The organism is Glycomyces halotolerans (assembly GCF_054779575.1).
Genome location: NZ_BAAGXZ010000014.1, coordinates 1 through 56,716 on the forward strand (window position 1 = coordinate 1; position 56,716 = coordinate 56,716).

At 69.6% G+C, this 56,716-nt stretch carries 49 protein-coding genes, 4 pseudogenes and 1 riboswitch (1 of these 54 cut by a window edge); of the genes and pseudogenes, 25 read left to right on the forward strand and 28 right to left on the reverse strand.

Translation table 11 applies throughout. The annotated features are described in order from the left end of the window. From ACYVL2_RS12745 to ACYVL2_RS12800, 12 genes are all read right to left on the reverse strand, one after another. A partial coding sequence (locus ACYVL2_RS12745) for an ATP-binding protein (protein WP_460543823.1) occupies positions 1-1,236 on the reverse strand: 1,236 nt, incomplete at its 3' end. Next, a complete protein-coding gene (gene cobN, locus ACYVL2_RS12750; protein WP_460543825.1) occupies positions 1,233-5,009 on the reverse strand; it encodes a cobaltochelatase subunit CobN in 3,777 nt (1,258 codons plus the stop codon). The genes ACYVL2_RS12745 and cobN, both read right to left, overlap by 4 nt. Then, positions 5,006-6,553 (reverse strand): cobyric acid synthase, encoded by a 1,548-nt coding sequence (locus tag ACYVL2_RS12755; protein WP_460543827.1) that lies wholly within the window; start codon positions 6,551-6,553, stop codon positions 5,006-5,008. The genes cobN and ACYVL2_RS12755 overlap by 4 nt, the downstream gene beginning before the upstream one ends. After that, positions 6,550-7,482, reverse strand: coding sequence for a cobalamin biosynthesis protein (locus tag ACYVL2_RS12760; protein WP_460543829.1), 933 nt, complete (start codon positions 7,480-7,482; stop codon positions 6,550-6,552). Before ACYVL2_RS12760 ends, ACYVL2_RS12755 begins: the two co-directional genes overlap by 4 nt. Further along, on the reverse strand, positions 7,479-8,066 hold the full coding sequence (locus tag ACYVL2_RS12765; protein ID WP_460543831.1) for a histidine phosphatase family protein: 588 nt from the start codon (positions 8,064-8,066) through the stop codon (positions 7,479-7,481). The genes ACYVL2_RS12760 and ACYVL2_RS12765 overlap by 4 nt, the downstream gene beginning before the upstream one ends. After that, entirely contained in the window at positions 8,063-8,791 is a 729-nt protein-coding gene (locus tag ACYVL2_RS12770; RefSeq protein WP_460543833.1) for a CbtA family protein, read from the reverse strand. The genes ACYVL2_RS12765 and ACYVL2_RS12770 overlap by 4 nt, the downstream gene beginning before the upstream one ends. 7 nt (positions 8,792-8,798) lie before the next feature. Further along, the gene (locus ACYVL2_RS12775; protein ID WP_460543835.1) at positions 8,799-8,984 is read right to left on the reverse strand and encodes a CbtB domain-containing protein; all 186 of its coding nucleotides are present in this window, start codon (positions 8,982-8,984) and stop codon (positions 8,799-8,801) included. Positions 8,985-9,015: 31 nt separating this feature from the next. Continuing rightward, positions 9,016-9,232, reverse strand: a riboswitch (cobalamin riboswitch). Between the two features lie 288 nt (positions 9,233-9,520). After that, entirely contained in the window at positions 9,521-9,748 is a 228-nt protein-coding gene (locus ACYVL2_RS12780; RefSeq protein ID WP_460543837.1) for a helix-turn-helix transcriptional regulator, read from the reverse strand. Between the two features lie 3 nt (positions 9,749-9,751). After that, positions 9,752-10,603 (reverse strand): ABC transporter permease, encoded by an 852-nt coding sequence (locus ACYVL2_RS12785; protein WP_460543840.1) that lies wholly within the window; start codon positions 10,601-10,603, stop codon positions 9,752-9,754. Further along, positions 10,600-11,523: an ABC transporter ATP-binding protein gene (locus ACYVL2_RS12790; RefSeq protein WP_460543843.1), complete on the reverse strand. Its 924-nt coding sequence runs from the start codon at positions 11,521-11,523 to the stop codon at positions 10,600-10,602. The genes ACYVL2_RS12785 and ACYVL2_RS12790 overlap by 4 nt, the downstream gene beginning before the upstream one ends. A gap of 190 nt (positions 11,524-11,713) precedes the next feature. Next, on the reverse strand, positions 11,714-13,408 hold the full coding sequence (locus ACYVL2_RS12795; RefSeq protein ID WP_460543846.1) for a DEAD/DEAH box helicase: 1,695 nt from the start codon (positions 13,406-13,408) through the stop codon (positions 11,714-11,716). Then, positions 13,408-13,614 (reverse strand): cold-shock protein, encoded by a 207-nt coding sequence (locus ACYVL2_RS12800; protein ID WP_460543849.1) that lies wholly within the window; start codon positions 13,612-13,614, stop codon positions 13,408-13,410. The genes ACYVL2_RS12795 and ACYVL2_RS12800 overlap by 1 nt, the downstream gene beginning before the upstream one ends. A 290-nt stretch (positions 13,615-13,904) precedes the next feature. Here ACYVL2_RS12800 and ACYVL2_RS12805 point away from each other — a divergent pair, with 290 nt between their 5' ends. Continuing rightward, entirely contained in the window at positions 13,905-14,276 is a 372-nt protein-coding gene (locus tag ACYVL2_RS12805) for a YidH family protein (RefSeq protein ID WP_460543852.1), read from the forward strand. Continuing rightward, a complete protein-coding gene (locus tag ACYVL2_RS12810) occupies positions 14,273-14,638 on the forward strand; it encodes a DUF202 domain-containing protein (RefSeq protein WP_460543856.1) in 366 nt (121 codons plus the stop codon). The genes ACYVL2_RS12805 and ACYVL2_RS12810 overlap by 4 nt, the downstream gene beginning before the upstream one ends. A 141-nt stretch (positions 14,639-14,779) precedes the next feature. Here the strand turns inward: ACYVL2_RS12810 and ACYVL2_RS12815 are convergent, their stop codons facing one another. The 5 genes from ACYVL2_RS12815 to ACYVL2_RS12835 all read right to left on the reverse strand — a co-directional run bounded on the left by ACYVL2_RS12815 (position 14,780) and on the right by ACYVL2_RS12835 (position 21,181). Beyond that, a complete protein-coding gene (locus tag ACYVL2_RS12815; protein ID WP_460543860.1) occupies positions 14,780-16,990 on the reverse strand; it encodes a DNA/RNA helicase domain-containing protein in 2,211 nt (736 codons plus the stop codon). Between the two features lie 133 nt (positions 16,991-17,123). Then, the gene (locus ACYVL2_RS12820; protein ID WP_460543863.1) at positions 17,124-19,004 is read right to left on the reverse strand and encodes a DNA/RNA helicase domain-containing protein; all 1,881 of its coding nucleotides are present in this window, start codon (positions 19,002-19,004) and stop codon (positions 17,124-17,126) included. Between the two features lie 552 nt (positions 19,005-19,556). Continuing rightward, positions 19,557-20,264, reverse strand: coding sequence for a nuclease-related domain-containing protein (locus tag ACYVL2_RS12825; RefSeq protein ID WP_460543866.1), 708 nt, complete (start codon positions 20,262-20,264; stop codon positions 19,557-19,559). Between the two features lie 421 nt (positions 20,265-20,685). Continuing rightward, complete coding sequence (locus tag ACYVL2_RS12830; RefSeq protein WP_460543870.1) at positions 20,686-20,913, reverse strand: hypothetical protein; 228 nt, start codon at positions 20,911-20,913, stop codon at positions 20,686-20,688. Beyond that, positions 20,906-21,181, reverse strand: coding sequence for a hypothetical protein (locus tag ACYVL2_RS12835; protein WP_460543873.1), 276 nt, complete (start codon positions 21,179-21,181; stop codon positions 20,906-20,908). The genes ACYVL2_RS12830 and ACYVL2_RS12835 overlap by 8 nt, the downstream gene beginning before the upstream one ends. 237 nt (positions 21,182-21,418) lie before the next feature. On the opposite strand from ACYVL2_RS12835, the gene ACYVL2_RS12840 reads away from it, so the two are divergent. The 5 genes from ACYVL2_RS12840 to ACYVL2_RS12860 all read left to right on the forward strand — a co-directional run bounded on the left by ACYVL2_RS12840 (position 21,419) and on the right by ACYVL2_RS12860 (position 25,454). Continuing rightward, a complete protein-coding gene (locus ACYVL2_RS12840; RefSeq protein ID WP_460543876.1) occupies positions 21,419-22,249 on the forward strand; it encodes a helix-turn-helix domain-containing protein in 831 nt (276 codons plus the stop codon). Next, positions 22,236-22,415 carry a DUF397 domain-containing protein gene (locus tag ACYVL2_RS12845; RefSeq protein ID WP_460543879.1) on the forward strand — a complete coding sequence of 60 codons (180 nt, stop codon included), beginning with the start codon at positions 22,236-22,238 and terminating at the stop codon, positions 22,413-22,415. Before ACYVL2_RS12840 ends, ACYVL2_RS12845 begins: the two co-directional genes overlap by 14 nt. Positions 22,416-22,472: 57 nt before the next feature. Next, a complete protein-coding gene (locus ACYVL2_RS12850) occupies positions 22,473-23,606 on the forward strand; it encodes a hypothetical protein (protein ID WP_460543881.1) in 1,134 nt (377 codons plus the stop codon). Positions 23,607-23,852: 246 nt separating this feature from the next. After that, the gene (locus ACYVL2_RS12855) at positions 23,853-24,542 is read left to right on the forward strand and encodes a hypothetical protein (RefSeq protein ID WP_460543883.1); all 690 of its coding nucleotides are present in this window, start codon (positions 23,853-23,855) and stop codon (positions 24,540-24,542) included. A gap of 66 nt (positions 24,543-24,608) precedes the next feature. Beyond that, positions 24,609-25,454: a GNAT family N-acetyltransferase gene (locus ACYVL2_RS12860; RefSeq protein WP_460543885.1), complete on the forward strand. Its 846-nt coding sequence runs from the start codon at positions 24,609-24,611 to the stop codon at positions 25,452-25,454. A 259-nt stretch (positions 25,455-25,713) separates the two neighbouring features. Here ACYVL2_RS12860 and ACYVL2_RS12865 read toward each other — a convergent pair whose 3' ends face one another. After that, on the reverse strand, positions 25,714-27,078 hold the full coding sequence (locus ACYVL2_RS12865) for a DUF2786 domain-containing protein (RefSeq protein WP_460543887.1): 1,365 nt from the start codon (positions 27,076-27,078) through the stop codon (positions 25,714-25,716). Positions 27,079-27,594: 516 nt separating this feature from the next. Here ACYVL2_RS12865 and ACYVL2_RS12870 point away from each other — a divergent pair. From ACYVL2_RS12870 to ACYVL2_RS12895, 6 genes and pseudogenes are all read left to right on the forward strand, one after another. After that, entirely contained in the window at positions 27,595-29,133 is a 1,539-nt protein-coding gene (locus ACYVL2_RS12870) for a DUF2397 domain-containing protein (protein WP_460543889.1), read from the forward strand. Next, positions 29,130-30,440: a TIGR02678 family protein gene (locus tag ACYVL2_RS12875; RefSeq protein WP_460543891.1), complete on the forward strand. Its 1,311-nt coding sequence runs from the start codon at positions 29,130-29,132 to the stop codon at positions 30,438-30,440. Before ACYVL2_RS12870 ends, ACYVL2_RS12875 begins: the two co-directional genes overlap by 4 nt. Further along, positions 30,437-34,471, forward strand: a complete 4,035-nt coding sequence (locus ACYVL2_RS12880) for a TIGR02680 family protein (RefSeq protein ID WP_460543893.1) — start codon at positions 30,437-30,439, stop codon at positions 34,469-34,471. Before ACYVL2_RS12875 ends, ACYVL2_RS12880 begins: the two co-directional genes overlap by 4 nt. Further along, complete coding sequence (locus ACYVL2_RS12885) at positions 34,461-35,660, forward strand: TIGR02679 family protein (RefSeq protein ID WP_460543895.1); 1,200 nt, start codon at positions 34,461-34,463, stop codon at positions 35,658-35,660. The genes ACYVL2_RS12880 and ACYVL2_RS12885 overlap by 11 nt, the downstream gene beginning before the upstream one ends. Before the next feature lie 199 nt (positions 35,661-35,859). Further along, complete coding sequence (locus tag ACYVL2_RS12890; RefSeq protein ID WP_460544034.1) at positions 35,860-36,183, forward strand: antibiotic biosynthesis monooxygenase family protein; 324 nt, start codon at positions 35,860-35,862, stop codon at positions 36,181-36,183. A gap of 312 nt (positions 36,184-36,495) precedes the next feature. Then, positions 36,496-37,140, forward strand: a pseudogene (locus ACYVL2_RS12895) (dihydrofolate reductase family protein). A 122-nt stretch (positions 37,141-37,262) separates the two neighbouring features. Here the strand turns inward: ACYVL2_RS12895 and ACYVL2_RS12900 are convergent. Then, the gene (locus ACYVL2_RS12900; RefSeq protein ID WP_460543897.1) at positions 37,263-37,763 is read right to left on the reverse strand and encodes a hypothetical protein; all 501 of its coding nucleotides are present in this window, start codon (positions 37,761-37,763) and stop codon (positions 37,263-37,265) included. Here ACYVL2_RS12900 and ACYVL2_RS12905 point away from each other — a divergent pair. Beyond that, positions 37,757-38,065 carry a PQQ-dependent sugar dehydrogenase gene (locus tag ACYVL2_RS12905; protein ID WP_460543899.1) on the forward strand — a complete coding sequence of 103 codons (309 nt, stop codon included), beginning with the start codon at positions 37,757-37,759 and terminating at the stop codon, positions 38,063-38,065. The two genes, ACYVL2_RS12900 and ACYVL2_RS12905, sit on opposite strands and share 7 nt — an antisense overlap. A gap of 9 nt (positions 38,066-38,074) precedes the next feature. Here ACYVL2_RS12905 and ACYVL2_RS12910 read toward each other — a convergent pair. Further along, positions 38,075-39,490, reverse strand: a pseudogene (locus tag ACYVL2_RS12910) (family 43 glycosylhydrolase); the annotation flags it as partial. Between the two features lie 672 nt (positions 39,491-40,162). On the opposite strand from ACYVL2_RS12910, the gene ACYVL2_RS12915 reads away from it, so the two are divergent. After that, complete coding sequence (locus tag ACYVL2_RS12915) at positions 40,163-41,614, forward strand: RICIN domain-containing protein (protein ID WP_460543901.1); 1,452 nt, start codon at positions 40,163-40,165, stop codon at positions 41,612-41,614. A 304-nt stretch (positions 41,615-41,918) separates the two neighbouring features. On the opposite strand, the pseudogene ACYVL2_RS12920 reads toward ACYVL2_RS12915, so the two are convergent. From ACYVL2_RS12920 to ACYVL2_RS12930, 3 genes and pseudogenes are all read right to left on the reverse strand, one after another. Then, positions 41,919-42,143: pseudogene (locus tag ACYVL2_RS12920) on the reverse strand (aldo/keto reductase); the annotation flags it as partial. Between the two features lie 32 nt (positions 42,144-42,175). Continuing rightward, positions 42,176-42,406, reverse strand: a complete 231-nt coding sequence (locus tag ACYVL2_RS12925) for a hypothetical protein (protein WP_460543903.1) — start codon at positions 42,404-42,406, stop codon at positions 42,176-42,178. Between the two features lie 104 nt (positions 42,407-42,510). Next, positions 42,511-43,113 (reverse strand): alpha/beta fold hydrolase, encoded by a 603-nt coding sequence (locus ACYVL2_RS12930; protein ID WP_460543905.1) that lies wholly within the window; start codon positions 43,111-43,113, stop codon positions 42,511-42,513. Between the two features lie 255 nt (positions 43,114-43,368). Here ACYVL2_RS12930 and ACYVL2_RS12935 point away from each other — a divergent pair, with 255 nt between their 5' ends. The 8 genes from ACYVL2_RS12935 to ACYVL2_RS12970 all read left to right on the forward strand — a co-directional run bounded on the left by ACYVL2_RS12935 (position 43,369) and on the right by ACYVL2_RS12970 (position 51,269). After that, a complete protein-coding gene (locus ACYVL2_RS12935; RefSeq protein ID WP_460543907.1) occupies positions 43,369-43,716 on the forward strand; it encodes an NADH-quinone oxidoreductase subunit A in 348 nt (115 codons plus the stop codon). A 116-nt stretch (positions 43,717-43,832) separates the two neighbouring features. Continuing rightward, positions 43,833-44,696, forward strand: coding sequence for a hypothetical protein (locus ACYVL2_RS12940; RefSeq protein ID WP_460543909.1), 864 nt, complete (start codon positions 43,833-43,835; stop codon positions 44,694-44,696). Beyond that, the gene (locus ACYVL2_RS12945; RefSeq protein WP_460543911.1) at positions 44,689-45,621 is read left to right on the forward strand and encodes a complex I subunit 1 family protein; all 933 of its coding nucleotides are present in this window, start codon (positions 44,689-44,691) and stop codon (positions 45,619-45,621) included. Before ACYVL2_RS12940 ends, ACYVL2_RS12945 begins: the two co-directional genes overlap by 8 nt. Before the next feature lie 9 nt (positions 45,622-45,630). Further along, on the forward strand, positions 45,631-46,206 hold the full coding sequence (locus ACYVL2_RS12950; RefSeq protein ID WP_460543913.1) for an NADH-quinone oxidoreductase subunit J family protein: 576 nt from the start codon (positions 45,631-45,633) through the stop codon (positions 46,204-46,206). Beyond that, positions 46,206-46,511, forward strand: a complete 306-nt coding sequence (gene nuoK / locus ACYVL2_RS12955; protein ID WP_460543915.1) for an NADH-quinone oxidoreductase subunit NuoK — start codon at positions 46,206-46,208, stop codon at positions 46,509-46,511. The genes ACYVL2_RS12950 and nuoK overlap by 1 nt, the downstream gene beginning before the upstream one ends. Further along, a complete protein-coding gene (locus ACYVL2_RS12960; protein WP_460543917.1) occupies positions 46,508-48,385 on the forward strand; it encodes a proton-conducting transporter transmembrane domain-containing protein in 1,878 nt (625 codons plus the stop codon). The genes nuoK and ACYVL2_RS12960 overlap by 4 nt, the downstream gene beginning before the upstream one ends. Before the next feature lie 2 nt (positions 48,386-48,387). Beyond that, positions 48,388-49,878, forward strand: a complete 1,491-nt coding sequence (locus ACYVL2_RS12965) for a complex I subunit 4 family protein (protein ID WP_460544036.1) — start codon at positions 48,388-48,390, stop codon at positions 49,876-49,878. Next, the gene (locus ACYVL2_RS12970; protein WP_460543919.1) at positions 49,875-51,269 is read left to right on the forward strand and encodes an NADH-quinone oxidoreductase subunit N; all 1,395 of its coding nucleotides are present in this window, start codon (positions 49,875-49,877) and stop codon (positions 51,267-51,269) included. Before ACYVL2_RS12965 ends, ACYVL2_RS12970 begins: the two co-directional genes overlap by 4 nt. 26 nt (positions 51,270-51,295) lie before the next feature. Here ACYVL2_RS12970 and ACYVL2_RS12975 read toward each other — a convergent pair whose 3' ends face one another. Next, positions 51,296-51,784: a MarR family winged helix-turn-helix transcriptional regulator gene (locus ACYVL2_RS12975; protein WP_460543921.1), complete on the reverse strand. Its 489-nt coding sequence runs from the start codon at positions 51,782-51,784 to the stop codon at positions 51,296-51,298. Positions 51,785-51,838: 54 nt separating this feature from the next. Here ACYVL2_RS12975 and ACYVL2_RS12980 point away from each other — a divergent pair, with 54 nt between their 5' ends. Both ACYVL2_RS12980 and ACYVL2_RS12985 read left to right on the forward strand, forming a co-directional pair. Next, positions 51,839-52,222 carry a hypothetical protein gene (locus ACYVL2_RS12980; RefSeq protein ID WP_460543923.1) on the forward strand — a complete coding sequence of 128 codons (384 nt, stop codon included), beginning with the start codon at positions 51,839-51,841 and terminating at the stop codon, positions 52,220-52,222. A gap of 10 nt (positions 52,223-52,232) precedes the next feature. Next, positions 52,233-53,429, forward strand: coding sequence for an MFS transporter (locus tag ACYVL2_RS12985; protein ID WP_460543925.1), 1,197 nt, complete (start codon positions 52,233-52,235; stop codon positions 53,427-53,429). A 267-nt stretch (positions 53,430-53,696) separates the two neighbouring features. Here ACYVL2_RS12985 and ACYVL2_RS12990 read toward each other — a convergent pair whose 3' ends face one another. The 4 genes and pseudogenes from ACYVL2_RS12990 to ACYVL2_RS13005 all read right to left on the reverse strand — a co-directional run. Beyond that, positions 53,697-54,842: an RNA-guided endonuclease InsQ/TnpB family protein gene (locus tag ACYVL2_RS12990; RefSeq protein WP_460543927.1), complete on the reverse strand. Its 1,146-nt coding sequence runs from the start codon at positions 54,840-54,842 to the stop codon at positions 53,697-53,699. A 148-nt stretch (positions 54,843-54,990) separates the two neighbouring features. Next, positions 54,991-55,164 (reverse strand): annotated as a pseudogene (locus tag ACYVL2_RS12995) (SulP family inorganic anion transporter); the annotation flags it as partial. Between the two features lie 120 nt (positions 55,165-55,284). Continuing rightward, a complete protein-coding gene (locus ACYVL2_RS13000; protein ID WP_460543929.1) occupies positions 55,285-56,250 on the reverse strand; it encodes a carbohydrate kinase family protein in 966 nt (321 codons plus the stop codon). Further along, on the reverse strand, positions 56,247-56,716 hold the 3' portion of the coding sequence (locus ACYVL2_RS13005) for an AGE family epimerase/isomerase (protein ID WP_460544038.1). It continues 781 nt past the right edge of the window; 470 of the gene's 1,251 nt are visible here — the last part of the coding sequence; the start codon falls outside the window, past its right edge; the stop codon is at positions 56,247-56,249. The genes ACYVL2_RS13000 and ACYVL2_RS13005 overlap by 4 nt, the downstream gene beginning before the upstream one ends.

The following is a 56,716-nucleotide window of genomic DNA, read 5'->3' on the forward strand; positions in this document are numbered from 1 at the left end:
CTTGCGTCGCTGCGGGGCGGTGATCAGGTGCGGCGCGGCGGCCTCGGTCGGGGCCTCGACGCGGTCGACCGGGGCCGGGCCGTGATCGCCTGTCGGCCCGTGCGGCTCGGTCGGCTGCGGGGCGGGGCCGTCGGGCCGATCGCCGTGGGCCTGCTGGGCCGGGCCGTCCGGTGCGGGGCCGGTCTGGTCGGGGCCGCCGCCGTCGTCGGGGCCGTCCTCATCCGATTCGGGCGGTTCGGGTTCGTCGTCGCCGAGGAGGCGGTCGAGTTCGTTTTCGTCGATGCCGGGGTCGTCGAACGGTCCCCGGCGGCGGCGGTGCGGCAGCGCCAGCAGGCATGCGGTGCGCACGTCGGCGCGGGTGACCTCGGTGCGGCCGTCCCAGGCGGCAAGCGCGGTGGCGGCACGTGCGGTGACGATGTCGGCGCGCAGGCCCTCGACCTCGAAGGCCGCGCAGACCTCGGCGATGCGGACGAGCCAGGATTCGGGTAGGCCGACCTGGCCGAGCAGAGCCCGGGCGGCGGCGAGGCGTTCGGTGAGGCGCTTCTCCGCCTGCTCGAAGCGTTCGGCGAAGCGCTCGGGGTCGGCGTCGAAGGCGAGGCGGCGGCGGACCACTTCGGCGCGTTCGGCGGGATCGGCCGGGGCGGTCACCTCGACGGTGAGGCCGAAGCGGTCGAGCAGTTGGGGGCGCAGTTCGCCCTCTTCGGGATTCATGGTGCCGACGAGTTGGAACCGGGCCGCGTGGCGGGCTGAGACGCCTTCGCGTTCGACGTGGTTCCAGCCCATCGCGGCGGCGTCGAGGAGCGCGTCGACGAGGTGATCGTCGAGCAGGTTCACCTCGTCCACATAGAGCAGTCCGCGGTGGGCGCGGGCCAGGAGTCCGGGTTGGAAGCTGCGCCAGCCGTCGGCGAGGGCCCGTTCGAGGTCGATCGAGCCGATGAGTCGGTCTTCCGAGGCGCCCAAGGGCAGTTCGACCAAGGGGGTGGGCCGCCATTGCTCGGGCGCGTCGGCGCAGCTCGGGCACAGTTCGGCGGGATCGTCGGGCGGACAGTTGTAGGAGCAGCCGACGCGGGTGGCGATGTCGGGCAGCAGGGCGGCGAGGCCGCGCACGGCGGTGGACTTGGCCGATCCCTTGGAGCCGCGCACGAGTACACCGCCGATACGGGGGTCGACCGCGCCGAGCAGGAGCGCGGTGCTGAGCCGGTCCTGGCCGACGAGGGCGCTGAACGGGTAATTCACTCGGTGCCTTCCTCTCCTCGGTCTTCTACCGCGCCTTCGGCTTCGAGGTGGGCCCGGCGCAGTCGGTCGAGCAGCTCGGGGTCGGGTTCGGCCCACATGCCCCGTTGGACGGCTTCGAGGAGCCGTTCGGTGATGCCGTGCAGCGCCCAGGGGTTGGACTCCTCCATGAAGGAGCGCACGTCGTCGTCCATGACGTAGGACTGGGCGACCTTGGCGTACTGCCAGTCCTTGACGACGTTCGCGGTGGCGTCGTAGCCGAACATGTAGTCGACGGTGGCGGCCAGTTCGAAGGCGCCCTTGTAGCCGTGGCGCTGCATGCCGGCGATCCAGCGGGGGTTGACCACGCGGGAGCGGACGATCCGGTCGACCTCCTGGCCGAGGGTGCGGGCGACGGGGCGGGACGGGTCGGAGGAGTCGCCGATGAACGCCTCGGGTGCGGCGCCGGTCAGGTGGCGGATGGCGGCGATCATGCCGCCGTGCTCCTGGAAGTAGTCGTCGGAGTCGAGGATGTCGTGTTCGCGGGTGTCGGTGTTCTTGACCGCCACCTGGACGCGTCTCAGGTTGGCGTGCAGGTCGGCGTGGGCCTCGATGCCGTCGAGGCCGCGCCCGTAGGCGTGCCCGGACCAGACGGTGAAGACCTCGGCCAGGTCGGCGGTGTCGCGCCAGTTGCGTGCGTCGATGAGCGGCAGCAGGCCGGCCCCGTAGGCGCCGGGCTTGGCGCCGAAGATCCGCGCGGTGGAGCGGCGGGCCGCCTCGGTCTCGCCGACGCCTTCGCCGCGGAGGCGTTCGCGGTCGGCCAGCGCGTGGGCGCGCACGAAGTTCTCCTCCGATGGTTCGTCGAGGGCCGCGACCGTCTCGACGGCCCGGTCGACGAGCGCGACCAAGTGTGGGAAGGCGTCGCGGAAGAAGCCCGAGATGCGGACGGTGACGTCGATGCGAGGACGGCCCAGCTCCTCCAGGGGGATCACGTCGAGGCCGGTGACGCGGCGGGTCTCCTCGTGCCAGGTCGGGCGGACGCCGAGGAGGGCGAGGATCTCGGCGATGTCGTCGCCGTGGGTCCGCATGTTCGCGGTGCCCCACACGACGATGCCGACGGTCTCGGGCAGGCGCCCCTGCCGCTCGGTGTGGGTCTCCAGGAGGGCGTCGGCGAGCTTGACGCCGACCTCCCAGGCGAGTGGGCTGGGCAGGCCCTTGGGGTCGACGGAGTAGAAGTTCTTCCCGGTGGGGAGTACGTCGAGTCGCCCGCGGGTGGGCGAGCCGGAGGGCCCGGCGGGCAGGTACTCGCCGTCCAGTCCGGACAGGAGCCGTTCGATTTCGGCCGCGGAGGCGCGTACGCGCGGCACGACCTCGTCGCACGCGAAGCGGAGCACGTCGGCGACGGGGGCGGCGGTGCGTTCGAGAACGTCGGCGACGATCCCGTCGACGGCGTCGGCCGACCATTCGGCTTCGGCCACGGCGTCGACGAGGCGTCCGGTGAGGGCGTCGACGCGGTCGAGGACGTCGCCGCGGGTGGTGGTCGGGCCGGGGGCGAAACGGGCCAGTTCGGTGCAGTCGATACTCATGCGGCGGCCGCCGTCGCGGGTCAGCTCGTCCTCGTCGAGGCCGAACTCGGCGGCGACGGTGGCGCGCAGGCCGGGCGTCTCCCCTTGGGGCAGGCGCAGTATGGCCCGGACCAGTCCGCGCAGCTGCTCGCCGTCGGGGGGCGAGCCGAGGATGTGGAGGCCGTCGCGGATCTGGAGGTCCTTGATCTCGCAGAGGTGGCCGTCGACGTGGACGATGAGTTCGCCGAAGTCCTCCGGATCCTCGGGCATGGCCTCGACTTCGAGCTCGCGGGCGATGTCGGCCTCGACCAGGAGCTCCCAGACCTGCTCGCGGATGGCAGGGAGTTTGCTCGGGTCGAGCAGTTCGAGCTCGGCGTACTCGTCGAGGAGCTGTTCCAGCCGGGTGAGGTCGTCGTAGGTCTCGGCGCGCATCATGGGCGGCACCAGGTGGTCGACGATGACGGCGTGGGCGCGCCGCTTGGCCTGGGTGCCCTCGCCGGGGTCGTTGACGACGAAGGGATAGAACAGGGGCACGTCGGTGAGGGCGGCGTCGGTGGCGCAGGAGGCCGAGAGGCCCACGCCCTTTCCCGGCAGCCATTCGAGGGTGCCGTGCTTGCCGACGTGGACGATGGCGTCGGCGCCGAAGACGCGGGTGAGCCACCAGTAGGCGGACAGGTACTGGTGGGTGGGCGGCAGGTCGGGGTCGTGGTAGATCGCGACGGGGTCGTCGCCGAAGCCGCGCGGCGGCTGGATCGCCATGACCACGTTGCCCATGCGCATGGTGGCGGTGACCAGGTGGCGGCCGTCGGGGGTCAGCAGGACCTCGCCGGGCGGCGGCCCCCATTGGGCCTCCACGGATTCGCGCAGGTCTTCGGGGAGGCGCTTGAACCAGGTCTCGTAGTCCTCGACGGGCAGTTTGGCGTCGGCGGCGGCGAGCTGGGCGTCGGTGAGCAGGTCGGCGTCGAAGCCGCCCCGGTCGATCAGGGCGTGGATGAGGGCGTCACCGTCGTCGAGGAGCCGTTCGTCGATGTCGCCGAGGTCGTATCCGGTCTCGCGCATGCGCCGCAGCAGGGCCGCGCAGGAGGCGGGGGTGTCGAGGCCGACGCCGTTGCCGATACGGCTGTGCTTGGTCGGGTAGTTCGACAGGACCAGGCCGATCCGCTTCTTCGAGCGCGGGAGTCGCCGCAGGCGGGCGTGTCCGGCGGCGATGCCCGCGACGCGTTCGGTGCGTTCGGGGTCCGGCCGGTAGCGGACGAGGGGGCCGCCGATGCGGTCGTCGTCCTCGGTGAGCTCTTTGAAGGAGAACGGCACGCCGATGATGCGGCCGTCGAACTCGGGCAGGGCGATCTGCATGGCGGTGTCCATCGGGGACAGTCCGTTGCTGCTTTCGGCCCAGGCCTCGCGGCTGCCGGTGGAGGCCAGTGCCTGGATGACGGGGACGCCGAGCCGTTGCAGGGCCTCGGCCTTCCACGTCGCGGTGTCGGACGCGTTCGCGCCTCCCATGGCCAGGACGGTGAGCAGCAGGGCGTCGGGGTGCACCGCGGCCTCGTCGAGCATGGACAGCAGGCCGACGCGGCCTTCGGCGTCGGGCCGCAGCGAGTAGCAGTGCAGGCCGATCGCCTGGGCGCCTCGGGCTTCGATCGCGTCGATGAGGGCGTCGACGAACTCGGTGTTGCCGCTGACGAGGTGGGACCGGTAGAAGACCACGCCGATGAGCGGCCGGTCGGGGTCGACGGCGGCCAGAGGTTCGGGATCGCGGGGATGGTAGGCGCCGTGGTCGGGCAGCTCGGCGGGCGCTTCGAAGCCGAGCCCGGTGAGCAGCAGCGTGTCCGACACGAACCGCAGCAGCTGCTCGGTGTTGCCGATCCCGCCCAGCCGCAGGTATTCGAAGGCGTGGGCGACGGCGGCGGTGGGGGCGGTCGACAGGGAGGTCAGCTCGGCGTCCGGCGAGCTCTCGCCCGACAGGGCCAGCAGCGGGACATCGGCCTCGACGCAGCGGCGACGCAGCGAGTCGAACAGCTCGGGGAACGCGGCCCGGCCGCCCAACAGGCGCACCACCACCGCCTCGGCGTCGGCCAGGGCCGCGTCGAGCCAAGGCCCGAGGTCGTCCTTCGGGGCGCGGGCGGGGTTGAGAGCGCGCACGCGCGGGGCGCCTTCGGGGAGCCGGTCGACGGCACCGGCCGCGGCGAGGATCTCGGTGTCGGCGGTGCTCAGCAGCAGGATCGTGGTCAATGCGACTCCTCAGTCCACATGCGAGGTCGTGGCGCGCCTCCCGGAGGGGCGACCGGCAGCCCGGCCGGGGCCCCGCGGGTGAGCAGGTCTTCCAGCGCGGCCGTGTCGAGGTGTTCGGCGACCAGGTCGCCGAGGCGGTCGAGGCGGCGCTCGCGGACGGCGGCGAACGGTTCGGCCCCGGGCCTCCAGTCGAGTCCGGCGTCGCGGGCGATGCGGCCGAGCAGTCCCCTGCGGACCTCATCGTGCTCGAGGACGCCGTGCCAGCTGGTACCCCACACCGATCCCGCGACGCATCCCTCTTCGGCGCCGGAGTCGTCGAGCAGCCACGCTCGACCGCCCTCCACTTTGGGGCGTCCGTGGTGGATCGAGTAGCCTCCCGCCGTCGCGCCGCCGAGGCCGGGCGCCGTGCCGGTGTGGAGCGCGAGCGTCTTCTCCTCGAAGAACTCGCAGGTCACCGGCAGCAGTTCGAGTCCGGGCACCACTCCGGCCCGCGATTCGACCTCATCGGTGATCTCCCGCCCGAGCATCTGGTAGCCGCCGCACACCCCCAGTACGGGTCCGCCGGAGGCGGCTCGGTCGCCGATCGCATCGGCCAGGCCGGTGCGGCGCATCCATCCGAGGTCGCCGACGGTGTTCTTGGTTCCGGGCAGGATGACGAGGTCGGCGCGGCGCACGTCCTCCGGGGAGACCGTGAAGCGGACGGTCACGCCGGGCTCGGCCGCGAGGGCGTCGACGTCGGTGAAGTTGCTGATGAGCGGCAGGCGGACCACGGCCACTTCGATCCGGTCCGAGCCGACCGGCGCCAGAACCGGCAGCGTCCGGTCCAAGGCGAGGGAGTCTTCGGCGTCGAAATCGAGACCGTCGGCGTGCGGGAGCACCCCCAGGCAGGGGCGGCCGGTGAGCCCGCGGAGCTGTTCGAGGCCGGGTTCGAGGACGGCCGGGTCGCCGCGGAAGCGGTTGATGACGAAGCCGGCGACCAGCGCCTGGTCGGCGGGCTCGAGGAGCGCGAGCGTGCCGTACAGGGCGGCGAGGGCCCCGCCCCGGTCGATGTCGGCGATGAGGACGACGGGCATGCCGGCCGCCCTGGCGAGGCCCATGTTGGCCAGGTCGTGGGGACGCAGGTTGATCTCGGCCGCGCTTCCGGCGCCTTCGCAGACCACCGCCTCGAACCGTCCCTTGAGGTCGTCGAGCGCGCCGAGGACCGCGGGCATGAGGACGCGTCTGCGGGCGTGGTAGTCGCGGGCGCCGGTGTCGAAGGCCGGTCTGCCCATGACCACGACCTGGCTGCGGTGGGCGGCGGTGGGCTTGATGAGGATGGGGTTCATGGCGGTCTCGGGAGGGATGCCGCATGCCGCGGCCTGGGCGGCCTGGGCGCGGCCGATCTCGCCGCCGTCGGCCGTCACCGCCGCGTTGAGCGCCATGTTCTGGGCCTTGAACGGTGCCACCGTGATGCCTTGGCGCGCCAGGTGGCGGCACACCCCGGCGGTGATGACGCTCTTGCCGACGTCCGAGGCGGTGCCGGCCAGCAGGATGGCGCCGCTCATGGGCGCCTCCGGCAGATGAGGGCGGCGCCGACGGCGGCCGCCGCGCTGACGGCGGCGGCCAGCCGAATCGCGTGGCGCAGGTCGGCGACGGTCGGCGCGGGTCCGTCACCGAGGGCCGGGCGGGTGTCGGTGTGCCCGGGATAGCGGTTCTCGCCGCCGCCGAGGGTCCGGCCGAGGGCGCCTGCGAACGCGGCCTCGACCCGCCCGGCGTTGGGGCTGGGGTGGCGGTGGCCGTCGCGCCGCCAGACGCGCAGTGTCCGCTTCGGTGAGCCGCCGACCAGCGGGGCGAGCCCGACCGCCAGCGCGGCCGAAAGCCGGGCCGGGATCCAGTTCGCGGCATCGTCCAGTCGGGCGGCGGCCCAGCCGAAGCGGCGGTAACGCGGCGACTTGTGCCCGATCATGGCGTCGAGGGTGTTGGCGACGCGGTATCCGGCGAGGCCGCCCGGCCCGGCGACGGCGCCCCACCACAGCGGGGCGACGACCGCGTCGGAAGTGTTCTCGGCGACCGATTCGACGGCGGCGCGCACCAGTTCGGCCTCGCTCAGATGCGAGGGATCGCGTCCGCACAGCGACGACAGGCGTCTGCGGGCGTCGTCCAGGTCGCCTCGTTCGATCACGGCGGCGATCCCCGCCGCCTCGCGGCGCAGGGATCGACCGCCGATGACGGTCCAGGCGAGGGCGGCGGTCCAGGCCGCGCGCGTCCAAGGACGGCGTTCGACGGCGGTGTGCGCGGCGGCCGCCAGGGCCGCGCCTCCGGCTACCAACGCTCCGGTGTGGACCGCGCCGGACAGGCGGGAATCGCGGTAGGTGAGCCGTTCGAGCGCGGCCGCGGCCCGCCCGAGTCCGGCGACGGGATGGTACCGGCGCGGGTCGCCGAGCAGCAGGTCGGCCGCGTACCCGGCGAGGAGCCCGAAGCCGTGGGGACTCACCTGCGGCCCCCTGTCGGGTCGGTGTTGACGCTGCGGACGGTCCACCGGCCGGAATGGCAGTGCAGGACGGTGGCCGAGCACGGGTTGACGTCGAGTCGCCAGAACGCCGAATCCAGCGCGCCCAAGGCGGCCACCACGGCGGCCTTGATGGGACCGCCGCTGGTGAACACCACGGTGTCGGATCCGGAGACGCCGTATGCGGCGAGCCCTTCGCGCACGCGTGCGGCCAGATCGGCGAGCGACTCGCCGCCGGGCGGGGCGGTCCGCGGGTCGTCCAGCCACGCTTGGAGCCGGTCCGGCTGACGCTCGCCGATCTCGTTCAGCGTCGCGCCCGCCCACTCCCCGAAATCCAATTCAGACCATCGGGGATCCGGCTCGGCGTCCTCGAACCCGGCGAGGACCGCGGTATGGCGACAGCGCCGCACCGGCGCGGTGGCGGCCCGGGACGCCTCCAGCTTGCCGAGCAGCCCGGCCGCCTCCAGCTCCCCCGCTCCGTCCAAGGGTTCGTCGAGGGGAAAGGCGTGGCGGCGGGTCGCGGCAGTCGGAGCATGGCGGACCAGAATGAGCCTCGCGAACGCGCTCACGTGGACTCCCGCTTCGCGTCGCGGTGCCACAACCAGCCGAAGACGACGGCGAGACCGAGCCACAGGATCGCCTGTGTCGCCATCGATGCCAACCTGAAGTCCCACAGCAGATCGGCCGGCGCCTCGGCCTGATCGCCATTGGCGGGCAGCGTGAAGAACAACGCGCCGTACAGCAAGACGGCGACCACGCCGACCAGCGTCTGGCGCGGCACGTCGTCCATGCCGCGGCGGCGGAGCCATCGCGAAGCCGCCCACAGCAGCAGGGCCATGGCCGCCGAGGCGCCGATCGCGACGAGGAACCACGTCGTCCTCGCTTCCACCGTCGACGGGTCTCCGACCCCGGGAGGGTTGGACGGGTACTTCAGGCCCGGGAACAGGGCGATCGCCGCCCACACGGCGACGCCGAAGGCGAGGGCGCCCTTCCAGCGGTCGCGAGAGTCCCTGGCGACGAAGGCGAACACGAGCCCGAACAGGCCGCCGTAGGCGGCGCCGAGCAGTGCGGTCCCGACCGGAAGCAGGGCCTGCTGCGCGGTGCGGGAGACGGTGAATTCCTCACCGTGGTCGTGGGCGGCCTCGGCCGGTCCGTGGGCAGCGGATTGCGCCCGCTCCTCGAGTTCGATGGCCTCCTGGAGGGGGACCTCTCCAACGAGCAGCGCGAACGCCCCTGCGACCAGACCGGCTGCCAGCCCCGCCGCGAGTCCGCGGCGAACGCTGTCGGTGATCATCGACAGGTCAGTGGCACGGGAGTCCGAGCAGGTGACGGGCGTCGTGGAACGCCTCGTGGAGCACCGGGCTCCCACCGGTGAGCGTGCCCTGCTCGAAGCCGACCAGGAACATCAGAGCGCTCATGGCGAGCACCGTCAGCGCCATCAGGCCCCATCGGGGCGCGGTTCGGGTCGCAGCACCAATAGCCGTCATGTCGACCTCCTCGGGGATCCTCGTCCCCTCAGTCGTGACAGGAAGCCGCAGTCTTCTGGCTCTCGGATCAACGCCGTCCGCCCGACCTTCCCGGGCCCGAAGACCCAGTGGCCGCGCTCCGTCCGGCCGGAGCTCTCAAGAGCTCCGGGGCGGGCGACTCCCCGAATACAGTGGCGGGACCGCCGCAGAATCACACTGCGTTCCTAGCCGCTTCCGTCGAAGGAAGCATGAAACTACCGCACTCTGCACGCCATGTCCACCCCTGCCCGTCTCGACCTCGTGGAAAAAGCCTCCGGGCGATCGCCTTCCCCGGCTTCATGCTCGCCCTGCTCCTGAGGCACGGCCAACAGCAGCGAACCTGGAGGACTGGCTCTAGAGGACATACAAAAGGCCCTGGTAACCAGGGCCTCTGATCCTCCCCGCGAACAGGCTGCTCATCCCGCCACAGGGCCTTCGACTCCCCTCCGACCGGCTCGGCGACGTCTCCGAGACCGCCGCCGGTCGTCGATGAGGGCTTCGGTGTCCGCTTCGGCCGGTCAGGTGCCGATCCGGGGGAACGGCTTGGTGGAGAAGACGACTTCGACGCTCACCTCGAAGTACTCGGCGATCTTGAGCGCCAGATGGAGGCTCGGGGAGTATTCGCCGCGTTCGAGGTAGCCGACGGTCTGGTAGTGGACGCCGAGCGCGTCGGCGAGCTGGCGCCGCGAGATGCCCCTCTCGGCGCGCAGCACGGCGATGCGGTTGTACACGACGTCGTCGGCCACGGTCTAACCCCATTCCTGGTACATCTTCTCGCGCCGCTGAGCCACGGAGGAGCCCGATTCTCGGCGGGCCATGCGGCTGAGCAGCTTCGGAGCCAGCGCCATCGAGGCGACCGCCCAGACCGCGAGCACGGCGAACATCGTAAGGGTCCGCCAGCTGTGGCCGATCTCGACCGCCGCGGCGGCGTCGGGCAGCAGCGCGTGCCGCATCCCCAGGCCCGCCCAGTAGAGCGGGAACACCTGCCCGATGGCCTGGAGCCATCCCGGCAGCGCCGTGATCGGGTAGAAGATCCCCGAGATGGCGATGAGGCCCATGAACGGCAGCATGACCAGGCCCATGTTCTGGGGTTTGTCGATGAGCGCGCCGAGGACCGCCCCGACCGGGATGGTGGAGGCGATGCCCAGCAGCAGGACCGACAGGAACATCAGCCAGCGGTCCGGGGAGGTGAATCGGAGACCGTCGAACAGGAGCAGTCCGGTGACGAGGATGACCGACACGGTGATGGCGGTGAACATCGCCAGCGAGACGGTGTTGCCGACCAGGTAGCCGGTCATGCCGCCGGGCATGGACTTGGCGCGCAGGAGCGTGCCGTTGGTGCGGTCCATGACCAGGATGCCGACGACGCCGAACACGCCGCTCCAGACGATCATCATGCCCATGAGGCTGGGCATGTTCATGGCCCCGAGGCCGACCGGGGAGTCGTCGATCTCGACGCCCCGCAGAAAGGCCAGGACGAGCACGGCGATGCCGACCGGGAGGACGTACCCGAACACGTCCGAGGGGGTCGTCAGGGAGATGCGGGTCTGGATGAGCGCCCGGCGCCAGCCGGTCTTGTAGGCGTGCAGGGTGGGGTTCATTTGGTGGCCTCCTGAAAGCTGTCCACGGCGGCGTCGGCCTGGCCGGCCTCGAACTGCGCGACCAGGGTCAGGTAGGCCTCCTCCAGGCTGGCCCGGTGGATCTCCAGGTCGGTCACGGCGCCCTCGTCGGTGGCGAGGAGCTTGCGGGCGAAGGCGGTGGCGTCCTCGGTGGCGTGGACCTGGACTCGCCCGTCCTGCATCCACGTCACCTGCGCGGTGGTCGCGGCGGCGCGGGCGAGCGCGTCGGGCGAGCCGTCGGCGATGATCCGGCCGCCGGCGAGGATGAGGATGCGGTCGGCGAGCTTCTCGGCCTCGGCGAGGTCGTGGGTGGTGAGCAGGATGGTGGTGCCCTCGAGGTCGGTGAGGCCGTGGATGAGGTCGTGGAATTCGCGGCGGGCGTGCGGGTCGAATCCGGTGGTGGGTTCGTCGAGGAACAGCAGGGCCGGCCGGCCGACGATGCCGCAGGCGACGTCGAGGCGGCGGCGCTGCCCGCCCGAGAGGGTCTGGATGCGCTGGCGGGACTGCTCGGCGAGGCCGACCAGTTCGAGCAGTTCGTCGGCCTGCCACGGTTCGGTGTAGGGCCGGTAGTAGTCGGCGAAGTGGGCGAGGAGGTCCCGCACCCGCCATTTGCCGTTGTCGCGCCATTCCTGGAGAACGATGCCCATGCGGGCGCGCCAGCGCTCGTCGCCGCGGGCCGGGTCGGCGCCGAGGACGTCGACGTCGCCGCCGGAGCGGGCGCGGAAGCCTTCGAGGATCTCGACGGTGGTGGTCTTTCCGGCGCCGTTGGGCCCGAGGAGCGCGGTGACGCCGCCGTGGCGCAGCTCGAAGTCGATGCCGTCGAGGACGACGTTGTCGCCGTAGCGCATCCGCAGGTCGGATACGGCGATGGCGGGGCCCTCGGATGGGGAGGCGGGTGCCATGGACTCCTCCGTCACATGGATCGGACAGTTGATAGCACTCATGCTACATACTGTCCTAGTGTTCGGCAATACCGAGGGAGTACCGCTGCCGGATGCGGGTCGACGGCGAAGGGGCCGCATACCCGCGCTCCCGCCGCGCGGATGGGGAGGCGCTGGAGGATGAAAGCCCAGAGGAGGAGGCCGCAGACGGTCATGGCCAGGGGGACAGCCTGCCTTGGAAGGCGATGATCGCTAAGTCGCCGCGGCGGTAGGGTTCCCGATCCCGGCGCACGGTCGCCTTCCGGCGCTTGATGGTGGTGTGCCGCAGCGCGGTGATCACCTCGTCGGCCTCCGGCTCGGGCACCTCCACCAGCGAGAAGCGCTCGGCGATGTCGATGGCCCCGATGTCGCGGCCGCTGAGCCGGGTCTCACCGGCTATGGCTCCCACCAGATCCTGCGGTCGTACCCCTGCGCTCCGGCCCATCCCGATGAAGACCCGGACCGTGCCGTCGTGGCGCGCCGGACGCCCGCGACCGGCGGCCCGCTCGGCCACCTCGGGTATCTCCGCCTCGTCGGCCGATCCGACGCTGGACTCGTGCGCCAGCCGCACCGCCGCCAGCGCGACGTCCATGACGTCGAACTCGTCGGCCAGCGGCTCGACAACCGCTCGGAATCGGTCGAAGTCGTCACCGAGAAGGGTCTCGCGCAAGGCGGCGCGCGTCAACTCCATGCGGTGCGCGAACAGGTCCGCCGCCGTCGGCACCCGCTCCACGGCGATGCGCCGCTTCGTCAGCCGCTCGATCGCCTTGATCATGCGGTGCTCGCGCGGCTCGGTCAAGGTGATCGCCGTGCCCTCGCGCCCGGCGCGCCCCACCCGGCCGATGCGGTGCACGTAGTCCTCCGGCGCGGACGGCACGTTGTAGTTCACCACGTGCGTCAGCTGCTCGACGTCGAGACCGCGGGCGGCGACGTCGGTGGCGACCACGAGGTCGACACTGCCCGCGCGCAGCCGCCGCATCACGCGGTCGCGCTGCTCCTGGCCCATACCGCCGTGGAGGGCCTCGGCCCGGTGCCCGCGCCCGTTCAGCGACTCGGCGAGCCGGTCGACCTCCTCGCGGGTGCGGCAGAAGACGAGCGCCGCGGCCGGCGATTCCAAGTCGAGAATGCGCCCGATGGCCGCCTGCTTGTGCGGCCGGGCGACCATGTAGGCGATCTGCCGCACCAGTGGCGGCTCCTCGCCGGTCCCCGCCTCCAGGCCCAGCGCCACCCGGACCGGGTCGCGCAGCTGCTTGCGGGCGACGCGGTCGATCTGGGGCGGCATCGTGGCCGAGAACATGACCGTCTGCCGGTCCTCGCCGATCTGGTCGAGGATCTCCTCGATTTCCTCGGCGAAGCCCATGTCGAACATCTCGTCGGCTTCGTCGAGCACCACTATGCCGATGTCGTGCAGGCGAAGCGTCCGGCGGCCGATGTGGTCGAGCGCCCGGCCCGGCGTGGCCACCACGATGTCCACGCCGCGGTCCAACGCCTGCAACTGGCGGCCGATCGGCTGCCCGCCGTAGATCGGCACGACGCGGACCTCCAGTTCCCGGCCGTAGCGGTGGAACGCCTGCGACACCTGCACGGCCAGCTCCCGCGTCGGGGTCAGTACCAGCGCCCCCGGGTCGGAGCCGCGGTCCTCCTCCGCCAGGCGCTGGAGCACCGGAAGGGCGAACGCGGCGGTCTTTCCGGTTCCCGTCGCGGCCTGGCCGAGCAGGTCGCGCCCGGCCAGCAGCGGCGGGATGGCCTCGCGCTGGATCGGCGTCGGCTCCTCGTACCCCAGGTCCGTCAGGGCGTGCAGCAGCTCATGACGGAGTCCCAGGTCGGCGAAGCCGATCGCTCTGGCAGAGTCCGGTGCCGTCGTCATCAGGTCGGCCGAACGTGGGCCGCCTGCTCGCCGCGATCGCCTCTCGTGACATCGAAGCTGACCCGCTGGCCCTCCGTCAGGCTTCGGTAGCCCCCGGAATCCTCGATGCCGCTGAAGTGGACGAACACGTCGTCTCGGCCCTCATCGGGTTCGATGAAGCCGTAACCCTTGCCGGCGTCGAACCATTTGACCGTGCCGGTCGGCATCTCGACTCACCGCCCCTCGTCCTCTCAGCCGCGTTGAACCGTCGCTACAGCACCTGATACCCGTTCCGCTCGATTCCATGCCCTCGGCCCGGCCCGGCATGATCGGGAGAACTTCCCCGCAGGAAGCTGAGGCGTCCGTCGATCCGGCCCGGGCGTCGGCTCGGCCCTACACGAGACCTCGCAGATTCCCAGGAACCTCACGGTGAGCATGAGGCACTCCTAGACTGTGGTCCCGTGACAGTCGAAGAGAGCCGCCACGTCCACCCGTCCCTCCGCGGGGAGTCGGTCGAGTGAGCGAGCGACGATTCCCTCGCCGCGTCTACGACCACGGCGAGGAGCCCGATCCGCGTTTCACGTTGGCGAATGAACGGACGTTTCTGGCTTGGATCCGCACTGCGCTGGCCTTCACCGCCGGTGGAGTGGCATTGGAGGCCCTGGCCGATCCGCTGCAGGAGACCCTCCGGCTCATAACCGCGCTGATCCTGATCGCCATCGGCTTCGCCCTACCGGTGCAGGCATGGGTCGGATGGTCCCGCACAGAGCGCGCCATCCGAGCCGGCCGGCCGCTCCCGGCGTCGATCTCCGCGCTCCCGATTACCATCGGAGTGATGCTGGCCAGTGTGCTCGTAGTCGTCGCCCTGCTGACCGGGCCCGCGCGATGACCCGACGGGCCGGGTCGGGCGGGCACTGGGACCCAGGGCTCCAACCCGAGCGCAACAGTCTCGCCTGGCAGCGCACCGCGCTCGGTCTCACGGCCGCCTTGGCAGTCGCGGCGCGTCTCCTTGCCGCTCCGGTTCCCTGGTTGGGTATCGTCCTGCCGATCGCCGGCCTCATCGGCGGGGTGTCCCTGTTCGCAACGGCCGGTATTCGCTCATGCCGACTCGAACGTCGACTGCGCGCCACCCCGGCCGCCGGTCCTCCCCCGGTCGCGCCAGGCGGACGACTGCTGCTGGTCACCGCGCTGCTCGCCACGGCCCTGGCCGGTGCCGGAGCCTTTCTGATCCTGGCCGTACTCGGGCGGTAGCTGAGCGCTGCTGTCGGCAACTTGCCGACCGTTCGATCGATGTACCACGCGGGCGCCGTCTTCCTACCGGGCGGCCGGGACGGTGATCGGCACCGCGGCCCGTACGACATCGGCAATTCCTCGCGCAGGTCCGTCGTACGCTCACGGCCGCCGGCGACGCGAAACCGTCCCAGCGGAGTCGAGATCGCGAAGCAGAGCGCTTCGCAGCGAGTCCGCGTCCCAATCCGATGCTTTCCGGGCCTCCCAGCCGGCATCCCCGTAGGCGCTGATCGCGTTCGCCGCCGTCTCAGGATCCAGGTCGTCGCGGAGGATCACAACCCGCTGTTCGCGCCATGCCAGTTTGGACCGGTGTCCGGGCACGTACTCGATCCCCATGTGTGGTAGCGACACTCCCTCCCCGTGCACTTGGTGAACGACGTCGATGAGCTGCTCGGGCAGATTGCGGAAGATACGGTTCTCCTTGATCTCCGGCTCGGCACCGAGCGGCAGCGGCAGCGGCTGAACCAGCGACCTGAGTTCGGCTCGCAACAGGTTGTCCTCGGCATAGATCACCATGCCGCGCATCCCTCTGGTCATGAGGATGTAATAGGCATTGCGGAGCAGCTTCTCGGCACGCCTCCGATCGTCTTCGCGAGTGCGGTATGAAGGCAGGTCGGTGTTGTTCTCGAGGACCGGAACGGCATGTGAACCGCGCCAGATCAGGTCCCGTCCGATAATGGCCCCGGCCCACTCCCATTCGAGGCCTTGAGCGGTGTGGACGCAGCCGATCTGCCTCCAGCCGCCAGTGTCCCAGGCCCAGCGCTTGGCCTCCGGACCATCTTCAGCGGCCTTCTTGAGGTTCCACTGCCGAGACCAGTCGCCGATCGTCACGCTGCCGTATCCGTCGTCAGTCGAATCCCAGCAGATGCCGGCGGTAATGCGATATCGTTCCCGCTCCTCGGCAAGGGCATGGAGAATCCGCTCTACCTCGTCGGGCTGCTCCGCGACCCAGAGTCGGAAGTCTTCCCTCTGCTCCCAAAGTCCAGGAGTCTCGGGTTCCAGACCGACAAGCCTACGGACCCAATCGACGTATGCCTTGACACCGCCCGACCGCACCTGGGTGGTGAGTTCGATCTCGAAGACGGTAACGCCTCGGCTTTCGAGGTCCTCGCGAAGGCGGTCGACCGTGCCGATCTCCGTCATCTTCACCTGCTGGTCATCATCGACGAAGAAGACGTGGACCATGGAGGTGGAGAGGATGTCGTCGATCTGGTCCGTCTCGCGGCGATGGCTCTGGAGGCTCGTGCGCTTCTCCAATCGGTGCGCTTCATCGCAGATCGAGATGTCAGCGCTGAGGCGCATCGAACGCTCGGTGATCTTCTTCTCTCGCGGGCTGCGAAAGAGCTGTTTGGCGTCGTTCGTCGTCAGACCGGAATGCCTCACCAGCGCCTCTCGAAACGCCGTCTGCCACACCCAGTAGTAGACCCCCCTACCCTGGCGAAAAGACTCGCCCGCCAGTTTCAGCGCCACCGCGGTCTTTCCCGTGCCCGGTCTACCATGCACGATCACTGCCGCCTTCCGCTCGGCAAGCGCCGCTTGTTCGGCGGCTTCAGCGACCAGCTGGTAGGCCTCCCACTGCTCGCCGAGCAGTACAAAACGGTCCTTCGCGGTCCGATCGAACTCGGCGTCCATCCGTTTGAGCAGGACCTCCGACTGTCGGACTCGGGCCTGGCGAAGCAGTCGAGCCGCCTCGGCGCTGCTCCCGGTGCTGTACCACTGTCGCAGACGGCTTCTGAGTGCTGTCTTCTCTCCGGCACCGAACATGGTCGAACCGAGTCCGTGTCGCACGTTCCGCAGCCTTGTCATGAAGTCATCGGTGGCGTTGTGCAAGAACACCATCGGCTGAAAGTACTGTCGATCGAGCACGGCGTACAGTTCGGTGAGGTAGGCGACGTGCCTGGTCGCCTGCTCCCACGGGTGGGGTTTCGACGCCGGCTTTCCGCGTTTGAAGCCCGCCATCACGCCGCCTCTGCCGCGGACTTCGAAGTCGGTCCACTGCTTGAGCTCGACCAGGGTGTACACCGGACGGCCGTGATCCGCTCCAGGTCCCGCAAGGATGACATCGGCGTGTTCCCGCCAAGGAGGCATGGCGAACTCAATGAACAGCACGACGTCTCCCAAACCGGCTGCAACGAGTTCTTCTGCCAGGGCCGGGAGGCTCTGATTCCAGGCCGAGATCTCACTTGGCTGAGGATTCTTGCGCCCCAGAATCTTGCATCGGCTCGTCAGAAGTCGTCCGAGACTCCCGTCATTTCTGGTATCGGAGAAGTCGGCGAGCAGGCCGACAGCGGTGATGTCGAACAGTGCGGACAAGTACGGATCCCCGGGGTACACGAGCTGGTCGTGTGGGTTGGGGACGTGTCCGCGGCTCTATGGCTGGAGGAAGTCCGGCGTTCCACTCTTGCTGAGGGACAAGCCTAGCGGAATCCTGTCGGCGGTGGGTCCCTCAGCCTGCCCCGGTCGAGACCTCCACCAGAGACGTCAAGAACCGCTGGGTCTCAGGATCGGCCGAGAACAGGAGTGTGCCGCGCATGCCTCGAGTCAGCAATACCTTGTAGGTATTGCGGATCAGGCGGTCGGCCTGCGTGTCGGTGACCTTCCTGGTGAGTGCCGGGTCTTTGCTGGCGCGTCGATCGGTGACCAGGCGTCCGCCACGGTAGAGCAGGTCGGGGCCGATGATCACGCCGTTGTAGTCGTATTCGAATCCCTGGGCGGTGTAGACGCATCCGACCTGACCGAACCCGCCTTCCCATGTGGCCCAGAGCGACGCGGGCGGGGCCTCGCCGACCGACCGCTCTCCGGAGACGTTCCACGGCCTCGACCAGTCGCCGATGACGACGTCCGGGACGAGAGTGTTGTCCGAGGTCGGCTTCGACCATTTCCAGCAGTATCCGGCCGTCATCCTCGCCGAGTAACCTTCCTGGCGGCGGCGTTCGAGTCGCGCCTCCAGATCCCACGGGCTACCTGCCATCGCGACCTCGAAGTGCGGGTCACCGGACCACGGAACGGGTTCGGCGCCATCGAGTCCCAGGAGGCGGAGCACCCATTCTTCATACAGCCGCGAACCGCCGCAGCGGTACTGCGCGTCGAGTTCGACCTCGCGCACGTCGAGACCCCTCGCGAGCGCGTGGGCACGGATCTCGGCGACCGTGCCCAGTTCTCCAGGGCGGACCACCTGATGCTCGTCGAGTAGGAACACCGGGACCCTGGCCGCAGAGATGAGCTCTTCGACCTGCGGACGACCGGTGCGGTCCGCAGCCTTTGTGAACCTGTTCGCCGAGGTCTCGCGGATTCGGTGTGCTTCATCGTTGATGAGCACGTCCAGGTCGTTCGGCTGGGCTTTGATAAAGCTGTTGAAGTACTTGAACAGGTTCTTCGTCCGCGTCGATCCGCGCGCGACATGGCGGCGCATGGTCTCAGTGAACGATTTCGAGCCTGTCGCGTGTACCGCCGCGTAGCCTCGGTCGGCGAGTTCGGCGAGCAAGGAGAGGGCTATGACGCTCTTGCCCGATCCCGGACCGCCGGAGACGATGACGACCTCTTTGTGGTCGGAACGACGAGATTTCTCGACCGCGTGCCTGACCAGCTCGAATGCGAGTCTCTGCTCGTCGAGCAACACGAACTGGTCGCGTCCTTTCAGCATCGGCGCGGCGTGGTCGAGCAGTTGCTTCGAAGGACGGATCCGCGCGGCTTCGAGCCTGTCGGCCGCCGCGGCGCCGGATTCCGGGGCGAAGAGTCTCACCAGGTAATCCCGCAGTTCTCCTCTGCGGCTGCCGGTGAACAGGCGCGTGGGCGCCGCTCCCACATCGTCGAGCAGGTCGAATACGTCGCCGTCCTGGGCGTGGTGCAGGTACGCGATGCTGTGCACCTGCTCAGGTTTCAGTCCGTCGGTGAAGTCAAGAAGGAAGTCGCGGTAGGTGTTCGCCTGGAGAGCGGGATGGAGCTTGGGACCGCCCTTCATACCGGGCACGAGTACGAGGTTCGGGTCATCCTCGAACACTTCGGCCGCGCTCCACTGCTTGAGCTCGACGATGACATAGCGGTCCTCGCCGTCGTGGCCGACGCCGGCGAGGATCACGTCGGCTCGTTTGCTGGTCAGTGGCAGTTGGTGCTCGATCATGACCTCGACGCCTCCCAATTCGGCGTCGGCGAGGTCCTGGACGAGCGTGGGGATGCTTCGCTCCCAGGCTCTGATCTCGCTTCGGTTGGGCTGTGCACCGAAGGCGTGCCGGTACTGCTCGGTGATCACCAGACTCAGGGCTGACGCCGATGTGAAAACGGCATCGATCGTCGTAAGACTCCGCACGGAGCGCCGCAAGACGGCCACGGACTTCCCCCAGGCACACGAATGACTCGTGCGGTATGGGGGCGTGTCCGCTCAGGTGGACGGCGGAAGCCCGGCGGGCCGCATCACAGGTACCGGAACATCGTATCTTGCAGCAGCACACTGTGTTCGCCTCAGCAGAGCGGTCATACGGACTCAGGGATGTGGAAGTCGTCGTCTCCGCTGTCAAGGCCGGCGAGAGGTCGTTCTCCGGAAGCATGTTCTGCTCGATCCAGTGGATCGCGCCGTCGTCGCGCCCGCACCAGAGCAAGCCATGGAGTCGTCATTCAGCTATGACGTGAATGTGCGAGGGGCGTCAAGAGTTGCTTTCGCATTATGGGGGTCGCTGAGGCGGGCAGCCAGGGTTGCGGCCGCCAGGTCGATCGGGAGTGCCGCACTGAATTTGAGTCCATCGACCGCCCGTGGGTCGGGTCGCGGTGCGACGATCTCTGCGGCCGACAGCGCCTCGGAGAGGTCTCGATTCGAGTACTCGGGTCGAAGGCGCAAATAGCAGTCGGTGACGCCGCTCATCGCCGCGTATCGACCCAGGGACGCCTACAGTGTCAGGTTGGCGCGGTAACCGGCCCAGGTCCACCAGCGGATCTCCGACCCGCTGCGACGGATTACCAGGCGGTCGGTGCCCAACCGATCGCTGCTGCGCTCTCGTGCCTCGGCGATCGCGCCGACGGCCCGGCGAGTGAGCTTGACTGGAGCGTCTTCGCCCAACAGCACCCGGCGAATGCCTCGCACCAGTTGGAAGGTCCTGCCCGACGGGATGCCCATGGGGTTCCAGCGGACATTGCCCTGCTCGCCCAGACCCGTCTTGACGCCCTGGCGTCCGTAGACGTTGTGTTTCTGCTGCTCGTCGAAGCGGCAGTCCAGGTCTGGGGCGGAGAGGAACACCGAAGCGGTGATGAAGAGCCTCGGAAGTTTCTTCCCCGCGCGCTGCGCCCGGTATTCCAGAAGACCCTTGAGTTCCTTCGCCTTCTGCTCAACCAGCCACTGCGGGTTCTGGACCGGCTTGCCGCGCTCGAAGTACCAGGTGGTGCCGGAGTTGACGGCTCGGCCGGGATGCGACTTGATCTCGATGAGATGGAGGCCGCCTGGTGTGGCGACGAACAGGTCGCACTCGCGGGTCCGGCCGGTCCGGCTGGTGAAGCTGAAGCTCTGCAGCGCCCAGTAGCCGGAGACCTCGGGGAGGAGCTCGCGGACGTGGTCGAGGGCCTGCTGCTCCCAGAGGTGGCCCTCCCAGTTCTTCGCCACGCTGATCTCCCTCTTCGCACTCGAGAGGCTGCTAGAACAGCTTGCCACACGACGGATCTGCCTTCGGGCCGCGAGGTGGCTGCGGATTCTCCCCGGCTCCTGGCCCCGGGCCATCGATGCGTTCACTCGGACGTCGACAGTTAGGCAATTTCCCCGAATCAATGCGATACGCGTCAAAGATCGGCCCGGTCGGTCATGACGGTTCTGTTCGGCGTCGGCGTGATGGATGCCGTGTTGACGCACGCCATAACCTCAGATCTGGATAGAGCCGGCCGCCCCCACCTGGCGACCGGCTCCGGAGGCGCTCCCGGCCCGGTCCTGGGGTCTTCTGCGGGTCGTGGAGCGGTTCGGTCGGGCGCGGCGGGACGGTGGGAGGCCTGGGGACAGTGACAACGGCATCCGGCCCGCCGCGCCCGAGTCTCTATGGGGAGTCGATGATCTTGCGCGTCTCGGCTTCGATCCAGGCGCACCAGCGGTCCCCGTTCCAGGGGCCGTGCCACTGAGGGCCGGAGGCGGGGTGGTCATGGAGGCGGCAGACTTCGGAGGGGCCGTTGCCGTCGTTGCAGTCGACGCGGTAGGCGGCACCGGTGCGGTGGACGGTGAAGATGGCCGGGCCGCGTCGAAACTCGCCGAGGTACTTGTCAGCCATTGCAGACGCGCGCCCTTCCGGTCGCGGGGCGGTCGCCGTTGTAGAAGACCATGAACGCTTTGACCTCCAGCCACTCGCGCCACTCCTCCGAAGCGGTCTTCCATTCAGGAGCCCAGGAAGCCTTGAGTTCGCGGGAGACCAGGCCCGAGATGACCAGGACGAGATCGCGGCTGTCATCGGCATAGACCTGAAAGGAGTCGGGAACGTCGGCGCTGGAGGCGCGGACGCTGAAGGTCCGGACGCCGTCACTGAACCGTCCCCGTTCCAACGAGTCTCGGCTCTCAAATCGCGATCGACTGGTGTCGGCCACTTGTCGGTCTCCTCCCGGTGTGGTGACTGGACCCCTAGCTGAACACAACGTATGCGCAGGTCAGCGGCGGACACAAGATCGTGTATGCGGACGGGAATCGGGGCGGCGGAATCCTCGCGGCGGGATTTCCGGCGGTGGAATGTCGCCGCTGCGTTGACCTTCCGTAATGTCACAGCTACTTGCCATCATGAAGCGATGGCGAACGAGAAGTTCCTCCAGCGCGAGATAGCCCGAACCCTGACGAAGTACCGCGAGAAGGCGGGTCTCTCAAAGGAAGAGGCCGTGTGGTTCCTCGGGACCTCGAAGGACATCCTCAACAGCTACGAGAGCGGCAAGCTCCAGTACATGGAGCCGGGAGTCGTCGCCAGCTGGCTCGCCGACTACGGCGCGTCGCAGGCGGTCATCGACGACGCTAAGGCCAAGGCCAAGTGGATCCGCCAGGGCAATCCTGCCAACTGGCAGGAGTCGGCGCCCGAGGGTTTCACTCGGTTCACCCAGGTCGAGCCGCTGGCCGAGACGATCGACATCCACGAGGACGCCTATGTCACCGGCCTATTCCAAACGCCGAGCTACGCCGAAGCGGTGCTCGCATCTAACCCGAACCTGACTGACGAGCAGCGTCGGACGGCGCTCGGCTTCCGCATCCAAAGACAGAGTCCGGTGTTCGAAAGACCAGGCGGGCCGCCTCGGATGCGGGTGATCCTTCCCGAAGGAGCACTGAAGGTGGTCAAAGGCACTGACATCTACGATGACCAGCTCCAGCACCTAGCGAAGCTGAACGGAATAGATAGCATCGATATCTTCATCATGCCGAGTAGCACAATCGGTCCTTCGAAGGGCTGGTCCTACGAGATCATGTCGTTCGTCGACCCGAAAGACCCTAATGTGGTCTACCAGGAAAACCTGTTCGGAGCCCAGTACGAGGCGGACAAGGCGAAGGTTGCTCGATGTCGTAGGCTTTTCTCTGCCACACTCCCGATGGCTCTACAGCTAGACGAGTGGAGAGAATCACATGCTGACCAGTGAGTGGAAGAAGGCCCAGCGCAGCGGGAACACCGGTGGGAACTGCGTCGAAGCCCGAGCTCTCCCCGGCTTGGTCCAGCTCAGGGACTCCAAGCTCGGCGAGGGTTCGCCGATCCTCGACCTCGATGCCGCAAGCTTCACTTCGCTGCTCGCCGACCTCAAGCGCTGATACTCCGCGCTGCGCCGACCCTCTGCCTGGCATACCGATCGAGGTAGGACCGCATCCGTGCCGAATGGACGAGACAAACTGACCGACCGATACGCCGAGCCGAAGGGCGAGCTCGTCGCGTACGCCACGACTGGGCCGTTCCGAGACGAATGGGATGCGGCCGTCCCGCCCGGCGACGACTTCGCGGTCACGATGTACACCGACATGTTCATCACGTCCGGCGAGACGCTGCACGGCAAGAGCCTCATCGAGCACTTCATCGACGATCGGCCGGACCTCACCGACGAGGACCGCTCCATGCTCCGGTCCTGGATCGACGGCGCGGTCACGCAGCTCTACGAAGTCCACGGCCGCAACGGCGCCGCACTCAGCTTGGCCGGCGTGCTCGATGAGCTCGACTACACCGCCGAGGTCACCATGGGCTCGTCGACGGCCCGGCGCATCGCCAAGGCGAAATACCTGTTCGCTCGCCTGCTTCCGGTCGGCGAGCTGTGGGTGCTGAGCGGCTCGCAACTCCAGTACTCGGCGAGCCAGGAACGCGAAGCGCTCGAATTGGCCGCTCAGTGGGCCATGAGCCAGCCCGAAGCGGTGTTCCGCAACCCCGAGCTGCTGGAGAAGGCTTGGGAGCTGCAACGCCACGACCGGTCGCTGTTCTGCGAGTACTTCGGCTCCGATTTGGCGGTCTTCCCGGCCGACGAAGCGCAAGAGCGTGTGGCGGAGTACTGGAAGTGGCGGTTCACCCAAGGCCGCGACGGCACCGACGTCACAGCTCCCGAAGGGCTCTTCCCGTTCGACGATGTCGACCTGATCGGGGTGGAAACCTTGGGCCTGCTCTACGACGAGGTCGAGGGGCTCTCGTTCCTGCCGGACTATGACCGGCTGCTGGAGGCCTTCGACGACCCGAGTCTGATGCGCCGCCGCATGTGGAAGACGACCGTCACCGAATACCTCGAAAGCGAGGACCTCGGCCCCGCGCCCCTGCGACGCGCGGCAGCGGCCGACCCGGCCAAGTCGGACCAGGTCTTCTCGCGCCTCTTGCGGCGCAAAGGCTTCTCGTGGGAACGCGACGGCGAGGCACTGCTTCGTCGCTACAAGCCGACCTGGTTCGAAACGGATCCGCGTCCGGCACAGATCCCGCTCAACGACCGCCTCGCCGAGGCGTTGCGAGGTAACGCCGCCGACGGCCGGTGATCGACGGGGCGCTTCAACGGTTCGAGAGCCGAAGCCCAAGTTCCAGCGGCCGCGAAGTCCGTCGCCCAGCCGTGCACGATGCGGGACCGCACCGCAGGCGGGCACCGCATCACCGAGCAGAGCGACTAGAAAGCGACTGAGGCAGTGGATGAGAACAATGGCGGGCCGGCTTCGCCGGACCGCACGCGCCGGACGAGCCGGCGATTCCTCGTGCTCGGAGGCATCAGCGCAGTCGTGCTCGGCCTCTTGGCGTACCTGGCCGTAGCCTGGACCGGCCGAGGCGACGCGGAGGACCCCGGCGAGACGGTCGCTACTACGGAGGATCCAACCGCCGGTCCGAGCGCGGCGGCGAGCTCGCAGCCGATGCCGCCGAACGCCCTGTTCCTGGTCGAGTGGCCCGAAGGCCAATGCGACGAGCTGACGGAGCTGCTTGCGCCGTCCGAGCACGTGGGACCGGAATCCATCTTCGAGCACATCGACGAGTTCGGAGCGGTTGTCGCGCCACGGTGTACGTTCCGGGTCGAGGACGAATACACCATGGCGACGGCCGGTGAACCCTACTTCTGGTTCCAGATCGATGTCGAGATCGGCAGCCCGGAAGCGTTCTCGGCTTCCGATCCCGAATTGTTCCAGCAGTTGGACGCCCACCCATCCGAACTCGACCCGGCCGACTGGCAATTCCACCTCAAGGACCGGGGCCAACGCGAGGTGCCGGTCGATTGCACCGAGGACGACAATGGGTGCGTCGCCGACGAAGAGGCGACGGTTCAGGCGGAGTACTTCGAGTTCTGGGCCGCCTACGGCAACCTCTACGTGGAATTCCACGTCAACTTCTACAACGCGGACACCGCCGAGGGGTTGTCCGAGCAGGCGGCGGGGATGTACGGAGAAGTCTTCGAGCTGCTTGCGGCATCGATACCGCAAGAGCGGGACTGACCGAGACGATCGACGTCTGAGGATGTGGTGGATACGTCGTCCGGAGTCCTCTGTGAGAATGGGGACATGTCCACACCCCTTGACCTCGTCGAAGCAGGCATGGCCGTGCTCCGCGACTACGCGGCGCGCGGCGAGACGCTCAGCTACGGCGACTTGAATCGAGAACTCGGCGCCCCGTTCCGACACGGCGGCAACTTCCCCGGTCAGATCGGGCGGCTCTGCGACGACATCAACACGCACCATGAGGCGGTGACCGGGCTGTCGTTCATGATCTCCGTGCTCGTCCACAACGGCGACACCCGGCAACCCGGTCCCGAGTTCTTCGCGCTGGCCGATCGGCTCGGAGCACTGCCCGCCACTGAAGACGGTGAGGCCAAGCGCCGCTTCGTGGCCGATCAGCTCGCCGCGGTATTCGCTTACTACGGGAGCTCCGACCGGATCGCGTCGTCCATGGCAGGGGTGGAGATCCGTCCGGTGAGAGACGAGGAGCTGGAGGCCGTCGCCGGTCTGCGGTGGCGTTGGGAGTCAGAGCTCCCGCCGGGGCCGGCGGTGGAACGAGAAGAGTTCGTGACCCGGTTCGTCGAGTGGGCGCGAAGCAACGCCGAGACCCACCGCTGCTTCGTGGCGGTCCGCGATACGACCGTCATCGGCATGGTCTGGCTGGCCGTGAGCGGGCGGGTGCCGACACCGATATCGCTCGATCGCGCCGCCGGCGACCTGCAGTCCATGTACTTGGTGCCGGAAGAACGCGGCAAGGGATTCGGAAACCGACTGGTCGAAGCGGTGATCCGCCAGGCTCGGGAGGACGGGTTGATGCGGGTCACCGTACATGCCGGCGGCAGCGTGATCCCGTTCTATGCCCGCCACGGTTTCGAGACCCCGCCGAACTACATGACGGTCGAACTCCGATAAGCGCCGATGTCGGGGGTCGGTCGATCCCGACCGCGGAAGCGGCGTCTCGCCTCATCACTTGAGCTCGACCGCGATCGTGGACATAGGAAGGCGCCCCCGGAACCGAGACCGACCATCCGCTGCGGTCGGTGTCATTCACGCAGTCTCCGGCATGAATTCTGGGGCCCGCCCTCGTGCCAATCCTGCATCACTGCGTCGAAGGCGGCCGGACAGTCAGGGTCCGTACGCCTCGGGGTGGCCTTGATCGAGTGCGCGCACACTATCCGCTGGCCTGCACGGCCTCTGCTCCCTGGAGCCTTGCCCGGTCGGCCGCGGCACGGCCGGCGATGTGGCCTTCGTAGTCACTGATGCGCGTGGAGGCCTGCATCGTCAAGTTCGGGAACAGTTCCTCGGTCTTGGCGTCCACTGCCTCGCGCCGCAAGCGCATCACCGGGACCAGGTCGGTCCCGGTCTCATCGGCCACCTCGCGGACGGTCGCCTCGGCGGACTCGGCCAGCCGCTCGCCGATGCGAACCGCGAAGGAGGCCAGGAACGACTGGCGGAACGACCGGGTCCGCGACCTGCCGGTCCTGTCCCGCTTCGACCCCGCCCGAGCCATCGCGGAGGTCGCCTGCACCAGCAGCGAGTTGTACAGCAGCTCCACCGAGCGCAGGTTCGTGGCACCGCCAACCACGGTCGCGAAGCCGGCGGTCGGCGAGTACACCGACCGGCATCCGTTGGCGTCGGCCACCACGTGCAGCAGCTCGGACTTCGGCTTCTCGTAGGGCTTCTCGATGTAGACCCGCACGGCCGCGGCCTCCAGAGCCGCGTCCGGAGACTCGGCCAGCAGCGCTTCGTTGATCGAATGCCGGGCGATGAGCTGCTGGGCCTTCGCGGTGAACGCCTCGGCTTCGGCGTCGGAGTCCGTCGATTCGGCCTTGGCCAGCAGCGCCCGGATCTTCTCATACACTTTGGACGATTCTGCGCCGCCGCCCCGGACCTCGGCCCGACGGCTGCCGGGGCGCGGCTGCACGAGCGGGATCGGTTGGAGGTCGGCGAGCGTGTACAGCGCCTCCAAGAGCGCGGCCAAAGCCGCAACTCGGGCGGGACTCTCAAGACCGGACAGGGCCTCAGTGGCCGAGGCCGACGGCGAGCGTTCGGCCAGCGTCTCCCGCTGCGCGCTCCACTGGTCGCTCAACTGCGCCTCCGCATAGCGCCGCAGCTCGGAGCGCATGAGCGTCGCGGCGGCGGCCTTGACGGCAGCGCTGGCGCACTCTTTGGACAGCAGACTGAGCACGTCCATGGGCATCCAGCCGCGATCCCACGCCTGTCCGACCGCTTCCTCGGCGAGCGCGTCGATCGCGGCGGCCACCGCCTCGGGCCAGCGGGCGGTCGGCATCCGGCGGTACAGCAGCCGCGCCGACTCCTCCCAGGCCGGGGCATCGCACTCGCCGCAAGGGCAGGAGTCGGCCATGATCTGGACGAGGAAGAAGCGCGCCTGGACCACCAGTTCCTCCCAGGTGAAGGCGCCCCGATTCGGCTCCTGGCGGGTGAAGGCTCCCCGGTCCGACGCTCGGTCCCTCGTTCGGCGCTTGAGCTTCTCCCGCGACTTGGCCTTGCGTCGCTGCCGGTTCTCCCGTCCCATGCCGCACCTCCTGGCTCGCTCTGCCCGGTCCAACGGTCGAAGCCGAGCTCAGTAACGGCCGCGCTCCGGTGAAGCACGCTACCGAGGGCTTCGAGGCAGGGCCGACGCGGCTCGGGCGTCATGATCCGTGGCCGCTTTCACAAGCCAGATCGATGGCGGCCGCGATGGCTTCATCGACGCGGTCTTGGAACAAGGTCCCACCTTCACCATGATTCGGAACAAGGCTTGCGCGACTACGCCGAGCGGCTCGTCCGGGGCGGGCTTTCCCGAGGCGGTGGCGCGGACGGCGAACCGCCGCGGCCGTTTCTTCGACTCCTACGTGTCGGACCTTCCGCCAGGACAAAGGACTGCGGCACCTCGCCGACAGGCTCGGCATCGCCGCCATCGGGAGGCGGAGGCACCCTGAGCCCGCGCGTACGACCTGTCCGCCCGGCCGCGGCCGGGCCGACCTCGCCCGCGCTGATACCGTAATTGAGGTTCGCTTCCATTCTGTGACCGGAAGACCTCGATGCCGCTGTGACCGACTCCGAGAACTACGCGTTCGGGCTGAACGCCGTCGGACTCGACGACCGCATGCGGCTGTTCAGCTTCATCACCTCCCCCGAGCGCCACGACTACCTGTGGCTGCTGCGCGCCATCGACCGCGCCCGGGCGAACTACCAGGTGGTGCTGTCCACCGAAGCGGTCGCCCAGGCGCTCGACGCGCTCGCCGAGGGCGGTGTCGGCTGCCCCCGCAGCGATGAAATGGAGCTGGCCGCCCGGCTGGACGCGCTCGACGACTGGGGCGTACTCGACCGAACCCAGGACGCGGCCAGGGCCGCCACGCTCGCGGAGTACCGGCGGCGCCACTCGGTCTACCAGTTCACCGAGGCCGGGCACCGGGCCTTCACCGCCGTCGAGTCGGTGCTCGGCGCGAAGATGGAGGAGACCTCCCTGTCGCGCACGGTGTTCGCGGACCTGCTGGAGGACCTCGAGCAGTTGGCCTCGGCCAATCGCGGCGGCGACGGCGAGACGGTCCTGCGGCGGCTGCGCCGCATCGACTCCTCGCTGAACGAGGTCGCCGAGCAGGCCGCCCGGTTCTACGCCATGATCGGAGACCTCACCCGCACCACCGAAGTCAATGCGGCGATCTTCCAGACCCACAAGGACGCGCTCATCAGCCACCTGCGGGACTTCCACAACGAGCTCCAGCGGTACTCGCCGCTGCTGCACGAGGCGGCGTTCGCGGTCGAGGAGACGGGGATCGACCGGCTGGTGGAGACCGCGGCCGAGCACGACGACCGGCCGTTCGCGACGCTCGCCGACCGCCTGACGGACTGGCATCGGCGCTGGGAGGGCGTCAAGGCGTGGCTGGCGCCGCCTTCGACGGAGCTGGGATCTGAAGTGGACAGGCTCTCGCACGCCACGTTCAACGCCATTTCCGACATCACCGGGATGGTCCGCCAGCTCGCCGACGCCCGGCGCGGCGGCGTCAGCCGCGAGTCGCAGCTGCGGCACCTGGCGGCGTGGTTCGTGAACGCGCCCTCGATGGAGGCCGCGCACGCGCTGTTCGACGTGGTGTTCGACCTGGGCGGCCCTATGCACGTCAACCGCCCCTATGAGGAGCCCGAGAACCACGCCACCTCGGCGTCGTGGTGGGACACCGATGCGGTCGAGCTGTCGAAGACCCTGCTCGAGAAGGGCCGCGGCACCGGCGGCCGCGACACGCGCGGCGCGAAGGTCAGGCGCGACGAGACCGCACGGCTGCGGCTTCGCGAACGGCAGATGGAGGACCTGCGCCGCGACCACGAGGCGGCGCTGTCGATGGCTGACCAGGCCCGTGACGGCTTCGCGGGCGCGGTCCTGGACGAGCGCCAACTCGGTGTGCTGCTGAGCCTGGTCGACAAGGCCGTTTCCGATCGACGCGGCCCGCTGCGGCACACCGTCTCGGCCGTCTCCAACGGCGTCCGGCTCTCGCTCACGCCCGCCGACGGCGACACCGTGGTGTCGGCCAAGAGCGGCACGCTGCGCCTGGCGGGCCTGGCGCTCGCGGTCGAGCGGGTGAAGACCCGATGAGCCGGTACGCGCGGGAGATCTCGGACTACCAGCTGTCCGACTACCAGCAGGCGGTTCGGGCACTGCTGAAGCACCCGTTCATCACCGCCTCGTTCCCCGACCGCAGGACCATCGGCCGCGTCCGGCAGTTCTCCGAGACCCTCGCCCGCGACCTGCGGGAAGCCTTCGGGTACCAACTGGTGCTCCGGGGCGACACGGCCCGGCTCCTGCGAGTCAAGGACCGACTCGACGCCTCCCAGAGCGCGCGCACCCGGACCGGCCGCGCCTTCGACCGCCGCCGGTACGCCTACCTGTCGCTGATCACGGCAGTGCTGGCGCGCTGCGGCGCCCAGACCACCGTGAAGGAACTCGCCGCGCTGCTCAAGGCCGACGCCAACCGCATCATCGCGCTCGGATTCGACGAGGTCGACTACCAGCACCGGCGCGCGTTCGTCGACGCCGTCGGCTGGCTGGAGGAGCGCACGGTGATCCACGCGGCCGACGGTTCCTCGGAGGCGTGGGCGTCGAACCCGGACGAGCAGGACGCGCTCTACGACGTGGACCGCGACGCCCTGTTCGCGCTATGGCGCTCCCGAGTCATGCTCCAGTCGGTTTCCAGCGTGGACGAACTGCTCGGGGAACGCGTCGCCACCGACTCGGATTCGGTGCTCAAGGAGCGGGCCGGCCAGGCCGCACGCCGGGCCGTCGCCGAGCAGCCGGTCGCCTACTTCGCCGAGCACCCCGAGCAGGTCGTCAACCATTTGCGCGGCAGCGCGATCGCCGAGGACTTGCAGCGGCTGACGGGTCTGGTCTTCGAGCGCCGTCGCGAGGGCGTGCTGCTGGTCGACACGGCCCGGATGAGCGTGGAGGCGTTTCCGCGCGAAGGCTCCTTGGCGAACGCCGCGCTGCTGCTGCTGGTCGCCTGCTGCGACCTCGTCGTCGACCCGGACTCGGCGACCGGCGAGGTGGAGGTCACGGCCGTGTCCGGGAAACGGCTGCGGCGCGAGATCGACGAGGCCATCCCGGCCGACTCCGGATTCGATGCCGGCGGCGAAGCAGCCGCGCCCGACGCTCCGGGCTCTGGAACCGCTGCACGGCCGTTCCTGCCGGACGAGGCCGTGCACGACGTGTTCGGCGAGATCCTGAGCCGGTACGCCAAGAACTTCGGGCGAGACCACCACGAGGCGCCGATGCGGCTGCTGCGCGAGGCTATCGACCTGCTCGAGCGGTTCCGGCTGGTCAGCCGCGTCGAAGGCGGCATCGCCCTCGAGCCGCTGGCGGGCCGCTACCGCAACACCGTCTTCCGGGAGGAGCACCAGCGCGCATGACCGAATCGCATTTCGTCCCCACTCGGGCGGGGATCATCGGACTGTGGGACTACGCCGACGAGGAGTTCGTCTTCGCCGACGGCTGGCTGGTGCTGCGCGGCCCCAACGGATCGGGCAAGACCAAGGCGCTGGAGCTGCTGTTCCCGTTCCTGCTGGACGGCAACATCTCCCCCAGGCGGCTCAACCCCTTCGCCTCCCAGGACCGCACGATGAAGTCCAACCTGCTGTTCGGCGGCAAGGAGAACGGGCTCGGCTACGTGTGGATGGAGTTCTCCGACGGCGCCCGGCACGTCACCATCGGGATCGGCCTGCGGGTCAACAAGCACCAGGACCGGCCCAAGCGGTGGCACTTCGTCGTCGAAGGACGCGTCGGCCTCGACTTCGGACTCATCGCCGCCGACGACCGGGTCTGCAACCGCAAGGAGATCATCGCCCAGATCGGAGCGGGCGCGGTGGTCGACGAGCCACGCGAATACCGCGAGCGGGTCAACGCGGCGCTGTTCGGCCTGGACGCCGAGCGGTACGAGCAGATGCTCGAACTGATCCTGACACTGCGCAGGCCGCAACTGGCGAAGGAGCTCAACCCCGAGACGCTCTCGGACACCCTGGCCGAGGGCCTGCGCCCGATCGACGAGCAACTCGTCGTCGACGCCGCCAAGTCCTTCGAGGACATGGAGGCGGTGGCGAAGACGCTCGGGAGCCTGCGCGCCGCCGACGAGCAGGTCGGCGACTTCCTGACCCGGTACACCACCTATGTCAGGGCACACGCGAAGCTGGCCGTGGAGGGCGTCGACGGCCGCCTCACGGCGGTCGAGACCGCCCTGGCAGCGGAGACCGAAGCCGAGCGGGCCGCTCATACGGCTCGGGACGAGCTGCGGCGACTGAGCGAGGAGGCCGAGGCCGCCGATGAACACGTCGGCGAGTTGTCCGGCGAACTCCAAGGGCTCAAGGAATCAGCGGCCTACCGAGACCGCCTCGAACTGGAGGACCTGCGCACCTCGGTCGAGTCCTCCAAGGAGCAGGCGAGCGTGCTCGCCGACGAGGCCCGGCACCGCGCCGAGGAGCTTGCGGAGGCCGAAGACGAAGCCGAAGCACTCGCCGAGCAGACCGAAGCCGCCACGTCCACCGTGGAGGCCCAATCGGCGAAGACCGCGGGTTTCGCCGAGCGCGGCGGCCTCGAATGGGGTTTCACCGACGAGTCCGAACGGTTGCGCCGCAGTGCCGCGTCGGCCGCCGAACAGCGGCGCGGCGACATCCGCCACGTCTCCGAGGCCGGCGAAGCACTCGACCAGGCCACCTCGCAGCGCCGGACGGCCGAAGCGCAAGCCGAAGCCGCCGAGGCGAACCTCGAAGCGGCCACCGGAGCGCTGACGGACGCGCACGCGGCGGTCACCGCCGAACGCCGAGCGCTCGAACGACACCTCGACGAATGGGCCCGCGAGCACCGCGACGCGCTCGGGGCCGACCTGCGCGAGGCGGCGGCCTCCTGGTCCGCCGAAGCCGACGCCGAAACCGCGGCACATCTGCGCGAGGCGGCGACCGAACGCACCCGCGAAGCCCGGGAGGCGATCGAGCGGCGCATGCGCGACCTCAGCGTCCGCCTCGGCGGGGTCGAGGACGCGATCGAATCGAAACGCGGCGAGTGGGAGCGGATCAGAGACGAGCACGACGAAGCGCCCGACACGCCGCGCTGGCGCAGTCCGGGTCGCGAGGCACGGTCCGGCGCGCCGCTGTGGAGATGGGTTCGGTTCAAGGACACCGTCGACGATCGGGAGGCCGCCGCCATCGAGGCCGCGCTCGAAGCGTCCGGGATCCTCGACGCCTGGCTCGGCGACATCGGGGACGCCTCCGACCAGTCCCTTCGACCGCTGCCCGGCGGCTCACGGCCGACAGGAGCGACCCTCGCCGACTACCTGACGTGCGAGGACACCGCCGACACCGCCTTGGTCCAAGCGGTGCTCGAATCGATCGCCGTCCGCAACCCCGAAGACGACCGCGCGGCGTACTCCATCGTCGACCCGGCCGGGCGCTTCGCGCACGGCGCCGTCACCGGGCACGCCGGCAAAGCGGCCCCGGAGTTCATCGGCGCCACCGCCCGGCAGCGCCGCCGCGAACGGCGCATGCGGGAACTCCAGGCGGAGATCGAGCAGTTGCGGACCGAGGCCGGTGAACTCCGGGACGGCGTCGCCGCGTGCGAGGCCCAGATCCGGGCGATGGACGACGCACTGCGGGCCATGCCGCCTGTGGCCGACCTGGTGCGGGCGCTGAACAACGTCACCGGTCGCGAACTGGTCCGCGCCGAGCGGGCCGGGGACCTGGAGAGCGCCGAGAAGACACTGGAAGCGGCGGTGGCGCGGCAGCACGGTGCGGCGCAGCGGCTCCAGGAGACCGAGCGGCGGCACGAGCTCGCGCGCGGCGACCTCGAGTCCGTGCGCCGGGCCGTCGCCGACTTCGAAGGATCGGTCACCGAGCTGCTGTTCGCGATGCGAACCCACGCGGACCTGAGAGGAAGGCTCGAACAGCAGCAGACACGGCTGACCCGCCTCGCCCCGAGCGTCGCCTCCATGCAGACGAAGGCCAAAGCAGCCGAAGAAGAGCACCGGCGGCTGCGGTCGCGGCTGGAGGCGATCGAGCGGAACCTCGACGCCGACACCGCCACCGTGTTCGAGCAGATCACCGCACTCGGCGCCAAGATCGACCAAGCGAAGCGGACCTCCCAGGACGCCGAGCGGCGCCGCGAGGCGGCCGTGCGGGCCGAGAGCCGCGCCATCGCCGAAGCCGAGGCCGCCGCCGGACGCACCGTCGACGCCATCGGCGAGGCCCGCACGGCGAGCTTCGCGCTGCGACCGTTCTGCGACGACGACCTGCTCGGCATCCTCGGCTGCCCGACCGGTCACCGCTGGCCCGAGGCCGACCTCGATCCGCCGAAAGCGGTACTCCCCACGGCCGTCGCCGCGCTCCTCGCCGACCTCCGCTCGGCCACATCGGACGTACAGGCCACCGAGAACAGCGCCAAGGCCGCCACCACCATCGTCACCACCCGGCTCCAGGAGATCTTGGCGCAGCTGCCCGCGACCGGGCTCGACCACCACCTCCGCTGGGACAACGCCGGCGGCATCATCACCGTCGAGGTCGACACCGACGAAGGCCGGCAGGCCGTCGGCCACTACGGGCAGTGGCTGCACCACCAGCGCGAGGAGCAGGAGCTGCTACTCACCGAGAAGGAACAGCACGTCCTCGAGGACGCCCTGCTGACCTCGCTGACCGGGCAGATCCACCAGCGCGTCATCGAATCGAGGGACCTGGTCGAGCAGATGGACGAGGCGATGCGCGAACGCCGCACCTCCTCGGGCCTGCGGCTCGGCGTCTCGTGGCTGCTCAAAGACTTCGACCCGGCCGAGCGAGAACTGTTCGGCCTGTTCAACGCCGCCCCCGCGAAACTGTCGACGATGATGCCGCAGATCCGCAAGTACTTCGCCGACCGGATCAAGCAGGAACGCGCCCGCCGCGGACCGGAGACGACCTACCGGGACCTGCTCGCCGAGATCCTCGACTACCGCAGGTGGCGCAAGTTCGAATTCACGCTCCTGCGACCCGACGGACAGAAGCAGCGGCTCACCAAACGGGTGCATTCGCAGCTGTCGGGCGGCGAGCAGTCGGTCGCCCTTCATCTGCCGCTGTTCGCCGCCGCGAACGCCGTGTTCGGCTCGGCGGCCGAGCACGCGCCGCGCATGATCGGACTCGACGAGGCCTTCGCCGGAGTCGACGAGAAAGGACGCGGCGAGCTGATGAGCCTGGCCGCCGAGTTCGACCTCCAGATGGTCATGACCGGCTTCGACCTGTGGGCGACCTACCCGCAGGTGGCCGGGGCGGCGCACTACTCGCTGAGCCACGACGAGGCGACCGCGACGGTCTCGGCGATGCTGATGGTGTGGAACGGCGCACAGGACACCGAGACCCACGACTACGACGGCTCGCTGGCCGCGTCACTCGGATCGCCCGGGACGAGGCAGGTACCGAATGAAGGTTGAGCCAGGCCCCGAATGGCGCCGGCTGCTGAAGGCGGCCGCTGCGGCGATGGAGCGAGAGGCGGCCAGCTTCTCCGTCAGCGACCCCGAGACGGCCGAACGGCACCTGATCATCGGCATCACCGGCAGGCACCGGCGTGCGTCCCAGCGCACGCTGCGCGTGAGCATCGCGGAACTGGAAACCCATGTCGCAGCCGAGTTCGGCGTCGATCTGAAGGCGCTGATCCTCGCCGAACTCGGCATCGAGGTCGGGGCCGCGCGCCGTCGCCGCCTCGAACGGGAGGCGGGCGTGGGGCGGCTCCTCGCCGAAGCCGAAGACTCGTCGCTGTCGGGCTCCGCCTGGTTCGGGTCCTGGCTCCAGGCACTGCGGTCGAACGGCACACTCGCGGAACTCACGCGCGACGGCGAGAGCCTCGCACCGGTCGTGCGGGTATTGGAGGCGTTGCCGGTCGACGACGTCCCCATGCCGGTGCTCGCCGAACGCATGCTGGGCGACACGAAGGCGCTCGCCTCCGGGCGCTCGCGCGGCATGCTGCTGCGGGCGCTGGCGCTCTGGCGCGGCGTCGATCACCCCGAGGACACCGCAAGCGAGCGGGAACTGCTCGAGTGGGCGGGGATCGTCTCCGACGACATCGCCAGTCAGGCACTGGTCCTCAACATGCCGATCACCGGCGGCATCGTCGGCGAATGGATGCGATCGGCGCGCGGCATCCCGTTCAGGCTCACGCTCCAGCAGCTTCGACGGGAACCGCTCTCCGTGGCCGCGCCGACGGTTCGGGTCGTGGAGAATCCGTCGATCCTGCGCGCAGCCGCGGACGCCTTGGGCCCCGATTGCCCTCCGATGGTGTGCACCGAGGGGGTGCCCTCCGCGGCGGTGTACCGGCTCTTGGGGGCCGCGAGCGGCGCCCGACTGCTGTGGAGGGCCGACTTCGACTGGTCCGGGCTCCGCATCGTCGAGCGCGGGCTCGCCAGGTTCCCCGGCTCCGAGCCGTGGCGCATGTCGGCTGCCGATTTCCAAGCCGGCGCGAAGGGGGTCGAACTGCGGGGCAAACGCGTCGAGGCTTCTTGGGACGAGAGGTTGAGCGAGCTCATGGACGCCGCAGGGCGAGCGGTCATGGAGGAGAGCCTCCTCGAAGTGCTCCTCCAAGACCTGCGTCTCGACACAGTGCGCTCACGGTCGTACAGCGATTGACCAGTGCGTTCGCTGAGAGCATGCTTGGTCCCGACGCGGTGAATCGGTCTTGACCGGCGAGTCCTACCTCGCGTCATCAGGGTCGTCGAGGTGGCGGCACCGTGGAAATGGGTTGTAGGTCCGCGCGGTTGCGTGGGATCGTCTGCGGTAGCCCTTTGAGGATCGGAGGTCTCCCGTGGCTGACGTTGCGCCCGCCTCGATGCCTGCCCCGCCCTACTACGCCGTGGTGTTCACCTCCGTGCGGACTCCAGGAGACAACGGTTATGGAGACCAGGCCGAGCGGATGCTCGAATTGGCCGCCGAACAGCCGGGTTTCCTCGGTGTCGATACGGCCCGTGCGGCGGACGGTCTCGGGATCACGGTGTCGTATTGGAAGGACGAAGCGTCGATCGCCGCATGGCGCGATCACGCAGAGCACGTCCTGACCCGGGCGGACGGGCGCGAGCACTGGTATACCGCGTTCGCCGTGCACGTGGCCAAGGTCGAGCGCGCTTACCGATTCGCCCGCCCAGTCGACCGGTAGGCCTCCCGGTCGGCTGCGACGGCCAGTCGTGCACTGATCGACTTCCTCTTCCTCCTGGGCCTCCGTTCCTCCTGGGCCTCCGAGTGAGCGACCCTGTACTGGGGCATTCGCCGGCAGGACCTCACGGACCTGCGGTTCGACCGAGTACATGCCATCGAATACGCCAACCCCTGACGGCGACTCGTCTACCGACCGCGACCAGAACCTCCGTGTCCCATGCCACAGTATCTGCTCTCATTACAGCGATGAGTCTGCGCGGCTCGAACCGTCCCACCATTATGAGGACCGTGTCCGCCAGCGAAGGGGAACTATATGAATCAACTACTCAGAGTCCAGAACTTCACCGTCTCGCAGGACGGGTTCGGAGCCGGTGAAGGCCAGAGCCTCGAGCGGCCGTTCGGCCACGCCGATCCGGGCGAGATGTTCGCCTGGGCCGGGGCCACGGCGAGCTGGCCCAATCGCACCGAGCCCGGTGGGAGCCGCGGCCTCGACGACTACTTCACGCGCGACTTCACCCACAACATCGGCGCTGAGATCATGGGCCGCAACAAGTTCAGCCCTCATCGAGGACCTTGGGAGGACTACGAGTGGCGCGGCTGGTGGGGCGACGAACCCCCGTTCCACACTCCGGTGTTCGTCCTCACGCACTTCCCGCTTCCTTCGTTCACGCTCTCCGACACCACGTTCCACTTCATCGACACCGACCCGGCCTCGACCCTCGAACAGGCGCGGGAGGCCGCGTAGGGCAAGGACGTCAGACTCGGCGGCGGGACCACGACCATCCGGAAATTCCTCGATGCCGACCTCGTCGACACCATGCACGTGGTGGTCGCACCGGTGGGACTCGGGTCCGGCGTGCGGCTCTGGGAGTCACCTGACGAGCTGCGCGACCGATTCCACCTTGAGGTCGTGCCGAGCCCGAGCGGCGTGACCCACCACCTGTTCTGGCGAAAGTGACCCCGCAACGCCCCAGGGCGGTGGCGATCCTCCTTCAGGGAAGAGCCACCGCCACGGCTCGTTGCAGGTCGATCCGATGGAGCTCGTCGGCTGTCACGGTGGTCCGGTGAGTTCCGGGGTCTTCAATCGAACGGCGGGCGGGGAATGAGCAGCGCCTCTTCGATCGGCTCGCCGTCGCCGGAGGTCCGCCGAAGCCACATCTCGGTATCGATCACCGGTTCCCCCGGGTACTCGGCGACCAGCAGATCTACGATGCGGTCAAAAATGTAGACGCTCCTATACTTGACTCCTGGTGGAAGGCCAGGCGAATCGTAATAATCGCTCCAGAAGATGGAGACCTTGGACTCCCCCAAGTCGCATATTCCATTATAGATGGACTCTTCCATCCCATCCCAGTTCTCACCATGCAGCTCAGGGTCTTGAGGCATCGACCGCCTCACCGCATCGAAGAAGTCGGACGCGCTCGAGCAGGCCGCTGTACTGAGCTCGATGACGTGGCGGCCAGGTTCGATGCTCGCGAGACGTCTATCGAATTCGGCGGCGCGAAGCGCCCGAACGTGAGGTAGCACTTGCACAGTCGACCAGTCGGTTCCACGGCGGAAGCGTCGGGGCAGGAATGGCATGGGGGCGACCGCATTACGCCGCGGTCGACGGGGTTCCGGGATGGGCCGACAGCCTGCTCATGTCGTCGCTGAAGAACGGCACCGTGTACCGCCTTCCCTTGACCGGGGGCGAGGTCGGTGAGCCCATCGCCATGTGGGACACGGTCAACCGGTACCGCGACGTGGTGGTGGGATCCGACCCCACGGTGTTCTATGTGGCGACCGACAGTCGCGGCGTGGCGGTGGACGCCAACGGTCTGCCTACCGACACCCTGGTCGAGCCTGGAGCGATCCTGGAGTTCCGCCACATCGATCAGGGCTGACTACGGAGCGGAGATCGGATCGATGCCGTCGAGCGTCGGGACTACCGGACGGATGGAGCCGTCGGCATTGAAGTAGAGGCGGTCGATCATGACTTCGCGGTGGGTGCCGTCACCATCGGGGATGGCGAAGCGGTGGTAGGCGATGTACCACTGGTCGGTGCCGGGGACCTGGACCACCGAGTGGTGGCCGGTGCCCTTGATGCCCTGGGACAGGTCCTTCTGCAGGATCACTCCCGCAGGGGCGCTCCAAGGCCCGAGCGGCGATGAGCCGGTGGCGTAGTTGACCCGGTAGTCCTCGCTTCGGGTGTCGTTCTCCGACCACATGAAGTAATAGGTGCCGCCGCGTTCGATCACGAAGGCGCCCTCGTTGTAGCCGGGCGGGTTGTAGGTGCGCACCTGGGAGGCGTCGAAGGAGACCATGTCGTCGTTCAGCGGCACCTGGTGCGCCGCTCCTTGCCCCCAGTACAGGTAGGACTGGCCGTCGGCGTCGGTGAACACGGCCGGGTCGATCGCCTGGCCCGCGTAGGACCCGGCCGAAACGAGGGGACGGCCGAGGGCGTCGGTGAACGGGCCGGTCGGTGAGTCGGCGACGGCCACGCCGAGCTGCTTGCTCGTGTCGCCGCTGGCCCGCCCGCCGGAGAAGTAGAAGTAGTATTTGCCGTTCCTCTCAGCGATGCCGGGCGCCCACGCCGAGTTGTCAGCCCAGGAGACGTCCGCGGCGAGGTCGAGGATGACGCCGTGGTCGGTCCAGTTGACCAGGTCGGTCGAGGAGAAGGCCCGGTACTGCGTACCCGACCAGCCGGGGAAGCCGTCGGTGGTGGGATACAGGTAGTAGGTGTCGCCGAAGCGCACGATGTTCGGATCCGCGAACAGGCCCGGCAGGGTCGGTTCGGCATCGGGGCCGGGCCCCTGGTTCAGGTCCCACCGCTGATTGGAGCCGCCGTAGCAGGCGTACTGCTGTATCCGGGCGCCGTTCTCGGCCGAGGCGCTGACCACGTCGAGGCACTTGCCCGAATGCCGTGCGACGATCTCGACCGAGCCGCCGTCGGCGTCGCGGACCTCCCACTGCTGGTTGGTGCCGCCCCAGCAGTCCCACTGCAGGATCGGCGCGTTGTCGGCGGTCGACTGGCCCTCCACGTCGAGGCACTTGCCGGACGCCTGGGAGACGATCTCGACGTAGCCGCCGCCGACGTCGCGCAGCTCCCACCGCTGATTGGAGCCGCCGTGGCAGTCCCATTGGATGATCTCGGCCCCGTTCTCGGTCGAACCGCTCAGCACGTCGAGGCACTTGCCCGAGTGGGCCGCGATCAGTTCGCCGGAGTACCCGGCCGGCACGTGCTGGTCTGCGGACACTGACGGGGGACCGACGAGCATCACGGCCGTGGCCAGCATCAACGCCGGTACGAGTGAGAGCAGTCGTCGCATGGCGGACTCCTATCGGGGGGCGAATATCGGTCGCGGTGGGGGGCTCGGAATTCGAGGCGGTTCGGGAGGGCTCGGATGGCGATCGGCAACGGCGGTCGGCCGCTGATGCGAATGTGGGCGCGGCCCGGGTGACGGCACCTGCGAGGTGCAGCGTCGCGCTCGCCCGGAGGTCCGATGATGATATCGATAACACATCGATACAGTCAAGGGTATCGATACAAATTGATTGATCCCGTGACGATGGCGATGCCGACCGCAGACGTGATTTTACAACGGTTTGTCGAAGGTGTTGACTTACGCTCGCGAGTGTGTTTATGGTGATTCAAGACTGTCAATACCTGAAGTCCATCGGGGACGGGCATCGCCACAGGACCGCCCTCGTCCCACCGCCCCAGTGGCCGACCGCTGCTCATGACACCGGACCGGTGCGCCGACCAAGCGCCGTCGGTCGAGATTCGCCGAACCCGGGCGACCGCACGACGTTCGGAGCGGCCTGAAACCTAGGACGTGTTAGCGATAACCATCGCACCGACCTCCTGTCCCGCCCGCCACACGCTCGCGCTCAGCGACTCCTGAACCAGCGCACATCACCTCGACTTTGGTGATGTGAACGATCACCTCCATCGATTTCGGCCTCTCCGGTCGGACTCGCACCCATGAAAGGAGAACTACATGGCAAACGTCCTATCCCGCTCCGGCGCGCTCCTGGCCGCCGCGTGCCTCCTGATAGCTACGTTTCTGGTGGCCACGGCGAAAGATGCGGCCGCTCAACAGTCCTATACCGGCTATCTGATGGCCCACTTCACCGGCGAGAGCGCCGACGGCGAGCAGGTCTACCTGTCGCACAGTGACGACGGGCTGCACTGGAACGATCTCAACAACGGCAACGTGGTGCTGCGCTCGACGGTCGGCACTCAAGGGGTTCGCGACCCGGTGCTGATCCGGTCGCCCCAGGGCGACCGGTACTGGATCATCGCGACCGACCTCCGGATCGCCTCGGGCACCTCATGGTCCGACGCGTCGAACAACGGCAGCACCTCCCTGGTGGTGTGGGAGTCGACCGACCTGGTCAACTGGTCGGACCCCTGGCTGCTCGACGTGGCCGGTTCCATCCCCGACGCCGGGAACGCCTGGGCCCCCGAGGCCATCTACGACCCGGCGAGCGGCGACTTCGTCGTCTACTGGGCGACGCTCTCGACCGTCAACGGACTCAAGAAGCACCGCATGTGGTACGCGCACACCAGCGACTTCCGGAGCGCGTCGACGCCGCAGGTGTACATCGACCGGCCCGGCAACGAGGGAATCATCGACACCCAGATCATCGAAGTTCCCGACAGTGCCGGCGGCTGGCGCTACTACCGCGCCTCCCGCGACGACCAGATCACCATCGAGGCATCGAACTCGATCCTCGGCTCCTGGACGCGACTGGGCGACCTGTCGCACCTGGGACTGGACGGCGGCGACGTCGAAGGCCCGATGTGGTCGAAGTTCAACGATCGCAACGAGTGGGCCCTGTGGGTCGACCAGTACGCCACCGGCGGCGGCTACATGCCGCTCACCTCGAGCAATCTCGGCAACACCCAGAACCTCCAGAGAGTCGGAAACTACGACCTGGGCGGCACGCACAAGCGGCACGGGTCGATCTTGAGCCTCACCGGCTCGGAGGAGTCCGCCGTGCTCGACGGCTGGGGTGGCGGTGGTGGCGGCGGTTCGGCCGTCGAGATTCGGAACCGCTACTCGGGCCTGTGTCTCGACGACTTCGAGTGGGGCACCGAGGACGGCGCCGAAGTCCGCCAGTGGACCTGCAACGGCAACACGGTGCAGCAGTGGCAGCTCGAAGACCTCGGCAACGGGTACCACGCGATCCGCAATGTCTACTCGGGCCTGTGTCTGGACGACTATGAGTGGGGCACCGAACCCGGCGCTGAAGTGCGGCAGTGGACGTGCAACGGCAACACGGTGCAGCAGTGGCAGATCGTCGACGCCGGCGGCGGCTACTCGACTATCGAGAACCGCTACTCCGGCCTGTGCCTGGACGACTATGAATGGGGCACCGATGACGGCGCCGAAGTCCGCCAGTGGACCTGCAACGGCAGCACAGTCCAGCAATGGGCCATCGGCTGACCGCACCGACCCGTCCATAGCCGACACGACCGAGCCGCCCCAGGGCTCGCCGCCGGTGCCCGCTCGCCCACGAGGCGGGCGGGCACCGGCCCCGACCGATCGCCGCTCAGACCGGCCGATCGACATCCCGACCTCAGGCCGGGCATTTCCGGCTCATGCCCGGCCCCTTCGCTGATGCGAGGCTGATCGGTTGAACGCCCACATCGTCCAGCCACACCTCCTCAGCTCGATACCACCATCTCCCGACAGCGGAGTGGAGGCAATGCACCGACCCGTACATCCGGCAGTCGTGATCGTCGATGCGTTACCGGCCGATCCGGTCCAGTGCCGCCACGTCCTCGTCGGACAGCGAGAGTCCTGCCCCGGCGACGTTCTCACGCAGGTGCGCGACCGATGAGGTACCCGGAATCAGGAGGATGTTCGCCGAACGCCGCAGCAACCAGGCCAGAGCGACCGGACGGGCGCGGCAACCTCGGCTGCGTCGAACCGGCCCGGTAGTCCGATAAGGCCGGGACGCCAGGCCTTCGGCCCGGCGTCCCGGTGGGCACCGGCGCGTCGTGGTCAGGCACTGAGTCGCCGGGCGAGCAGTTCCTTGCCTTCTTCGGCGCCCTTGCGGCTGGTGGCCTGGGCGCGGCGGAAGAAGTCGACGAGCTCGGTGTCGCCGACGCGCTCGGCGTCGGCGATGTAGGTCTCGAGGCGGAGCGTGTTGCTCAGGCAGGCCTCGACGAACCAGATGATGTTGTAGTCCTTGTCCTGAGTGCCCGTCACTTGGCCGGTTTCGACGTCGGACATTCGTTCCTCCTCAGTGGCTGACGTTTCCTCGGACGGGGGTACCCGGCGCGTCGGATCCGACACCTCGTGTGCGCATCGGGGGAACCTGCGCCTCGCGCCCGTCTTCAGTCCGCCATCGAGCGGACGTCGTCGATGAACCGCTTCGTGTCCGCCAGGTGCGGGAACGCTCCGGCAGAGCCGTAGACCTCGCAGCGCGACCGGGGAATCCGCTGTGCGAGCCACTCGGCGTAGCCCCGGCGCTGCGGGGTCGCGAACACCGACAGGAACGGGCACCGGATCGCCTCGCGGCCGCCGGTGATCTCCCGTTTGAGGGCGAGCGCCTCGGGATCGTCGTCTTCGCCTGCTCCGGGCCGCGTGTCGAGGCTCTGCTCGACGCACACGGCCGCGTGCGCGACGTATCGCAGCGCGAAGGTCGCCGCGATCAAGGCCGTCGACGAGTATCCGACCAGCACGGGAGCACGGGTGCCGAGCCGCGACGTGAAGCGGGCCAGCGCCTCGGCCACGCTCGAAGGAGGACCTTCGGGCGGCTCGAGGATCACGACGGTGTGCTCGTCGGCCAGTCGAGCGGTGATCGGCCACCATGCCGACCGGTCGTGCGCCGGGTCGTTGAGGACCAGTACGGGGCGACCGGCGGCTCCCCACAGCTCATGGGGCCACTCGAAGTCCGGGTCGTGCCGGAGCGCCTCGGACGGGCTCGTGGACATCATGGATCTCCTACCGGTCCGTACATGATGAGCGGCGGTGACGGCGTGCCCCGAAACGAGTCGATCCCGCGGCGGCGCCGATCCGGCCTGACGCCGTCGACCATACTGCGAACTGAGAACCGCTCGCATACGCATGGCCGATCTCGGCGCCGACCGCGAACACACCGGAAACGCGGCGTGCGAAGCGCGGTATGACTAGCCTCCGGTAAGGCGGGTAATCGAGGGCGACCCGTCCATGCGTAGTTCGGAGGCGCCGTGATGCCACTCGTACCGCTGCTCGCCGTGCTGGCGCTCGCGGTGGGTCTCGTGGGGGCCGTCTACGGCCTCAGCATGCTGGTCACCGTGCGGCGCCGGGCGCTCGAGACCGGGCCTTTCCTGTCCGGCGGTGCGGCGACCGAGCACGCGGTGTCGCGGTTCCATGTGCGCTGGTACCCGGTGACGCTGCTGTTCCTGGCGTTCGACATGGAGATGGTGTTCATGTACCCGTGGGCGGTCGTGGTCGCCGACATCGGCGCGGCGGCCGTGGTGGAGATGTTCGCCTTCCTCGCCTTGCTGCTGGTGGGGGTGCTGTACGTCTGGCGCGAGGGCGGGCTTCGATGGGTCTGAGGGAGGCGCTGCGCCGGGCCGCTTGCTCCCGGCCGCATCTGATGACGGCGACGGCTCCGGGCTCGACTGCGGTGCGAGTGGCGGTGGAGCGCTTCGCCAGGGAGCGAGGATGGCCGATGGCCGCCGCTCCCGCCGACGCCGACGCGCTCGTGGAGGCCGGCGCACTCCACGGTGGACTGGCGGAGGCGGCCGAAACGGCCTGGAGGCAGTTCCCGGCCCCGTCGGTGCGAATCCGGTTGACCGTTCCTGCCGAGGTCGAGCCGGCTCTCGCCGGCCTGCCGGGCAGGCTCGCGTCGTGGCGTCCCGGGGGCGAGGAGTCCGAGACGGCCGGGGAACCGTCGATGGCCGAACGCGCCGACGACCGCGACGGGCTGATGCTCGATGCGCTGCACGTCCCGCTGGGGCCGCTGCTGCCGCACTGGCCCGCGGGTCTGCGCTTGACGACGCGGTTGCAGGGCGACGTGATCCAGCACGCCGAAGTCGAGGTGCTCGGGCTCGAGCCGCGGACGGGATCGTTCTGGGCCGCTGAGGACCGTGCCGCGGCGCGTCGCCTCGACGCGATCGCCCGGCTGCTCGGCGTGGCCGGTTGGACGGCCATGCGGTGGCGATGCCAGGCCCTGCGGGACCGGGCCCTGGCCGGCGAACCCGGTGACCGGCTCGGTCGCGAGGTGGCGGCGACGGCCGCACGCATCCGCCGCGGTCGCCTGCTCCGTCGGGAGCTGACCGGGCTCGGCACGGTACCCGGCGCCGGCGACGCCGCCGACCGCCTGGACCGGTGGCTCACCGACGCGGTCGACGCCGTGCGGGAACCGGACGCTGGGACCGCGTCGCCGCGTCCTTCCTCGGCCGAGTGGCTCGAGCAGCTCCCCGATCTCGTGGTCGGCGCCGAGCTGACCGCCGCCCGTCTCATCGTGGCGAGCGCCGATATCGACACCGCCGAAGCCGAACAGCCCTCGACCACCGGTGCGCGCCATGGCTGAGCAGACACCGCTGTGGACGGTCCTGCTGCTGCCGGTCGCACTGGGTGCGTTGGCGCTGTTCGCCGCCTCGCTCAACGCCGGACTCGCCGCAGCGGCCGCCGGACGGCCGGTCGCGGCCACGGAGTTCGCCGCTCCCCTCCGCGAGACCGCTCGGCTGCTGATCCGGCAGCGGCACCGGACGGTTCAAGCGGACGTGCCGCTGTGGCGGCTCGGGGCGGGCGGCATCGTGGTCGCCGCTCTGCTGGCGTCGGCGGTGATTCCGGTCGGCGGGTACGCGGTCTCGGACCTGCCGGTGGGCGTGGTGTGGTTCAACGCCATGGAGGTCCTGCTGTGGGCGCTGGTGTGGATGGTCGGCTGGGGCGGCAACTCGGCGTTCTCGCTGGTGGGCGGCTACCGGTTCCTGGCGCAGGGTTTGGCGTACGAGCTGCCGCTGATGTTCGCGCTCACCGCGCCGCCGCTGGCGGCCGCCTCGTTGAACGTCGGCGCGATCGTGCGGGCGCAGGAGCCGCTGTGGTTCGCGGTCTGGATGCCGGTGGCCTTCGCGGTCTACCTGATCGGCATCGCGGGCGTGACGTTCTGGGGGCCGCTATCGGCTCCCGCGGCCGAGGACGCGGCGGGCGGAGCGCTCACCGAGCTGTCCGGAGTCGACCGGCTGACGGTCCTCATCGGCCGGTATCTGATGCTCGCGGCGGGGGCCGCGTTCGCGGTCCCGCTGTTCCTCGGCGGCGGTAACGGGCCGTGGCTGCCGCCGTGGCTGTGGTCCGTGGTGAAGATGCTCGGCGTCGTCGGCCTGCTGGTGTGGCTGCGGTGGCGGTGGCCGCGCGTGCGGCCGGAGCGGTTGATGACCCCGGCCTGGATGGTGCTGCTCCCGGCGGTGCTGCTGCAGGTGCTGGTGGTCGGCGTGCTCACGCTGGCGCACGGGTGAGGAGAACTCATGTGGGAGACGGTGGCGTTCGGTGCACTCGCGGTCCTCGCTGTAGTCAGCGGGGCGCTGGTGTTCCGCGTCGACTCGATGGCTCGGGCGACGTTCCTGCTGCTGGCCTCGTTCCTGTTCGTCGCCGGCGAGATGCTGCTGCTCGACCTGCATTACCTCGGCGCGCTCACGGTCCTGATGATGACCGTGGAGATGGCGATCATGGTCGTCTTCATGGTCATGTTCATGATGAACCCGGCCGGCCTGGAACCGATGTCGATGGTGCACAACCGGCGAGGGGCGCTGGCCGTGTCCGTCGCCGTGTTCCTCGGCCTGGCCGCCGCCGCGCTGCTGGCGCCCTGGCCGGAGGGGGCCGCGAGCCGGCCGGCCGACCCGACGCGGCAGCTCGGCGAGGCGATCATGGGCCCGAAGATGCTGGTGATGATGATCGTCGGCATCGCCCTGTTCACCACCATGATCGCCGCGACCGTCCTGGCCACCGCGCGCGGCCGCAACGGCGAGCACGCGCTCCCCCGGCAGCCGGCGAGCGAAGGCCACGAGCACCACCACGACCACGGTTCGATGGAAGGGCACTGATGACGTTGCGGATGTTCCTGCTCCTGGCGGCCGCGCTGTTCGCCGTCGGCCTGTACGGGGCGCTGACCCAGCAGTCGATCGTGATGATCATGATGGGCCTGGAGCTCATGGTCAACGCGGTACTGGTCGGCGCGGCCGCGTTCTGGTACTTCGCGTGGCCGCAGCACGCCGACGGCCAGGTCCTGGTGCTGGTGGCCATGGCGCTGATGGCCGTCGAGATGGCGATGGGATTCGCCGCGGCGATCGCGATCTTCCGCGCCAAGGACGTCGACATGACCGACATGGCCTCGGACCTCAAAGAATGAGCCTCCTGCTGTGGGCACTGCCCGGACTCCCGCTGGCCGCCGGAGCGGCGCTGCTGGTCTCCGGCCGCCGCGCCGACCGCCGCGCACCGGCCGCCGCCGTGACGGTCGCGGCCGCTCTGGTGCCGATCGCCGCCGTCGCGGCGGCCGCGCGCCCGGCGATCCGCGCCCCGATGCTCGCGGGCCTGCCGGTGGAACTCGCCGTCGACGGACTGTCGGCGCTCATGGTGGTGACGGTCGCGGTGGTCGCCCTCGCGGTCCTGGTCTATTCACTCGCCGAGTTCGGAACCGACGAGGCCCGAGCCCGGTACTACGGACTGATGCTCGTCTTCACCGGCGCCATGATGGCCACGGTCACCGCCGCCTCGCTGCTGCCGCTGCTGATGGCCTGGGAGATCATGGGCGCCGCCTCGTACGCGCTCATCGGCTTCTGGTGGCGCGAGCCGTGGCGGATCGGCGCGGCGACGACGGCGTTCCTCACCACCCGGGCCGCCGACCTGGGCCTGTACCTCGCCGCGGGCGCGGCCTTCGCGGCCTCCGGATCGCTCGCCCTCGACCAACTCGCCGCGCTCCCCGAGCCCTGGCTCGACGCCGTCACCGCCGGCGTGCTGCTGGCCGCCGCCGGGAAGTCGGCGCAACTGCCGTTCTCCTTCTGGCTCTCGGGCGCCATGGCCGGACCCAGCCCAGTCAGCGCGCTCCTGCACTCGGCGGCCATGGTCGCCGCCGGCGGCTACCTGCTGCTGCGGCTCTCGCCGATGCTGCACGCCTCCGGATGGGGCGCCGCCACGGCGGCGTGGCTCGGCGCGGCCACCGCGCTGGTCCTCGGCGCGATCGCCTGCGCCCAAACCGATCTCAAACAGCTGCTGGCCGCCTCGACCAGCGCTCAGGTCGGCTTCATGGTGCTCGCCGCCGGCGCCGGTTCGGCGGCCGGAGGCGCGGCGCACCTGGCCGGCCATGCGGCGGTCAAGAGCCTGCTGTTCCTCGCCGCCGGAGCGTGGCTGGCCGTGCTCGGCACCAAGGACCTCGACCGGCTGCGCGGCGCGGGCCGCCGCCACCGGCCGACCGGCGCGGCCTTCACCATCGGCGCGCTCGCCCTCGCCGGGGTGCCGCCGTTGACGCTGTGGGCCACCGAGGGCCTGGCCCTGGCCGGTGCCCCGACGGCGCTGCATGTGGTGGCGCTGGCCGCCTCCGCGCTCAGTGCCGTCTACGCCGGTCGGATCCTGTTCACCGCGATGGCGCCGTCCACAGAGCAGCACCGGCCGGTGCCGACCGCCATGGTCGCGGCGACGGCGGCCCTGGCCGTGCCCGCCGCGGGCTTCGGCGCGGCGGCGCTGTGGTGGCCCGCGCCCCTGCCGCCCCTCGAACCGGTCGGCGCGGCCGCATCGGCGGTCATCGCGGTCGCGGCCCTGGCCGCGGCGGCGCTCTGGACCCGTCGCGGCTCGCCGCTGCCCGAAGCGGTGGCCTCGGCCGGACGGCGGTGGCTCTGGCTGGAGCCGTCGGCGCGCCGAGTGATCGCGCGTCCGGTGTGGTCGCTGGCCCGGACGCTCGCCGCGTTCGACGACCGGGTCCTGGCCGCCGGCGCCCGCGGCGCCGCACGCGGCGGGCGAGCGATCGCCACGGCCGTCGACGACGTGCCCGAGCGGCGCCTGACCGCAGGGGCGTCGGCGCTGGGCCGGGGCTGGCGCACCGTCGCCGCCCTCGTCGAACGCGCACCGGAACGGGCGATCAAGGCCCTGGTCGACACTGTGGCGAACGGCGGAGGCCGCCTCGGCGCGCTGGCCCGCAGGCCCCAGACCGGCCAGCTGCACCAGTACTTCGCCCAGGCCGCGGTCGCGTTCGCGGTGCTCGTACTCGTATTCGTATTGATGGTGAGGTGACCGTGCTGACGGCCGTGATCTTCCTGCCCGTCGTGGCGGGCGTGGCGCTGCTGAGCGTCCCCCGCGTCTCGGACGCCGTGGTCCGACGGGCGTTGGTCGCGATCACCGCGACCGAGTTCGCGCTCGTGGCATCGCTGTGGGCCGGATTCGAGACCAGCGGCTACAGCCACCAGATGCGCCAGCCGTGGATGCCGACCATCGGAGTGTCCTATCACGTGGGCGTCGACGGGATCTCGCTGCCGCTGATCACGATGACCGCCGGGCTGTTCCTGGCCGGCGCGGTCTACTCGCTGCGCCACACGCGGCGCACCCGCGGCTTCGCGGCGCTGCTGCTGTTCCTGGAGACCGCCTCGCTCGGGCTGTTCTGCGCGCTCGACCTGATCCTGTTCTTCCTGTTCTTCGACCTGTCCATCGTCGGCATGTACTTCGTGATCGCCGTCTGGGGGCACCGCGACAACCGACGCGCCGCGCTGATGTTCTTCCTCTACACGTTCATCGGCTCGCTGGTGCTGCTCCTGGGCTTCATCGGCCTGTACCTCGCCGCCGATCCCTCCACCTTCGACATACCGGCGCTGGTGGAGCAGCGTCCCCTCGACGGCTCTCCCGTGGCGGGCGGACTCGTCCTGCTCGCGATCTGCCTCGGCCTGGCGATCAAGACCCCCTTGGTGCCGTTCCACACCTGGCTGCCTCCCGCTCACACCGAGGCGCCCGCCGTCGGCTCGGCCATCCTGGCCGGAGTACTGCTCAAAATGGGCACGTACGGTTTCGTGCGGATCGCGATGCCCGCCCTGCCCGAGCACTGGCAGCGGTACGCAGCGGTCTTCGTCGTCGTCGGCGTCGTCAGCGTGCTCTACGGCGCACTCGTCGCGCTCGCCCAGACCGACTTCAAGCGCATGATCGCCTACACCTCGGTCAACCACATGGGCTACATCGCCTTGGCGATCGGCACCGCCGGCATCCTCGCGGGCAACACCGAGCAGGCCCGGCAGCTCGCGGTCACCGGCGCGGTCACCCAGATGGTCAGCCACGGGCTCATCACCGGGGCGCTGTTCCTGCTCGCCGGGGTCCTCTACGACCGGGCCCGCACCTACGACATGGCCTCCTACGGCGGCCTCGCGGGCCTGGCGCCCCGGTTCACCGGACTGGTCGCGGTGGGCGCGTTCGCCTCTCTGGGCCTGCCCGGTTTCTCCGGGTTCATCGCCGAGTTCCAGATCTTCACCGGCAGCCTCGGCGCCCGCCCCGTGGCGACCGCCATCGCCCTGCTGGGCATCCTGACCACGGCCACGCTGTTCCTGCTGGCGCTGCAGCGGGTCTTCCTCGGGCAGCGGCGGCTGCCCCAGGCCGCCTCCGAATTCGCCGACGCCAGACCCAGTGAGCTCGTCGCGGTCGCCCCGCTGCTGGGGCTCGCCCTGGTGATCGGCGTGCTGCCCCGGTTCCTGCTCGACGTCATCGACTCCGCCGCGGCCGCGGTGGTGGAGCTGGTGGCCCGGTGACACAGGACGTGCTGGCGCTGCTGCCCGAACTGTGCCTGCTGCTCGGTGCCGTCACAGGCCTCCTGACCGGGCTGTGGCTGCCGCGCGAGCGCCAGTGGATCGTGCACGCGATCGCCGCGGCCGCACTGCTCGTGTCCGTCGGACTGGCGCTGTCCGACGCCGGCGACGCGGCACGGGCGGTGTTCCACGGGACCTACACCGTCGACGCCGTGCTGCACACCGTGCGGGTGGTCGTGCCGGCCGCGACGCTGCTGGTGCTCGCGATGTCCCGCGGCACCGTGCGCGGCCACGTCCGCGAAACCGAATACGCGACCCTGCTGCTGCTCGCCGCACTCGGCGCGGTCCTGCTCGCCGGAGCGAGCGATCTGCTGGTGCTGGCCGCCGCGTATCTGCTGGCCAGTGTCGCGCTCTATCCGCTCGCCGGTTTCGCCAAGGACGCGGCGGGCACCGAGGCCGCGCTCAAGCTCGCGCTGTTCGGCGCGTTCTCGGGCATCATCATGCTGGCCGGCGTCACCGTCCTCTACGGTCTGGGCGGCGGCACCGGATACCGGGTGCTGCGGGAGGGACTGGACGGCGTCGCGCCGGCCGCCGTGGTGGGCGCGGCCGTGGCCGTGCTGGTCGGCCTGCTGTTCAAGGCGGGCGCGGTGCCGGGGCACTTCTGGGTGCCCGACGCGACCGAAGGCGCCGGTGTCGGCGTCGCGGCGTTCCTCACCACGGTGCCCAAGGTCGGCGGCCTGGCCGCCGTCTACCGCCTGAGCACCGAAGCGGTCCCGGCGTCGGCCGATCTGGCGCTGGTCCTCGCGGTGCTGGCGGCGGCGTCGATGACGTTGGGCAACCTGGCCGCGTTCTGGCAGGACAACGCCCGCCGCCTGCTCGCGTACTCGACCGTCAGCCAGGTCGGCTACCTCCTGATCGCTCCGGCCGCCGCCGGGTCCGATCTGGCCGGTGCGGCGCTGCTGTACTACCTGGCGGCTTACGCGGTCACCAACCTCGGGGCCTTCGCCGTCGTCGCCGCGCACCGTCGAGGCGAGACCCTGGCCGACTACACCGGCCTGTTCCGCCGCGCGCCGCTGCTGTCGCTGACGCTGGTGGTGTGCCTGCTGGGGCTGGTGGGCACGCCTCCGACGGCCGTCTTCGTCGGCAAGCTGTCGGTCTTCGCCGCCGGCCTCGACGGTCTGATGGCCTGGCTCGTCGTCGTGGCGGTCGCGAACACGGTCGCCAGCGTCTTCTACTACCTGCGCTGGATCGCCCCGCTGTTCCAAGCGCCCGAGGACGGTCCCCGCACGGAGTCGCCCGAAGGCTGGGCAGCGCGGACGGCTTACGCGGCGGGAGCGCTGAGTCTGCTCTTGGGCATCGGCGGCGGCGTGGTCCTCACCGCCGTGTCGGGCTGAGGACCGAGCGGGCCGCGCCAGGCGGATCAGCGGCTGCGAAGCCGCTGGGCGCTGCGCCGGTTCGCCTCGGCCAGGCTCGTGAGGACCGAGGCGAGGTCCTCAAGCCGCTCCCGCTCCTGGTCGGCGAGGACCGCGCTCGCGGCATCGATCACCGGCTGCCAGGTCCGGCGGCGTTGCAGCCCATGGTGATCGGAGGTCCGCACCTCGCGTGCGCGCCGGTCGGCGCCGGTGCCGGACCGCGTGACATACCCGGCCGCTTCGAGCCGGTCGAGCACCTTGGTGATGGCGGCCGGGCTCAGGCCGCTGGCCTGAGCGAGACGGCCGGGCCGCATCGCGCCTTCGCGCTCGATGATCTCCAGGCAGCGCAGGTCGTTGCGGTTGATCCCGTACCGCTCGGCCGCCGCGTCGAGGAGCTCTTCGGTCGCCGAGTGCAGTCGGCGAGTCGCGTTCAGCGCCTCGGCCACGGCGGCGTCGCGGCCGGACCCACCGGATGATTCACGCCATGTATCTTTCACATCGTGAATGATATCCGCGCGCCTCGTGCCGCTCCCCACCACTCACGATGGGCCATGACGGGGGCCGCCTCCTACGTCCTCTGGGGCCTGCTCCACCTCGGCCTCGCATTTTCCATGATCGGCTCCGCGATCACCGACGGACTCCCCGGCGGCGAGCTCGAGGCCGAGAGCCTGATGTACTTCGTGTGCGCGGCCGTCTTCGGCGCCCAAGCCATCGCCGTAGCATGGTTCCTCAACCGCCGCAACGACCGATTCGGCTACTGGCTCAACCTCATCGCGCTCGGCGTCATCGACGCCGTCTTCGTGTCCGTCATGGTCGTCCCCGGCCACGTCGATCCCGTGGGCGGGCTCTCCGGCCCGCTGGTCTGGGTCATCGCCGCCCTGACCTCGACCATGGCGATCCGCGTCGAGCCGCGACGCCGCGACGTCACAACCTGAGGGGTGCGACTTGACGATTCGTTCCGATCTGGACCGACGCTCGGTCGCGGCGCTGCTGGCGCTCGCGGTCGCGGCGTTCTGCTACGTGACCGCCGAAACCGTGCCGGTGGGACTGCTGTCGCAGATCTCCACCGATCTGCGCGTGCCGCCGTCGCAGGTCGGCCTGCTGGTGACCGGCTACGCCGTCACCGTCGCCGTGCTCACCCTCCCGCTGGTGCGACTGGTCGCGCGAGTCCCGCGACGCCCGTTGATGATCGCCCTCATGGCCGTAATGGTGGTGGCGACCGCCCTGTCGGCCGCCGCGCCCGGATACTGGCCGCTGCTGGCCGCCCGAGTGGCGACCGCGTTGAGCCAGGCCGTGTTCTGGGCGGTCGTCGCACCGGTCGCCGCCGGCATGTTCCCCGTACACGTGCGCGGCCGCGTGATGGCGGTCGTGTTCACCGGCGGATCGATCGGGCCGATGCTCGGCGTGCCCGCTGGCACCTGGCTGGGCCAGCAGGCCGGTTGGCGTGCCACCTTCCTCGCGCTCGCGGCACTCGGCCTGCTCGCCTTCATCATCCTGGCCGTGGCGCTGCGCGGCGATCCGGCCCGGCACGACCACGCCGAGCGCGGCACCTCACCCGATGCCCGCGGCTACGCGCTGGTGCTGGCCGTCACCGTCCTGGCGGTGGCCGGGTTCTTTGCGGTGTTCACCTACACCGCCGAGTTCGTCACCTCGGTCGCCGGGATTTCGGCCGTGCTGCTGGGGCCGCTGCTGCTCGCGCGCGGGATCGCCGACTTCGGCGGGATCGCGGCCGGCGGGATCCTCTCCGATCGCGATCAGCGGCTCGCCGTCGTCCTGCCGTCCGCCTTGTTGACCGCGACCCTGCTCGGGCTGTTCGCCCTCGGCGCGAATCCGGTGGCCGCCGGCGTCGGCGTCGTGCTCACCGGGCTCGCCATGGGCGCGCTCACCCCGGCGCTGCAGAACCGCGTCATGGAATTCGCGCCCGGCGGCACCGACATGGCCTCGGCGGGCGGCTCGATCGCCTACAACGTCGGCATCGCGCTCGGCTCGGGACTCGGCGGTCTCACCCTCGCAGGGCTCGGCACCCGTGAAATAGCGCTGACGGGTACCGCGCTGGCCGCCGCCGCGGTGGCGACCGTGTTCGCCATGCCCGCGACCGGTCGCGAGCGCCCCGAACCGGCGGCGGCTTCAGCGCTGACCTGAGTGGAGGTCAGTTCACCGTGGAGTTCGGCGCTGGGACGGTTGAGGCCGATGATCTCGACGGCCTCACCGCGGGGTACCCGACGCCATGGGAGGCGACCAGCGGGGCGACGACCAGGGATCGCGCCGGTGGCGGCCGAAACCATGGCCGGGCGTCCGCCGAGGAAAGCGATGGAGCAGGCCATGTTGACTTCCTCCCCTCCCTGTAGGGAGGGGATTCCGGTCGGTCGCCCGGCCGGGTTTCCTGTTTCATCGACAGTCGCACTCGCCCTAGGAGGGTTCGTGTCTTACACCGTCTCCGCAGGCTGCAACGGCCAGCCCGGCCGCCAGAATGTTCTTCGCCGCGTTCACATCGCGGTCCCCGGTGTACCCGCACGCGGGGCACTCGAAGACCCGCTGCGACAACGGCACCGATGCTTTGAGCGTGCCGCACGCCGAACACGTCTTGCTGGAAGGCAGCCAACGGTCGACCGCGACCACGCTCCGGCCTGCCCATTCGGCCTTGTACTCGATCATGCGGCGGAACTCGGCCCAGGACGCGTCCGCGATCGCACGCGACAGGCGATGGTTCGCGAGCATCCCGCGCACGCCCAGATCCTCCACGGCGATCACTTGGTTCTCGTTGACCAGCCGGGTGGTGAGCTTGTGCAGGAAGTCGCGACGCCGGTCGGCGATCCGGGCGTGGGCCCGGGCGAGCTTGACCTGGGCCTTGACCCAGTTCTTGGAGCCTTTGGTCTTACGGGACAGGTCTTTTTGTCGTCTGCGGATGCGCTCGCGGTCGCGCCGCTCATGGCGCGGGTTGGTGATCTTCTCCCCAGTGGAGAGGGTGAACAAGGGCGTCAGTCCGGCGTCGACGCCGACCGATTCGTCTCGCTTGGGGAGAGTCGGGATGTCCTCCTCTACGAGCAGGGACACGAACCAGCGTCCGGCCGCGTCGCGGGAGACGGTCACCGTCGAGGGCACCGCGCCGTGCGGAAGCCGCCGGGACCACCGGATCGTGAGCGGTTCGGACTGCTTCGCGAGCGTGAGCTGACCGTCATTCCACTTGAACGCCGACCTGGTGTATTCGGCCGAACCGGCAACGGTCCGTTTCTTCTTGAAGCACGGGTAGCCGGTCTGCTGCTTGAAGAAGCCGGAGAAGCCCTTCTGCAAATGCCGGAGGGCCTGCTGGAGCGGGACGCTGGAGACCTCGTTGAGGAAGGCATAGCGGCTGGTTTGTTTCCAGCGGGTGAGCATGGCCGAGGTCTGGTGGTAGTTGATGCTCTCGCCCCGGCGAAAGTACGCCTTGTGCCGGTATTCGAGGGCCTTGTTGTAGACCAAGCGTGCGCACCCGAACGTGCGGGCCAGGTTCTCGGCCTGCTCGCTCGTCGGGTAGCACCGGAACCGGTACGCCCGATGCCGCGCTTGGACACTCATATCTCACAATATATGTGTAGACGTTGTAAAACGGACTTTGGGGTGGGCAGGCGGCGAAGGCGACGCCTTCGCCGCTCTGTGGCCTGCTCGGCAGGAGCCCGATCCCTCCCCGGCCTGAAGGCCGAGGTTTCCCCAGAGGGATTCAGATGAACGAGGCGAACAGGCCGACTCTGGGATCGACGCCGGCGATGATCGAGAACGCGATGGCCTCGGGGATGAGCGCCAATGCCACCAGGAGCCCGGCCAGGAGTTCGATGCGCAGGAACGGCAGGAGCGGGCGGGGCAGGGAGGTGAGGGCACGGTCGAACCAGAGCGGGGCCAACAATGGCCGGTGCCTGTTGCGAAAGTGGCCCGCGGTGCCAGAGGTTACATTTCCCCGCCGCGGCTCTCCTCGCGCGCGGACGGCGTTGTATCGCGGTTCGGCGGCTCGGCATCGATGCCGTCACATGCTGTGGTGCAAGGGATCCGCGGTCGACGCGGCATCGAGTTCGGTTCGGCTGGGCGGGTCGGCGCCGGGGCGGGACACGGTGACGGCCGCGGCGCGGGCCGCCCATGAGGCCGCTCGGCGCAGCTGCTCGGTGCCGAGGGCCGCGAGCGCGTCGCGGGCGTTCGGCCCGTGCGCGCCGAGTCCGATGAGGGCGTCGATGAGCGCGCCCATGTATGTGTCGCCGGCGCCGATGGTGTCGGCCACTGGGGCGGGAATGCCGGGGACGACGACCAGGTCGTCGCCGCGGACGAGCACGCTGCCTTCAGCACCGCGGGTCACGGCGACCAGGATCGGGCCGGAGGCCTGCCACGAGCGGGCGAGGTCGACCGGGTCGGCGCCCGGGTGGTACCAGGAGAGATCCTCTTCGGACACTTTGACGACGTCGCTGGCGGCGACCAGGCGTTCCACGCGCGGCAGCACCTGGGCCGCGTCCGGTGTGATGGCCGGTCGCGCGTTGGGGTCGAAGGTCACCAAGGCGTGTCCGGAGGCGGCGCGCAGTGCCCGCTCGACGGCGTCGGCTCCCGGTTCGAGGACGGTCGCGATGGATCCGGTGTGCACGGCGGCGGGGTCGGCGGGCGCCCCTGCGAGCGTCGGGGAGTCGAGTTCCCAGGCGAGGTCGAACGCGTAGTCGGCCGAGCCGTCGTCGTTCAGTGTCACCGCGGCCGTGGAGGTTCGGCCGGTCGACGGGGCCTGTGCCATCACCTCCACGTTGGATTCGCCGAGCCAGCGCCTCGCGGCGGCGCCGCGCGCGTCGTCGGCGAGGGTGGTGAGCAGGACCGGTCGGCGCTCGAGCCGTCCGAGCGCGACGGCCACGTTGGCCGGGCTCCCGCCGGGCAGCTCGCGCGCTTCGACGATGTCGATCAGGGTCTCCCCGATGACGACCACCGGCCCGACGGGCGGGCTGTCCGCGTGCCGGCTCATGGCCTGGTCTCCTTTGGTTTCCGTTCCGCTGCCTCGTCCAGCAGGTCCTCGCTCAGCGCACGCGCGAGCGTCGGGGCGAGCGGCAGGCGGGGCAGGAGCGTCGCCTGCACCGCATGGTAGAGGTCGGGTTTGCCCGGCCACACCGTCGCCGCCGGCTCGTTGCGGGAGTCCAGCTCGTGCCGCCATGAGCCGCCGGACCGGTCGATCAGGCGCTGCTCGGCGTAGTCCCACCAGGTCGCGTACCAGTCGGCGAAGCGGCCCTCGCCCGTGCGGCGGTGCAGCGCGGCGGCGGCGGCGATCGCCTCGGCCGCCACCCAGTGCATCCGCTGGCGCACCACGGGAGCGCCGTCCCAGTCGACGGTGTAGACGAAGCCTTCGGCGCCGTCGGCGTCCCAGCCGTCGTCGACCGCGCGGTCGAACAGTCGCACCGCCGTCTCGGCCAGTGTGTCGTCGCCGCCGGTGGCGG

What these genes read in the sequence shown, in the direction of transcription:
- ACYVL2_RS12755 (WP_460543827.1), bottom strand. Translation starts at nt 6,553, where the DNA reads ATGAGCGGCGCCATCCTGCTGGCCGGCACCGCCTCGGACGTCGGCAAG.
- ACYVL2_RS12770 (WP_460543833.1), bottom strand. Translation starts at nt 8,791, where the DNA reads ATGATCACCGACAGCGTTCGCCGCGGACTCGCGGCGGGGCTGGCAGCC.
- ACYVL2_RS12775 (WP_460543835.1), bottom strand. Translation starts at nt 8,984, where the DNA reads ATGACGGCTATTGGTGCTGCGACCCGAACCGCGCCCCGATGGGGCCTG.
- ACYVL2_RS12785 (WP_460543840.1), bottom strand. Translation starts at nt 10,603, where the DNA reads ATGAACCCCACCCTGCACGCCTACAAGACCGGCTGGCGCCGGGCGCTC.
- ACYVL2_RS12790 (WP_460543843.1), bottom strand. Translation starts at nt 11,523, where the DNA reads ATGGCACCCGCCTCCCCATCCGAGGGCCCCGCCATCGCCGTATCCGAC.
- ACYVL2_RS12795 (WP_460543846.1), bottom strand. Translation starts at nt 13,408, where the DNA reads ATGACGACGGCACCGGACTCTGCCAGAGCGATCGGCTTCGCCGACCTG.
- ACYVL2_RS12800 (WP_460543849.1), bottom strand. Translation starts at nt 13,614, where the DNA reads ATGCCGACCGGCACGGTCAAATGGTTCGACGCCGGCAAGGGTTACGGC.
- ACYVL2_RS12810 (WP_460543856.1), top strand. Translation starts at nt 14,273, where the DNA reads ATGACCCGACGGGCCGGGTCGGGCGGGCACTGGGACCCAGGGCTCCAA.
- ACYVL2_RS12830 (WP_460543870.1), bottom strand. Translation starts at nt 20,913, where the DNA reads ATGGCTGACAAGTACCTCGGCGAGTTTCGACGCGGCCCGGCCATCTTC.
- ACYVL2_RS12840 (WP_460543876.1), top strand. Translation starts at nt 21,419, where the DNA reads ATGGCGAACGAGAAGTTCCTCCAGCGCGAGATAGCCCGAACCCTGACG.
- ACYVL2_RS12845 (WP_460543879.1), top strand. Translation starts at nt 22,236, where the DNA reads ATGCTGACCAGTGAGTGGAAGAAGGCCCAGCGCAGCGGGAACACCGGT.
- ACYVL2_RS12860 (WP_460543885.1), top strand. Translation starts at nt 24,609, where the DNA reads ATGTCCACACCCCTTGACCTCGTCGAAGCAGGCATGGCCGTGCTCCGC.
- ACYVL2_RS12865 (WP_460543887.1), bottom strand. Translation starts at nt 27,078, where the DNA reads ATGGGACGGGAGAACCGGCAGCGACGCAAGGCCAAGTCGCGGGAGAAG.
- ACYVL2_RS12875 (WP_460543891.1), top strand. Translation starts at nt 29,130, where the DNA reads ATGAGCCGGTACGCGCGGGAGATCTCGGACTACCAGCTGTCCGACTAC.
- ACYVL2_RS12880 (WP_460543893.1), top strand. Translation starts at nt 30,437, where the DNA reads ATGACCGAATCGCATTTCGTCCCCACTCGGGCGGGGATCATCGGACTG.
- ACYVL2_RS12885 (WP_460543895.1), top strand. Translation starts at nt 34,461, where the DNA reads ATGAAGGTTGAGCCAGGCCCCGAATGGCGCCGGCTGCTGAAGGCGGCC.
- ACYVL2_RS12890 (WP_460544034.1), top strand. Translation starts at nt 35,860, where the DNA reads ATGCCTGCCCCGCCCTACTACGCCGTGGTGTTCACCTCCGTGCGGACT.
- ACYVL2_RS12905 (WP_460543899.1), top strand. Translation starts at nt 37,757, where the DNA reads ATGGCATGGGGGCGACCGCATTACGCCGCGGTCGACGGGGTTCCGGGA.
- ACYVL2_RS12900 (WP_460543897.1), bottom strand. Translation starts at nt 37,763, where the DNA reads ATGCCATTCCTGCCCCGACGCTTCCGCCGTGGAACCGACTGGTCGACT.
- ACYVL2_RS12915 (WP_460543901.1), top strand. Translation starts at nt 40,163, where the DNA reads ATGGCAAACGTCCTATCCCGCTCCGGCGCGCTCCTGGCCGCCGCGTGC.
- ACYVL2_RS12925 (WP_460543903.1), bottom strand. Translation starts at nt 42,406, where the DNA reads ATGTCCGACGTCGAAACCGGCCAAGTGACGGGCACTCAGGACAAGGAC.
- ACYVL2_RS12930 (WP_460543905.1), bottom strand. Translation starts at nt 43,113, where the DNA reads ATGATGTCCACGAGCCCGTCCGAGGCGCTCCGGCACGACCCGGACTTC.
- ACYVL2_RS12935 (WP_460543907.1), top strand. Translation starts at nt 43,369, where the DNA reads ATGCCACTCGTACCGCTGCTCGCCGTGCTGGCGCTCGCGGTGGGTCTC.
- ACYVL2_RS12940 (WP_460543909.1), top strand. Translation starts at nt 43,833, where the DNA reads ATGGCCGCCGCTCCCGCCGACGCCGACGCGCTCGTGGAGGCCGGCGCA.
- ACYVL2_RS12945 (WP_460543911.1), top strand. Translation starts at nt 44,689, where the DNA reads ATGGCTGAGCAGACACCGCTGTGGACGGTCCTGCTGCTGCCGGTCGCA.
- ACYVL2_RS12950 (WP_460543913.1), top strand. Translation starts at nt 45,631, where the DNA reads ATGTGGGAGACGGTGGCGTTCGGTGCACTCGCGGTCCTCGCTGTAGTC.
- nuoK (WP_460543915.1), top strand. Translation starts at nt 46,206, where the DNA reads ATGACGTTGCGGATGTTCCTGCTCCTGGCGGCCGCGCTGTTCGCCGTC.
- ACYVL2_RS12960 (WP_460543917.1), top strand. Translation starts at nt 46,508, where the DNA reads ATGAGCCTCCTGCTGTGGGCACTGCCCGGACTCCCGCTGGCCGCCGGA.
- ACYVL2_RS12980 (WP_460543923.1), top strand. Translation starts at nt 51,839, where the DNA reads ATGACGGGGGCCGCCTCCTACGTCCTCTGGGGCCTGCTCCACCTCGGC.
- ACYVL2_RS12990 (WP_460543927.1), bottom strand. Translation starts at nt 54,842, where the DNA reads ATGAGTGTCCAAGCGCGGCATCGGGCGTACCGGTTCCGGTGCTACCCG.
- ACYVL2_RS13000 (WP_460543929.1), bottom strand. Translation starts at nt 56,250, where the DNA reads ATGAGCCGGCACGCGGACAGCCCGCCCGTCGGGCCGGTGGTCGTCATC.